At 43.1% G+C, this 57,671-nt stretch carries 52 protein-coding genes and 1 tRNA gene (2 of these 53 running past the window's edge); 42 read left to right on the forward strand and 11 right to left on the reverse strand.

Translation table 11 applies throughout. The features are described from left to right. The 4 genes from BMZ72_RS18785 to BMZ72_RS18800 all read left to right on the forward strand — a co-directional run. Positions 1–708, forward strand: partial view of a PA0069 family radical SAM protein gene (locus BMZ72_RS18785; RefSeq protein WP_089811039.1) — the 3' portion only. Its footprint begins 375 nt before the window's first position; the window shows 708 of its 1,083 coding nt (coding positions 376–1,083); its start codon lies off the left edge, out of view; the stop codon is at positions 706–708. 607 nt (positions 709–1,315) lie between these two features. Beyond that, positions 1,316–1,942, forward strand: coding sequence for a DinB family protein (locus BMZ72_RS18790; protein ID WP_177222837.1), 627 nt, complete (start codon positions 1,316–1,318; stop codon positions 1,940–1,942). Between the two features lie 816 nt (positions 1,943–2,758). Beyond that, entirely contained in the window at positions 2,759–3,820 is a 1,062-nt protein-coding gene (locus BMZ72_RS18795; RefSeq protein ID WP_255373234.1) for an AAA family ATPase, read from the forward strand. Positions 3,821–4,003: 183 nt separating this feature from the next. Next, a complete protein-coding gene (locus BMZ72_RS18800; protein WP_177222838.1) occupies positions 4,004–5,203 on the forward strand; it encodes a sterol desaturase family protein in 1,200 nt (399 codons plus the stop codon). On the opposite strand, the gene BMZ72_RS18805 is transcribed toward BMZ72_RS18800, so the two are convergent. Next, positions 5,200–5,688: an RNA polymerase sigma factor gene (locus tag BMZ72_RS18805; protein ID WP_089811046.1), complete on the reverse strand. Its 489-nt coding sequence runs from the start codon at positions 5,686–5,688 to the stop codon at positions 5,200–5,202. The two genes, BMZ72_RS18800 and BMZ72_RS18805, sit on opposite strands and share 4 nt — an antisense overlap. Positions 5,689–5,979: 291 nt before the next feature. On the opposite strand from BMZ72_RS18805, the gene glf reads away from it, so the two are divergent. From glf to BMZ72_RS18910, 21 genes are all read left to right on the forward strand, one after another. Then, positions 5,980–7,092: a UDP-galactopyranose mutase gene (glf, locus tag BMZ72_RS18810; protein WP_089811048.1), complete on the forward strand. Its 1,113-nt coding sequence runs from the start codon at positions 5,980–5,982 to the stop codon at positions 7,090–7,092. Between the two features lie 23 nt (positions 7,093–7,115). Next, on the forward strand, positions 7,116–8,102 hold the full coding sequence (locus BMZ72_RS18815) for a hypothetical protein (protein WP_089811049.1): 987 nt from the start codon (positions 7,116–7,118) through the stop codon (positions 8,100–8,102). A 380-nt stretch (positions 8,103–8,482) separates the two neighbouring features. Next, positions 8,483–9,256 (forward strand): glucose-1-phosphate cytidylyltransferase, encoded by a 774-nt coding sequence (gene rfbF, locus BMZ72_RS18820; protein WP_089811051.1) that lies wholly within the window; start codon positions 8,483–8,485, stop codon positions 9,254–9,256. Between the two features lie 3 nt (positions 9,257–9,259). Further along, positions 9,260–10,369, forward strand: coding sequence for a CDP-glucose 4,6-dehydratase (gene rfbG / locus BMZ72_RS18825; protein WP_089811053.1), 1,110 nt, complete (start codon positions 9,260–9,262; stop codon positions 10,367–10,369). Next, a complete protein-coding gene (locus BMZ72_RS18830) occupies positions 10,366–11,241 on the forward strand; it encodes an SDR family oxidoreductase (protein ID WP_089811055.1) in 876 nt (291 codons plus the stop codon). The genes rfbG and BMZ72_RS18830 overlap by 4 nt, the downstream gene beginning before the upstream one ends. Next, positions 11,231–12,544: a lipopolysaccharide biosynthesis protein RfbH gene (gene rfbH, locus BMZ72_RS18835; RefSeq protein ID WP_089811057.1), complete on the forward strand. Its 1,314-nt coding sequence runs from the start codon at positions 11,231–11,233 to the stop codon at positions 12,542–12,544. Before BMZ72_RS18830 ends, rfbH begins: the two co-directional genes overlap by 11 nt. 395 nt (positions 12,545–12,939) lie before the next feature. Continuing rightward, entirely contained in the window at positions 12,940–15,435 is a 2,496-nt protein-coding gene (locus BMZ72_RS18840) for an SLBB domain-containing protein (RefSeq protein ID WP_089811059.1), read from the forward strand. Between the two features lie 39 nt (positions 15,436–15,474). Further along, on the forward strand, positions 15,475–16,554 hold the full coding sequence (locus BMZ72_RS18845) for a GumC domain-containing protein (RefSeq protein WP_089811061.1): 1,080 nt from the start codon (positions 15,475–15,477) through the stop codon (positions 16,552–16,554). 25 nt (positions 16,555–16,579) lie between these two features. Beyond that, the gene (locus BMZ72_RS18850; protein WP_089811063.1) at positions 16,580–17,719 is read left to right on the forward strand and encodes a glycosyltransferase; all 1,140 of its coding nucleotides are present in this window, start codon (positions 16,580–16,582) and stop codon (positions 17,717–17,719) included. Beyond that, positions 17,716–19,170, forward strand: a complete 1,455-nt coding sequence (locus tag BMZ72_RS18855) for a lipopolysaccharide biosynthesis protein (protein ID WP_089811065.1) — start codon at positions 17,716–17,718, stop codon at positions 19,168–19,170. Before BMZ72_RS18850 ends, BMZ72_RS18855 begins: the two co-directional genes overlap by 4 nt. 28 nt (positions 19,171–19,198) lie before the next feature. Next, on the forward strand, positions 19,199–20,299 hold the full coding sequence (locus BMZ72_RS18860; RefSeq protein ID WP_089811067.1) for a glycosyltransferase: 1,101 nt from the start codon (positions 19,199–19,201) through the stop codon (positions 20,297–20,299). A 28-nt stretch (positions 20,300–20,327) separates the two neighbouring features. Then, positions 20,328–21,581, forward strand: a complete 1,254-nt coding sequence (locus BMZ72_RS18865) for a hypothetical protein (RefSeq protein WP_089811069.1) — start codon at positions 20,328–20,330, stop codon at positions 21,579–21,581. Continuing rightward, positions 21,535–22,635, forward strand: coding sequence for a glycosyltransferase (locus tag BMZ72_RS18870; protein ID WP_089811072.1), 1,101 nt, complete (start codon positions 21,535–21,537; stop codon positions 22,633–22,635). The genes BMZ72_RS18865 and BMZ72_RS18870 overlap by 47 nt, the downstream gene beginning before the upstream one ends. Before the next feature lie 13 nt (positions 22,636–22,648). Further along, complete coding sequence (locus BMZ72_RS18875) at positions 22,649–23,689, forward strand: glycosyltransferase (protein WP_177222839.1); 1,041 nt, start codon at positions 22,649–22,651, stop codon at positions 23,687–23,689. Between the two features lie 11 nt (positions 23,690–23,700). After that, the gene (locus tag BMZ72_RS18880; protein WP_089811076.1) at positions 23,701–25,188 is read left to right on the forward strand and encodes a DUF4832 domain-containing protein; all 1,488 of its coding nucleotides are present in this window, start codon (positions 23,701–23,703) and stop codon (positions 25,186–25,188) included. A 20-nt stretch (positions 25,189–25,208) separates the two neighbouring features. Next, on the forward strand, positions 25,209–26,273 hold the full coding sequence (locus BMZ72_RS18885) for a glycosyltransferase (protein WP_089811078.1): 1,065 nt from the start codon (positions 25,209–25,211) through the stop codon (positions 26,271–26,273). 10 nt (positions 26,274–26,283) lie between these two features. Further along, complete coding sequence (locus BMZ72_RS18890) at positions 26,284–27,255, forward strand: NAD-dependent epimerase/dehydratase family protein (RefSeq protein ID WP_089811080.1); 972 nt, start codon at positions 26,284–26,286, stop codon at positions 27,253–27,255. 24 nt (positions 27,256–27,279) lie between these two features. Continuing rightward, a complete protein-coding gene (gene gmd / locus BMZ72_RS18895) occupies positions 27,280–28,392 on the forward strand; it encodes a GDP-mannose 4,6-dehydratase (RefSeq protein WP_089811082.1) in 1,113 nt (370 codons plus the stop codon). A gap of 6 nt (positions 28,393–28,398) precedes the next feature. Continuing rightward, positions 28,399–29,328, forward strand: a complete 930-nt coding sequence (locus BMZ72_RS18900; RefSeq protein WP_089811083.1) for a GDP-L-fucose synthase — start codon at positions 28,399–28,401, stop codon at positions 29,326–29,328. A 152-nt stretch (positions 29,329–29,480) separates the two neighbouring features. Next, on the forward strand, positions 29,481–31,052 hold the full coding sequence (locus BMZ72_RS18905; RefSeq protein WP_089811085.1) for a hypothetical protein: 1,572 nt from the start codon (positions 29,481–29,483) through the stop codon (positions 31,050–31,052). A gap of 93 nt (positions 31,053–31,145) precedes the next feature. Next, positions 31,146–33,050, forward strand: a complete 1,905-nt coding sequence (locus BMZ72_RS18910; RefSeq protein WP_089811087.1) for an ABC-F family ATP-binding cassette domain-containing protein — start codon at positions 31,146–31,148, stop codon at positions 33,048–33,050. A gap of 62 nt (positions 33,051–33,112) precedes the next feature. Here the strand turns inward: BMZ72_RS18910 and BMZ72_RS18915 are convergent, their stop codons facing one another. Further along, positions 33,113–33,415, reverse strand: coding sequence for a hypothetical protein (locus BMZ72_RS18915; protein ID WP_143087726.1), 303 nt, complete (start codon positions 33,413–33,415; stop codon positions 33,113–33,115). Positions 33,416–33,550: 135 nt separating this feature from the next. Here BMZ72_RS18915 and BMZ72_RS18920 point away from each other — a divergent pair, with 135 nt between their 5' ends. The 6 genes from BMZ72_RS18920 to BMZ72_RS18945 all read left to right on the forward strand — a co-directional run bounded on the left by BMZ72_RS18920 (position 33,551) and on the right by BMZ72_RS18945 (position 42,507). Further along, complete coding sequence (locus BMZ72_RS18920; protein ID WP_089811091.1) at positions 33,551–34,159, forward strand: RNA polymerase sigma factor; 609 nt, start codon at positions 33,551–33,553, stop codon at positions 34,157–34,159. A gap of 99 nt (positions 34,160–34,258) precedes the next feature. After that, positions 34,259–35,260 carry a FecR family protein gene (locus tag BMZ72_RS18925; RefSeq protein WP_089811093.1) on the forward strand — a complete coding sequence of 334 codons (1,002 nt, stop codon included), beginning with the start codon at positions 34,259–34,261 and terminating at the stop codon, positions 35,258–35,260. Between the two features lie 49 nt (positions 35,261–35,309). After that, complete coding sequence (locus BMZ72_RS18930; RefSeq protein WP_089811095.1) at positions 35,310–38,756, forward strand: SusC/RagA family TonB-linked outer membrane protein; 3,447 nt, start codon at positions 35,310–35,312, stop codon at positions 38,754–38,756. An 11-nt stretch (positions 38,757–38,767) separates the two neighbouring features. Continuing rightward, positions 38,768–40,234 (forward strand): RagB/SusD family nutrient uptake outer membrane protein, encoded by a 1,467-nt coding sequence (locus BMZ72_RS18935; RefSeq protein WP_089811097.1) that lies wholly within the window; start codon positions 38,768–38,770, stop codon positions 40,232–40,234. Between the two features lie 14 nt (positions 40,235–40,248). Then, positions 40,249–41,079 carry a DUF4843 domain-containing protein gene (locus BMZ72_RS18940; protein WP_089811099.1) on the forward strand — a complete coding sequence of 277 codons (831 nt, stop codon included), beginning with the start codon at positions 40,249–40,251 and terminating at the stop codon, positions 41,077–41,079. 15 nt (positions 41,080–41,094) lie between these two features. Next, positions 41,095–42,507: a PKD-like family lipoprotein gene (locus tag BMZ72_RS18945; protein WP_089811100.1), complete on the forward strand. Its 1,413-nt coding sequence runs from the start codon at positions 41,095–41,097 to the stop codon at positions 42,505–42,507. Between the two features lie 102 nt (positions 42,508–42,609). Here BMZ72_RS18945 and BMZ72_RS18950 read toward each other — a convergent pair whose 3' ends face one another. Both BMZ72_RS18950 and BMZ72_RS18955 read right to left on the reverse strand, forming a co-directional pair. Beyond that, positions 42,610–43,086 carry a hypothetical protein gene (locus BMZ72_RS18950; protein ID WP_089811102.1) on the reverse strand — a complete coding sequence of 159 codons (477 nt, stop codon included), beginning with the start codon at positions 43,084–43,086 and terminating at the stop codon, positions 42,610–42,612. Between the two features lie 61 nt (positions 43,087–43,147). Next, the gene (locus BMZ72_RS18955) at positions 43,148–43,546 is read right to left on the reverse strand and encodes a nuclear transport factor 2 family protein (protein ID WP_089811104.1); all 399 of its coding nucleotides are present in this window, start codon (positions 43,544–43,546) and stop codon (positions 43,148–43,150) included. A gap of 71 nt (positions 43,547–43,617) precedes the next feature. On the opposite strand from BMZ72_RS18955, the gene BMZ72_RS18960 reads away from it, so the two are divergent. The 5 genes from BMZ72_RS18960 (at position 43,618) to BMZ72_RS18980 (ending at position 46,946) form a co-directional block, all read left to right on the forward strand. Beyond that, positions 43,618–44,646, forward strand: coding sequence for an AraC family transcriptional regulator (locus BMZ72_RS18960; protein ID WP_255373235.1), 1,029 nt, complete (start codon positions 43,618–43,620; stop codon positions 44,644–44,646). A gap of 36 nt (positions 44,647–44,682) precedes the next feature. Beyond that, the gene (locus BMZ72_RS18965) at positions 44,683–45,090 is read left to right on the forward strand and encodes a MarR family winged helix-turn-helix transcriptional regulator (RefSeq protein ID WP_089811108.1); all 408 of its coding nucleotides are present in this window, start codon (positions 44,683–44,685) and stop codon (positions 45,088–45,090) included. A 103-nt stretch (positions 45,091–45,193) separates the two neighbouring features. Further along, complete coding sequence (locus BMZ72_RS18970) at positions 45,194–45,475, forward strand: hypothetical protein (protein ID WP_089811110.1); 282 nt, start codon at positions 45,194–45,196, stop codon at positions 45,473–45,475. A 72-nt stretch (positions 45,476–45,547) separates the two neighbouring features. Next, entirely contained in the window at positions 45,548–46,336 is a 789-nt protein-coding gene (locus BMZ72_RS18975) for a PhzF family phenazine biosynthesis protein (RefSeq protein WP_218155265.1), read from the forward strand. A 118-nt stretch (positions 46,337–46,454) separates the two neighbouring features. Continuing rightward, complete coding sequence (locus tag BMZ72_RS18980; protein WP_089811111.1) at positions 46,455–46,946, forward strand: ester cyclase; 492 nt, start codon at positions 46,455–46,457, stop codon at positions 46,944–46,946. Positions 46,947–46,957: 11 nt separating this feature from the next. Here BMZ72_RS18980 and BMZ72_RS18985 read toward each other — a convergent pair whose 3' ends face one another. Then, on the reverse strand, positions 46,958–47,581 hold the full coding sequence (locus BMZ72_RS18985; protein WP_143087727.1) for a hypothetical protein: 624 nt from the start codon (positions 47,579–47,581) through the stop codon (positions 46,958–46,960). 77 nt (positions 47,582–47,658) lie between these two features. Between BMZ72_RS18985 and BMZ72_RS18990 the strand changes: the two genes are divergently transcribed. Then, on the forward strand, positions 47,659–48,450 hold the full coding sequence (locus BMZ72_RS18990) for a carbon-nitrogen hydrolase family protein (protein ID WP_089811116.1): 792 nt from the start codon (positions 47,659–47,661) through the stop codon (positions 48,448–48,450). A 171-nt stretch (positions 48,451–48,621) separates the two neighbouring features. Here BMZ72_RS18990 and BMZ72_RS18995 read toward each other — a convergent pair whose 3' ends face one another. Then, entirely contained in the window at positions 48,622–49,113 is a 492-nt protein-coding gene (locus tag BMZ72_RS18995) for a hypothetical protein (protein ID WP_089811118.1), read from the reverse strand. Between the two features lie 118 nt (positions 49,114–49,231). Here BMZ72_RS18995 and BMZ72_RS19000 point away from each other — a divergent pair, with 118 nt between their 5' ends. Beyond that, on the forward strand, positions 49,232–50,011 hold the full coding sequence (locus tag BMZ72_RS19000) for a carboxypeptidase-like regulatory domain-containing protein (protein WP_089811119.1): 780 nt from the start codon (positions 49,232–49,234) through the stop codon (positions 50,009–50,011). Between the two features lie 314 nt (positions 50,012–50,325). Here the strand turns inward: BMZ72_RS19000 and BMZ72_RS19005 are convergent, their stop codons facing one another. The 3 genes from BMZ72_RS19005 to BMZ72_RS19015 all read right to left on the reverse strand — a co-directional run bounded on the left by BMZ72_RS19005 (position 50,326) and on the right by BMZ72_RS19015 (position 53,864). Then, positions 50,326–52,113 carry a 7TM diverse intracellular signaling domain-containing protein gene (locus BMZ72_RS19005; RefSeq protein ID WP_089811121.1) on the reverse strand — a complete coding sequence of 596 codons (1,788 nt, stop codon included), beginning with the start codon at positions 52,111–52,113 and terminating at the stop codon, positions 50,326–50,328. Positions 52,114–52,194: 81 nt separating this feature from the next. Continuing rightward, the gene (locus BMZ72_RS19010; RefSeq protein WP_089811124.1) at positions 52,195–53,001 is read right to left on the reverse strand and encodes a helix-turn-helix domain-containing protein; all 807 of its coding nucleotides are present in this window, start codon (positions 52,999–53,001) and stop codon (positions 52,195–52,197) included. A 56-nt stretch (positions 53,002–53,057) separates the two neighbouring features. Further along, positions 53,058–53,864, reverse strand: a complete 807-nt coding sequence (locus BMZ72_RS19015) for an SDR family oxidoreductase (RefSeq protein WP_089811126.1) — start codon at positions 53,862–53,864, stop codon at positions 53,058–53,060. Positions 53,865–54,186: 322 nt separating this feature from the next. Here BMZ72_RS19015 and BMZ72_RS19020 point away from each other — a divergent pair, with 322 nt between their 5' ends. The 4 genes from BMZ72_RS19020 to BMZ72_RS19035 all read left to right on the forward strand — a co-directional run bounded on the left by BMZ72_RS19020 (position 54,187) and on the right by BMZ72_RS19035 (position 57,228). Next, a complete protein-coding gene (locus BMZ72_RS19020) occupies positions 54,187–55,104 on the forward strand; it encodes a hypothetical protein (protein ID WP_089811129.1) in 918 nt (305 codons plus the stop codon). Next, entirely contained in the window at positions 55,085–55,366 is a 282-nt protein-coding gene (locus BMZ72_RS19025) for a hypothetical protein (protein ID WP_089811130.1), read from the forward strand. Before BMZ72_RS19020 ends, BMZ72_RS19025 begins: the two co-directional genes overlap by 20 nt. A 150-nt stretch (positions 55,367–55,516) precedes the next feature. After that, positions 55,517–56,557: a DUF262 domain-containing protein gene (locus BMZ72_RS19030; RefSeq protein ID WP_089811132.1), complete on the forward strand. Its 1,041-nt coding sequence runs from the start codon at positions 55,517–55,519 to the stop codon at positions 56,555–56,557. Next, the gene (locus tag BMZ72_RS19035; RefSeq protein WP_089811134.1) at positions 56,554–57,228 is read left to right on the forward strand and encodes an MAE_28990/MAE_18760 family HEPN-like nuclease; all 675 of its coding nucleotides are present in this window, start codon (positions 56,554–56,556) and stop codon (positions 57,226–57,228) included. The genes BMZ72_RS19030 and BMZ72_RS19035 overlap by 4 nt, the downstream gene beginning before the upstream one ends. A gap of 87 nt (positions 57,229–57,315) precedes the next feature. On the opposite strand, the gene BMZ72_RS19040 is transcribed toward BMZ72_RS19035, so the two are convergent. Further along, positions 57,316–57,387 (reverse strand) — tRNA-Arg (locus tag BMZ72_RS19040). 88 nt (positions 57,388–57,475) lie between these two features. Further along, positions 57,476–57,671: the final stretch of an AMP-dependent synthetase/ligase gene (locus BMZ72_RS19045; RefSeq protein WP_255373236.1), read on the reverse strand. 1,589 nt of this gene lie beyond the right edge of the window; only the last 196 of its 1,785 coding nucleotides appear in the window; the start codon falls outside the window, past its right edge; it ends in the stop codon at positions 57,476–57,478.

Here is a 57,671-nt window from a genome sequence, read left to right on the forward strand (position 1 = left end):
AATAAAAGCTGGGTACCCAAGCCCATTTCCCTCTCAGGGAATACAGACTGTTATCAGCCGCTGGAACGTAAAATGTTTCTGACCCGGCAGCTCCTGTCGATCGCACTGGACTACAAGCAACCTATTGGTATTATCACAAAGAATTCGCTGGTATTGCGGGATAAGTACATCCTGCAGCAGATGGCACGCCATGATCTGGTATGTGTATACGTCTCTATTACTACAATGCAGGAAGATCTGCGCCAGAAGATGGAACCGCGTACAACTACGGCTGCACAGCGTTTCAAGATAGTGAAGGAACTGAGTGAGCTCGGGATTCCGGTAGGGGTGATGACAGCGCCGATGATACCGGGACTGAATGATCATGAAATGCCCGCATTACTGGAAGCAGCGGCTGCAAATGGTGCGAAGTTTGCAGGGTATACGGTCGTTCGGCTGAACGATGCGGTAAAGATCATCTTTAATGATTGGTTGTATAAGAACTTTCCCGACAGGGCCGACAAGGTGTGGCATCATATTGAGAGTATGCATGGCGGTAATGTGAACGATAGTGATTTCGGCAGGCGTATGAGAGGAGAGGGGAATATTGCTGATCTTATCAAGCAGCAGTTTAAGGTACATACAAAGCGACTGGGAATTAACCAGGAGCGTTTTGAGTTCAATACCTCCCTGTTTGAAAGGCCACAGGTGCAGCTGAAACTGTTCTGATTAATGTCTACCGGCAACAGGGTGACAAGCACGAAGTATATAATATATTGACAGGCATACTGATTTGAGGTATACATACCTGTTAACAATAAATTGATAAGGGCATCGAAAAAATTTATTAGGAAAAATGCGTAAATAAAAAAAATAAAAAATATCTTTGTGCAAGCAATAAATGAAATGAAACGCAATCCAAAATATACTATTTCGAAGATGTCCTGTAAGAAGAAGCAGGCCAGAAATAGGTTGCGGGTATGTTGCACCAATTGTTAACGAAATAAGTTATCAAATGATATAACAAAAGTCCCGCAGGAATTGCGGGACTTTTTGCTTTTGAAGAATCTAAATGATGATTGAGCAAGACAACTGTGTGATAACTGTTATGTATATACATCGCCTGGTAAAGCCGGCGATTACTGTACGAAAGGAAGGCTTCTCCTTAAGGAGGCCTAATGGGCGTGGTATGTAGCCAACATAGAACTTATCTATATGCTACCCGGCCCATTTGATGGAGCCGGGTTTTTTATTTTTATTATATCAATACTGTTATGTGCCACAAGGCGTACAGAAAGTGGAGCTGGTCAGGTGCATAACCCCAAATCGACAGATCATGAGAAACGTAATTCAATCAGTAAGAGAGGCATTGCTTACAAACTTCAGGGAGTTAGATACCTGGTTCGAAAAAGATTTCGACCTGTTACACTTTAAACCGGATACTAATCAGTGGAATATCCGGGAAGTGCTGGAGCATATCAGCCTGACCAACTATTTTTTGTTACTTATCATTAACAAGAGCACCCGCAGAGCGCTGGACCGCAGACATGCCGCCAGGTCTATCATTATTCCTTCCGATTATATGGAGAAGTTTGATAAGATAGATGTGATAGGCAGCCGTTCCTTTGAATGGGTAAGACCAGAGCATCTGGAACCAAGCGGATTGCAGGATATGAGAGATGTGAGAGCGCTGCTCAAACAACAGTTTGCACAGAGTATGTATAATCTTAGTTTACTGAAGAACGGAGAAGGCATGCTGGTACTCACCAACCTGTCTGTGAACCACCTGGGTAAACTGGATATCTACCAGTATATCTACTTCCTTACCAAACATATCGAACGTCATATCCGCCAGATGCAGCGGTTGGCTAAAGAATATGAAGGTACTGCAGAAGAAGAAGTACAAAGCGGCAGTATCCTGAATGCTGCTGATGAAGAAGCAGAAAGCATGCTATTAATATAATAAATAGGTCGACCTCTCTTCGTCTGTTGGTTTTGGAAGCCCTTTTGGAATACTATCATTACCGGTGACATAAAACGTCACCGGTATTTTATATCTGCGACGTATATACGAATATCATACAGCAGGAAATTTGTGTGTCAATGGTTATCAACGCATAAGCAGCAGGGATGGGCAGGTGAGCGGAAAGTATTTGCAGGTTGATAAGAAAAAAAGTGCAAAAAAATTGTTAAAGACCAAAATAACATCATATATTTGCACCATCATTAACGGATAAACTATTTAAAACATGCTCAATAAACAAATTCAAATGAACACAGCGCCAGCAGCCTCAGTAGGGGTTCGTGGCAACGGGTTCCGGGCATGTAATAGTTTTATATAGAGAAGATTAATTCGTATATATAACAAGCCCCGGGACAAGCACCCGGGGCTTTTTTTTTCAGCAAAACTGAATGAAAGGCGAACGGATAAAAAGACATAAGAACCACGGCCATTCAAAGGAATGGAGCATAGCATCAATGCAATTGATGCTAACAGGACCTGGTATGCAATAATGCAGTATATGCGTTGTCGTTATAACCCGGTCTGCTGTCAGCTGACCGGGTTTTTTTATGATATTTTGGATTGAGTAGGTACAATTAGTTAACGTAAAGCGGGGTATTCCTGCCCCGCTTCAATCAAATGACGATTATTCATCAACATAGTTTTGTTTCATCTTAATTTGCATTAACCCCCATGTTGTCATTGCCGGACGCCAGGAGCGTTCCGGTATATGATAACCCATTGAAACATGTACATTTGCAGACTTATTTGAAAAGCATGGAGAATATTTCACAGCAGCGGACGATTGGAGGATCCAGTATTTTTGGGAATGGTTTGCTAGAAAGCAGCCCTTTCTATCTGTATTACTTTAATGCAATTCCTAATGTCAGCTTCATTTATACAATAAACGGCGAAAAAGCCCTGGCCGCTTTTAAAAAGGCTTACGAAAAGGATATCATCAGGATATACAGCAGGGAGGAGATTGGTGACAAGGAAAAGGAATATAAACATGATATTGCCCTGGTCATTATGCCGAATGAATGTATGGTTGAATTCGGAGATGATTACTGCGAAATCCTGCATAATGGTAATGCGGCCGCCTTTATAGCGGAGGTCACCACCCTGGTACGCAAGCACCGCGTCCGGGAAAAGAGGAAGAAATTTGAGATCAACCTGATCTCTTTTGGCGAGCGCGGACTGAAGCTGAAGGCGATGGAATTTAAGCGGACGCAGCTTGATCTGGCCCTCTATTATGAAGATGACTTTAAGGCGATCGACGAGATGATCTATAAACGGTTGAATACCAACGATGATAAGGGTATTGTGCTGTTACACGGATTGCCTGGTACGGGTAAAACCACCTATCTGCGTTACCTGATAGGAAGGCTGAAGAAACGGGTTATGTTCCTGGCGCCTTCCGTGGCGGCTAATCTGATGCAGCCTGATTTTATCTCCCTTTTGATAGATAATCCGAACACCATCCTGGTTATTGAGGATGCGGAGAATATCATAATGGACAGAAAATCAACCGGTAATTCGTCCGTCTCCAATCTGCTTAACCTGTCTGATGGCTTACTGGCAGATTGTATGAACGTACAGATCGTATGCACTTTCAACAGCGACCTTTCACAGATAGACAGCGCCCTGTTACGTAAGGGCAGGCTGATCGCCAAATACGAGTTTGGCAAACTGTCCGTTCCGAAAGCACAGCAGCTTTCCGGAAAACAGGGCTTTAACACCAGTATTACACAACCTATGACGATTGCTGAGGTAATGAATCAGCATGAGCCCTCCTTTGAGAAAAAGGAGATACCAATCGGTTTTCGCGCCAGACTCTAATACCTGATACCAATTGCAGATGTGTGCTCCGGTGCGCATTTGTAATTGGTTTTCATTGTCTATAAAATTGATAGACTATTATCGGGGGAAATATTGTAATATTGTTTCGATTTCGCTCCGTTGGCCACCAAACAATAGAGAAAACCCGTAATCCGAAACTTTATTCGCGTGCATTTAAACCACATGGCATGGGCCGTTCCACTATTCCTGGGACTGATGGGTATTGAATATCTGGTGGCTAAGAAAACAGGAAAGAATTATTTCGGCTTCAGTAGTTCCGTCAGCAACATTAATGTAGGTATCGCCGAAAGGCTGCTGGATACCTTTACGGTAGGTATTTTCTATTTTATCTACGACTATCTGCACACTCATTTCGGGGTATTTAATATCCGCTCCAGCGTCCTGCTGTGGGTCGCCCTGCTTATTTTAACTGACTTTATCTGGTATTGGTATCACCGCTGGGCGCATGAAGTGAACGTACTCTGGGGTGCACACGTGGTCCACCATCAAAGTGAGGACTTTAACTATACGGTATCGGCGCGTATTACTGTATTCCAGGCATTTTTCAGGATGTGCTTCTGGTCGGTATTACCCGTTATCGGATTTCCTCCGGCCATGATTATCAGCGTACAGCTGCTGCATGGCATCTATCCGTTCTTTATACATACCCGAACGATCGGTAAACTGGGTTTCCTGGAGTACATCCTGGTTACGCCTTCCCACCACCGGGTGCATCATGCTTCCAACGAGAAGTACCTGGACAAGAATTATGGCGATGTGTTTATCATATGGGATAAACTGTTTGGCACCTTCGCGGAGGAGGAAGAAGAGCCGGAATATGGGCTAACCAAACCCCTGGACAGCCATAGTTTCCTGTGGCAACACTTTCATTTCCTGCTGGAAATAGCTTATACGCTGAAGCAAACCAGGGGATTCAGGGCCCGTTGGAAGGTAGTATTTGGTAAACCCGATAATATTGATCCTACGATACGTCCGAAGCTGGAGGAGCGTTACCTGTTCCGCAGTACGGCTGAGGCAGGGTCGCGTAAACTACAGCAGTATGTGGTCTGGCAGGTAGGGACCATATTGCTGGTGTTATTCCTCTTTTTATTGTTTGAGCACTATATACCTGCATTTGTACAGGTATGCGTCACCCTCGTCATATTCCTGACGCTGATCAATAGCGGCGCTATTATGGAACAGCGGCGCTGGGTATTTTTCCTGGAATATGCGCGGTTACTGGTAACGTTTGCTGCCCTGTTTTATATCTGGCCGCATCCGTTATTACTGTTGGTCTTTGCATTGGTGCAATTGCCATTTTTCCTCTACAGATCCAGCATAGAAAGACGTTACCTGCGAATGGTATATGGTACGCCGGCTTAATGACGTGGAATAGTCGTACAAAGCAGTTTACGGGCCAGGTGAATACGGCTTTTGATCGTACCCATTGGTTCGTGTAGCATTTCCGCAATTTCATGATACTTGAAGCCATCGCAGTACAATAGTAATGGTTTCTTAAAAGATAAAGGGAGCTTGTAAAGGGTTCCCTTTATTTCTTTTGTACGGAGCATGTTTTCTGCATTTACTTCGGCCAGGGTGTTGTTGGTAATGTTGGGCGTGATCTCGGCAGTAGTGGAGTGTTTGGCGGCGCGTCTGTATTCATTGATGAAAAGGTTGCGCATAATAGTATACAGCCATGCACGAATGTTACTGCCTTCGAGATATTTGTCCTTGTTTTTCAGTGCTTTATAAAGTGTCTCCTGGTAAAGGTCTTTGGCAGCTTCCGGGTCCTTGGTCAGTGCCATGGCAACAGGCTTCAGGAAATCTGCGTTTTCCAGTAAATGAACTTGGAATGTTGAAAAACTCATGGTTTGGGGGATGTTGTAGATTTTGGGATCGATGTACAGTTGTGTTGCGATGCCGGCCCGGCCGGCATTTATAATGATACAAACGTAGAAAATGCCTCAAATGGATTGAAAAACAGGGGAAAAATTATCAGGTAAAGACTAAACTGATCAATCTGCCTGGTTTTCACCTCCCTAATATTTGTATCTTATTTTTAATAGCTTTGCTCCCCGATACCATTTGGATGACTGTCAACTGTAGCATGATGAACCTCCCAGGTAGCAGCCGACAGCCTTATATACAAACTTGATTAAATGACGGAATTTGACTTTTTGATAGTCGGTAGTGGATTATTCGGGGCTGTATTTGCCCACGAGTGCAGGAAAGCCGGAAAGAAGGTGCTGGTAATAGACAGGCGTCAGCATAGCGGCGGAAACGTCTATTGTGAAAACGTCAATGGTATTAACGTCCATAAGTACGGTGCGCATATCTTTCATACCAATGACAAGCCGATATGGGATTATGTGAATTCCTTTGTCACGTTCAATAACTACGTCAATTCTCCATTGGCTGTATATAAGGACGAATTGTACAATCTTCCCTTCAACATGAATACCTTTCATCAGCTGTGGAAGGTGAAGACGCCCCAGGAGGCAAAGGCGAAAATTGCGGAACAGGTAGCGGCGCTGAATATCAGCGATCCGCAGAATCTGGAAGAGCAGGCTTTATCGCTGGTTGGGGTGGATATTTATGAAAAGCTGATCAGAGGGTATACCGAGAAGCAATGGGGACGGAAAGCCAGTGAGTTGCCCGCCTTTATTATCAAGCGATTACCATTGCGTTTTACCTATAACAACAACTACTTCAACGACAAATACCAGGGCATACCTATCGGTGGTTATAATCTATTGATAGAGCGCTTGCTGGAAGGTATTGAGGTAAGACTGAATACCGACTTCTTTTCAGCGCGGGAGGAATTGTCTGCACTGGCAAAAACAGTCGTATTTACCGGTCAGCTGGATGAGTTTTATAATTACCGTTTTGGGATGCTGGAGTACAGAAGTCTGCGCTTTGAGCACCAGGAGCTAGCGACAGACAATTACCAGGGGAATGCGGTGGTGAATTATACAGAAAGAGAGGTACCCTATACCCGTATTATAGAGCATAAGCATTTTGAATTTGGTCAGCAACCAACGACTGTGATTACCAAAGAATATCCGCAGGAATGGACGAAAGGGCTGGAGCCGTATTACCCTATCAATGATGATACAAATGCCGGTGTCTACAAGCAATATAAAGCACTGGCGGATAAGGAGACGGATGTTATTTTCGGCGGCCGGCTTGCTGAATACCGTTATTATGATATGCACCAGGTGGTAGGTTCAGCCCTGCATATGGTCAGACAACATTTGAAAACAAGCGAATAAAACCAACAAGGGTATATTTCCCTATGATCCAGATCTTCAATAATACCAGAATTTATGTAATGGCGCCGTCTTCCTTTTCTTCGGGAGGACCAGAACTCCTACACCAGCTTTGCCACAAGCTCGAAAAACAGGGCTATGATGCCGTTATCTACTATCATCCTCATGCCGAAAATCCTGTGCATCCCAACTTTGTCAAGTATAACTGCAAGTATGTGACACAGCTGGAAGATAAAAAGGAACACGTACTGGTGATGCCGGAGACCTTTTTCTTCATGGCCGGCCAGTTTAAACATATCCGCAAATGTGGTTGGTGGTTAAGCGTTGATAATCTTTTCAAGACAAAAGAAGCGCCTAAACATTATCGCTATATAAAGAAACTCGGACTGCATGGCATGTACAGGTGGGCGATCATGAACGGGCAGATTAAGGGTAAGTTTACCTATCACCTGGCACAGTCAGTATATGCGGTGGATTTTATCCGGAAATGGGGGATGGAAGCCGGCTATCTTTCGGATTACCTGAATGACAGCTTTTTACAGCAGTCCAGGGCTAATATTAACCAGGCTAAAAAGCCACAGGTACTGTATAATCCACTGAAGGGGCTGGCTTTTACACAAAAGATCATGGCCGCCATGCCGGATGTAAAATGGATCCCTATTCAGAAAATGACACCGGCGCAGGTAGGGGAGCTGCTGAATGAGTCAATGGTTTATATCGACTTCGGAGAACATCCGGGGAAAGACCGTTTTCCGAGGGAGGCTGCCATTTACAGGTGTTGTGTGATTACCGGCAAGAGGGGATCAGCCGCATTTCAGGAGGATGTACCTATCCCGGAGCAGTATAAGATCGCCGATACAGCGGAAAATATCCCTGCTATTGTCAACATGATAAATTCGTGTTTATCAGATTATACCGGGCATATTAAAGATTTTGAAAGCTACAGGGAGTGGATTTATGGAGAAGAGGCTGGCTTTGAAAAAGATATCAGCATGCTTTTCAACAGGAAATAATGAATTACAACATATTGTCAGACAAACGAAACAGGAAATATTCTCAGGAAGTTTCCTGTTTCGTTGTATTGGGGCGTCTGTGTCATAAGAAATGGTGAACGGCGACCATGGAAGCAGGTGAAATGGGTATATATCATATAGGTACTAATGCCTAACTATTGGTGCCTGATAATAAGTGTCTAAGATGTTTAGAGATAATTAGTTGGAAGGTCCGTCCGCAGTGACAATTATTTGGCTGGTTTCCATTCTATTAACGTTTGTAGGTTATTTTTAATAGATTTGCAGCGATTTTTTAAAAGATGTGCAGACTGGTTAGTGAAGAAATTTGTATGGCCCCTAAAAAATATCAGGTGGCCATAGATAATGCTTAATTACGCAATATGAAAGTTGTTATTCTTGCCGGGGGATTAGGGACAAGGTTGTCAGAAGAGACTTCTCTAAAACCTAAGCCAATGGTTGAAATCGGGGGAATGCCCATCCTATGGCACATTATGAAAATATACTCCGCACACGGATTTAATGACTTTGTCATTTGCCTGGGGTATAAAGGATATGTCATCAAGGAGTACTTTGCCAACTATTTTCTTCACAAATCAGATGTCACCATCGACCTCAAGAATAACTCAGTAAAAGTGCATGATTCTCAGGCAGAACCATGGACGATTACGCTTGTAGATACCGGTGTGGAGTCCATGACTGGTGGAAGGATAAAGCGTATTGCCGAGCATGTAGGGAATGAACCTTTCCTGTTAACATACGGGGACGGTGTAGGTGATGTGAATATCAGGGAGTTAGTAGAACTGCATAAGGCCAAAAAGAAGTTCTGCACAGTAACATCCGTACAGCCTTCCGGAAGGTTCGGCGCACTGAATATCGAAGATGACAGCAATGAGGTGGTTTCTTTCCTGGAGAAACCGAAGGGAGACGGTGCCTGGATCAATGGAGGTTTCTTCGTTTGTGAGCCTGCTGTATTTGACTATATTAAGGACGATGCTACCATCTGGGAAAAAGAGCCGCTGGAAAAGCTGGCGTCAGACGGACAGATGGTCGCATATAAGCATCATGGCTTCTGGAAACCAATGGATACGCTGAGAGATAAACAGGAACTGGAGAACGACTGGAATCATAAGACCGCTAAATGGAAAATCTGGTAGTTCATGAGTTTATTAAATGCATATAAAGGCCGGAAAGTCTTACTGACGGGTCATACAGGGTTTAAAGGCTCCTGGATGGCTATCTGGTTGAAAGAATTGGGAGCGGAAGTATATGGTTATTCCCTGGAACCGTATTCTTCATATGATAATTTTGTACGCTGTAATCTGCAGGATGAGATCGGTCACAAGATCGGAGATGTCCGGGACAGAGACGCGATGATAGCCTATTTCAACGCAGTACAGCCAGAAATCGTTTTTCACCTGGCAGCTCAGCCACTTGTCATTAAATCATATGAAGATCCGGCAGGAACGTTTGAAACGAACCTGATGGGTGTTGTTAACTTCTTTGATGCAGTAAGGCTCACGCCTTCTGTTAAAGTGGCGCTTAATATCACCAGCGACAAGTGTTACGACAATAAAGAATGGATATGGGGGTATCGTGAAACAGACCCTATGGGAGGAAAGGACCCTTATAGTGCGTCCAAGGGTTGTGCAGAGTTAATCACTTCTTCCTATATGCACTCTTTCTTTCAGAAAGAAGGAGCTGCACTGGTCGCTTCTGCGAGAGCTGGAAACGTGATTGGTGGTGGCGATTGGGCGGAAAACAGGATTGTACCGGACTTTTTCCGGGCAATCAGTGCGAAAGAAACGCTGAACGTCAGAAACCTTTATGCTACCAGACCATGGCAACATGTGCTGGAACCATTAAGCGGATATCTGACTTTGGCAGTAAAATTGCTTACTGAAGGCCGCCAATATTGTGGAGGCTGGAATTTTGGTCCGGACGGTATGACGAATTATTCAGTCAAAGACCTGCTGGACAAAGTTATCGATACCCATAAGGCCGGAGCATATGTGTCAACTGCCAGTCCTGATCAGCTACATGAGGCGATGCTGTTAAAGCTGGACATCTCAAAGGCGGTCAACTTCCTGAAATGGAAACCCGTACTGACATTTGAAGAAACGGTGGATTTTGTGGTAGATGGTTACAAAGCCGACATGTCTGAGACGAACAATGTGCTGAACAGTCGTCGTGAGCAGATTGCAGCATTTACCAAACTGGCTGCGGAACGTCAGATTCAGTGGGCCGTGCAAACAGAAGTATTGATATGAAAGTATTTATAGTAGGCGCTTCCGGATTGATCGGCTCACATTGTATGCAGCATTTTCAAGCTGCCGGAGCAGATGTTGTGGGAACGCATCGCAGTTTTGCAACGCCGTCTACGGTGTATTTTGATCCTGGAGATGATAGCAGCTGGGAGGTGTTAAAACAGTTCGCTCCTGACATCATCATTCATTGCGGTGCGATGACGAACGCGGATTATTGTGAAAGCAATGTGGCTGAAAGTGAAGAGCTGACCGTAGTATCTGTGAAAAAGTTATGTGATTATTGCCGTGAAAGTGGCTGTAAGTTCGTTTACATCTCAACAGATTACATTTTCGACGGACAAGCTGGTCCATACAGGGAGGATACCATACCTAACCCGCTAAATGTATACGGCAGGCATAAACTGGCGGCGGAGCAACTGGTACAGCAACTCGACGACTATCTGATTGCCAGGGTCACTAATGTGTATGGCGAAGAGCTGAGGAATAAAAACTTTATATCACGCCTGGTAGGCTGGTTGACCAGTGACGAGGAAAGAGAGGCAAATATACCATATGACCAGTTTGCAACGCCTTTGTATGCGGGTGATGTAGGTGGCATGTTGGTGTTGCTGATGAGAGATAAGAAACAGGGTGTGTATAACTTTGCATCTACAGACTATTTTAGCCGGTACCAACTGGCCAGAAAAGTTTGTTCTTATTTCCCGGAACATACCGGACTGACTTTGCACGCAATAAGTACTGCTGAGTTAAAACAGGCCGCCAACCGACCATTGAAAGGAGGACTGAATAATCAGAAATTCAGTCTGGAATATCCGGAATACCTATATACCAATATTGACAGTTATCTGCTTAAAATAAGACGGAATGGAGTATAAAAATATTGATCTGCAACTGAAAACACTTCTTAGTGAAAAGATTAAACCTAATATCAGTAAGCAAATCAGACCAGGACAGGATTATATTCCTGTAACCGGAAAAATTCTTGATGAAGAAGATCTGTTGGCTGGAGTGGATGCCGTAATGGACGGTTGGCTGACAACAGGACGGTATGGCGTACAATTCGAGCGTGAATTTGCGAGATGGTTTGGATCAAGATTTTCCTTACTTGTCAATTCCGGTTCTTCGGCTAACCTGGTTGCCTTTTATACACTCACTTCACCAAAACTTGGCGACAGGGCGATCAAACCGGGAGATGAAGTCATTACAGTGGCTGCCGGTTTCCCTACTACAGTTAACCCTATTGTGCAGTTTGGAGCCGTACCGGTATTCATAGATATAGATATTCCTACTTACAATATCAACACTTCCTTAATTGAAGACGCTATCACCGATCGTACCAAAGCAATTATGATTGCACATACGCTTGGTAATCCATTTAATCTGGACGAAGTACAGCGGATCGCTAAAAAATACAATTTATGGCTGGTAGAGGACGATTGTGATTCACTGGGTGCTACCTACAATGGTCGTAAAACAGGCACCTTTGGTGATATCGCAACTGTTTCATTTTACCCTGCTCATCATATCACCATGGGTGAAGGCGGTGCCGTTCTGATCAACAACACTTCGCTGAAAAAGATCGCGGAAAGTTTCCGTGACTGGGGTCGTGACTGCTGGTGTGAGCCTGGGAAGGATAATACCTGTGGTAAACGTTTTGACTGGCAGCTGGGAGAATTACCATGTGGCTATGACCATAAGTATACCTACTCTCATATCGGATTTAACCTGAAGGTGACTGATATGCAGGCGGCTATTGGTCTGAGTCAGTTGAAAAAAGCGGAGAAGTTTGTACAGAAACGTAAGGATAACTACAAGCTGTTATATGAACGACTGAAACAGTTTGAAGAACACTTTATTCTGCACGAAGCAACACCAAACAGTGAACCAAGCTGGTTTGGCTTTATGGTAACCGTACGTGAGGGCAGTGCGATCAATCGTAATGACCTGGTAAGGTTCCTTGAGGATAACAAGATCGGTACGAGATTGTTATTTGCAGGTAATCTGATCAAACAGCCAGCCTACAAGGATATTAACAAAAGAGTGGTAGGAGAATTAACCAATACAGATATAGTGATGGAACGTGCATTCTGGCTGGGAGTATGGCCAGGACTGGACGCTATCCATTACGATTATATCGCAGACACAATTAAGAAATATATCGCGGGTATACAGGCATAATTCCCTGCTGGTACTCATGTAAATATTTGAAGGTCCGGGGTCAGCAGAGGCAGGTACATCATTCGTACCTGCCTGGTCTGACTGCCGGATTATTTTAAAAGGGAGGCTTTCTAATCCGACTGGCAGCTGGCACAAAAGCAGAGCAGTTAAAATAATATCAGATAGATCAAATGTAGTAAGATGGTATGATCTGCTACTTAACCATTGTAAATAGCCGGTTAATATCCTTTCAGATGTAACATAAAGGGTATTAAATAGACTGATTTTCAATAAGTTAATATTTGTATGTTATTTTTAATAGATTTGCACCGGCTTTTTGTTGGAAGTGGTGTTATACATAAGCGGGCCTTTCGAATGATATTTTTTTAATCCAGATAGTTATCATCCAATAATTCATGTTCAGGAAAGTATTATTGTTACAGCTTTTATTGTTGGCCTTTGGCTATTGTCTGCATGCACAAATTCCTGCTGGTGCCCAGACGGTACAGGTAGATAATCTGACTGATGATCAGATCAGGCAGCTGGTGACCCAGATGAAGGAAAAGGGTGTGACTTTTAATCAGATAGATGAATATGCAGTACAGCGGGGAATATCTGATACAGAAGTAGGCAAGCTTAAACAACGCATACAGCAATTAAATCTGGACAGTGAACTGGGAGAAAGCGGCGGAAGCGGCGGAAGCGGAAAAATCACCGGTGATAATTCTGAAAGACGCTACTCCGGAGGACAGGATACTATCTACTACTGGAAAGATCAATACCAGCAAATTAAGAATAAGGAGGAATATGACAGGGAAATGCGGCGCCGGAAAGTATTTGGCGCAGAGTTGTTCAGTACCCAGAACCTGACTTTTGAACCCAACCTTAGAATACCAACCCCTCCCAATTATAGAATTGCCGCTGATGACGAGCTGTTGATAGATGTATATGGTTATTCCGAAGTACAACATTCACTGAAAGTTTCTCCGGAGGGATATGTCAGAATACCTTATCTGGGTCCCGTGTATGTAAACGGATTGACAATGGAGGAAGCACGTATCCGTATTACAAAACAGCTGGGCACTATTTACAGCGGTATAAAAACTGGTAATACCTCCGTGCAGGTATCATTAGGGAATATCAGAAGCATTAAAGTATTACTGATCGGAGAGGTTATGCGTCCCGGTACCTACACGATTCCATCACTTGCTACGGTAGTAAATGCGCTATATGTATCCGGAGGTCCTAATGAGAATGGGTCATTCCGTGCTATAGAGGTAGTACGAAATGGCAAGACCGTGGCAACATTCGATCTGTACGATTTCCTTTTACACGGAGACCTGTCAAATAATATCGTACTGCAGGACCAGGACATCGTGAAAGTGAATCCCTATAAAACAAGAGTGGAATTAACAGGTGCGGTGAAACATCCCGCTGTATTTGAAACAAAAAGTAAGGAAACCTTACAGGATGTGATTGATTTCGCTGGCGGATATACAGATAATTCATTCAGGGATATTGTGAGAGCATTGAGAATTACTGACAAACAAAGGCAGTTTGTGAATATATCAGGCGATTCTGTGGCCTCCTTCAGGTTAAAGTCAGGAGACAAATTTTACATTGATTCGATCACTGATCACTTTGAAAACAGAGTTATCATATCAGGTGCAATATTCCATCCTGGCAGCTATGGATTAGAAGAAGGGATGAGTGTTGCGGACCTTATTAAAAAAGCAGATGGTGTGCAGGAAGTGGCGGCTACCGCGAGGGGAATGATCAGAAGATTAAAGGATGATTTTACGCCGGCAACGATCAGTTTTAACGTACTGGACGAGATAAATGGAAAGAGCAAAACTTTATTAAAACGTGAAGACAGCGTTGTCATATTTTCCAAACTTGCATTAAGAGAACAATACGTTGTAAGAATCACCGGTGAGGTGAATCAGCCAGGTAATTATAGCTATGGTGAGGGCATGCAACTGGAAGATCTTGTGCTACTGGCAGGAGGCTTACGTGATGCGGCAAGCCTGAAACACCTGGAGATATCGCGTCGTATCCGTGGTGGCGGTGACTATGATTCCTCAGATATTCGTATGGCTATTACGCAGCAATTTGATGTCAATGCAGATCTCAGTTCTAATGCTGCTGCGGCAGGGTTCATTTTGCAGCCATTTGACGAGGTGATCGTAAGAAGAGCTCCTTCTTATAATCAGCAGTCGAATGTGCTGATAGATGGCGAAATAGCATATCCCGGTACTTATGCTATCAATACGAAACAGGAGCATATTTCGGATCTTGTAAAACGCGCAGGCGGCTTACGCCCGGAAGCATCCGCTGAAGGTGCCGTATTACTGAGAAGGACTTATATCAATGATCAGGACAGTGCATTACTTCGCAGTAAACTTGAAGTGTTTTTCAACAAAGCAAGGGATAGTGCAGATGTGGAAAGAACAAAAGCTACTGTTGAGCGTAATACACAGCTGGTAGGTATTCAGCTGGAAAAGATACTGGAACACCCGGGTTCTAAATATGATCTGTTACTGGAAGAGGGAGATGTCATCCGGGTACCTAAGAAGCTGCAAACTGTACAGCTTTTTGGGGAATTGTACTTCCCTAAGAAAGTAAGGTTTGATAAGGAAATAACATTCAGGTCCTATGTAAGGAGTGCAGGTGGCTTTACATCACAGGCATTGAAAAGGCGGAGCTATATTATTTATGCAAATGGAGAGGTGAAGAGTACCAGGAAATTGTTGTTCTTCAACAGTTATCCTAAAGTGAAGCCAGGAGCAGAGATCTATGTGCCATCCAAACCTGAAAGAAAGGGTATTACTGCTGCCGCTACTGTTGGTCTTGCCAGTGCATTTGCATCACTGGCGCTGGTGGTGGTCACTATCCTCAATTCGACTAAATAAAAGATCTCATAATTCCGACCTATTTAACGCAGCTGTTGTATGGAACAAGACAGAAAAGAGCCTACCGGCCCCAAAGATGAAATAACGTTACGCGACGCCGTATTGTTGATAAGAGGATGGTGCCGGTACCTGCTAAGTAAATGGATAATTATCGGGCTGTTTGTTATTGTTGGTGCCGTATTGGGAGCCCTTGTATCGTTTATGAGCAAACCTGCTTATGATGGCGCGCTTACATTCGTGCTGGAGGATGCCGGTGGCGGAGGTACACTGAATGCCTATGCCGGTATTGCCAGCCAGTTTGGAGTAGACCTTGGCGGTGGGGGAAGTGTTGGTGTATTGTCCGGAGAAAACATCATGGAATTCCTCGAATCAAGGCTTATCGTAGAAAAAGCGTTGCTATCCACGGCTGTACTTGATGGAAAAAAGATGACACTGGCGGAGATGTACATTGATATGTACAACCTGCGTGAAAAATGGAAAAAAAGCCCTGTTCTTGCATCCATACATTTTCCTGTTGAACAGAAAAGAGCATCCTTCAGTTTAAAGCAGGATAGTATTTTGTATGAGTTATGTCTCAGGGTTGTTAATAAAAATCTGGAAGTAGCAAAATCCGAGAAGAAGTCAGCCTTTATTACAGTTACGACGACCAGTGGTCAGCCGGTGTTTTCCAAATCATTTACCGAAGCGCTGGTACAGGAAGCAACTACCTTCTATGTAGATACAAAAACCAAGCGCTCCAAGGTGAACGTGGATAAGCTCCAGCTCACCGCAGATTCCATAGAATTGTTACTGAACAGAAAAACATATGCGTTGGCCGCCACACAGGATGCCAATATGAATCCGTTAAGACAGACAGCTAATGTAAATACTGAATTGCAGACCAGGGATAAGCTGGTATTGCAGACGATGTATACGGAAGTGATAAAGAACCTCGAGTTGAGTAAAATGTCTATGGCGCAGGAGACACCGATCGTGCAGGTCATCGATACACCCATCATGCCACTTAAGATGAAAAAGCTCGGTCTGATCATCGGTGTTATTGCCGGGATGTTTGCTGGTGGCGTATTGATTGTCGGAGTGCTGATCATCAGAAAAATATATCAGAACCTTGCGGCCTAAAGTAAGCCGATAAACAGGATTATATATGAAGAAGAATGTACTTGTTGTGGGTGAAGCAATGGACCTTTACAGAACGCAGGCATTTGTTAAATGTGTATTGGACAGATATCAACAATTTAACCTCACCTATATTGCCGTTCAGGCTCCCTTTAAACCGTCAAAAGGAATTATTGGAAAAGTAATTAACAAGGCGCAGAGAGTTATTGATAAAATATTCCGGGATGTGTTCCTTGCTTATCAGCTGATATTGGCCGATCTGGTTTATATCCCGGCGATGAGCGTGAATACCCGCGTACTTAAACTCGCTTTCTTAATGAAAAAAAAGGTCCTTGCTGAGTATTATATTTCGTTATATGATACGTACGTACTGGACCGGGGATTACTTAAGGAGACAGATCGCGCTGCTATCCGTTATAAAGCATATGATACGCTCCTGCAGAAGCATGCACACCTCATTTATCTGAATCCTGTGGAAGCTGCGAGGTATTCCGGTTTAAGCGGCTTAAAACTATCTGAATTAGAATACAGCATTATTCCGCTGATAGCAAGACAGCGTAATTTTGCGGAACTTGCATTTTATAAAGGGGCACAACCAACATTCAACATTGCCTGGTGGGGAACCTATATACCACTGCATGGACTTGACAAATTATTGCAGGTATGCCATCTCCTGAAAGAGCGTAAGGTTAACTTTCATTTTCACATTTTCGGTAACGACGAGGCCAGATCACTTCCACATGTAAATAACATCAGGGAATATGGTCTTGAAGATGTCGTAACCCTGAGAAATGATATCAGCTTCTCCAATAATCAGCTTGAACCTTTTCTGATCAAAAACTGCTCTCTTGCCATGGGAGCGTTTGGTGATTCTGAAAAAGCCCGTGCCGTTATTCTCAATAAAACAATCGAGGCTGTAGGGATGAAACTGCCGGTATTAACACAAACCTCACCTGCATTCCTGGATTATTTTGAAGAGGGAAAAAGCATGTTTATGTGTAAACCGGAAGTAGCAATTATCGCAGATAAGATCATTGAGATAATAGAGATGCAGGCGCAGGAAGTGATAAAGGTAACAGAGAACGCCTACACCATATTTGAACGTCATTTTTCTGAGAGAGCGGCTTATTCATCTTATAATATGCTGTTAAACCAATATCAGGGATGACATCGTTAAAGAAGCAATTCATATCAGGCGTAGTTTATACCGCTGCTGCAAAGTATGCGGGACTGATCATTCAGCTGGTAATCACCGGTGTATTATCCCGTCTGCTGACTCCTGACGATTTTGGTATTGTGGCCATCGCAACTGTCTTTATCACTTTTTTTAATTTACTAAGCGACTTTGGAATAGGGCCGGCAATTATACAGACCAAAGACCTTGAAGAGGAGGAAATAAGAGACATCTTTACGTTCTCCATTTACGTGGGATTGGGACTGGGCGTGTTTTTTTTCATCGCGGGAACATGGATAGCGGATATCTACAATAAGCCGGTACTTGTGACGATATGCCGTCTCTTATCAATAAATGTTTTTTTTGCGAGTATCAATATCGTTCCGAACGCCATGTTGCTACGTGAAAAAAAATTCAAATTCATTGCACTGCGTACACTGTTCATACAGGTTGTGTGTGGTGTTATTGGAATTGCAGCTGCGTTGAGCGGTATGAATTTGTACTCCCTGATCATCTACTCTATTTCCAGCGCGATAGCCTTGTTTGCGGTGAACTATTATCAGAACCCGCTTTTCAGGCATATTACTTTTAAATCCAGTTCGCTAAAGAAGATATATCATTACTCGATCTATCAGTTCTTTTTTAATTTCATTAATTACTTCTCAAGAAATCTTGATACGCTCTTTATAGGCCGTTTTCTTTCAACGGCTGTTCTCGGATACTATGATAAGGCCTACAGGTTGATGTTATTGCCGGTTGAGAATCTTACCCATGTATTATCCCCCGTGATACATCCTTTATTTTCGGACTTTCAGCATGACAAAAAGAAAATAGAGGAGGGGTATGGTAAAATCGTATTCTTCCTTGCTATGCTTGGATTCCCGGCATCTGCATACCTGCCTTTTGTATCCAGAGAATTAATTTATATCATATTCGGCAATCAGTGGGAAAATGCAGTACCTGTATTTCAGATCCTGTCCTGGAGTGTTGGTATTCAGATTGTGTTGTCAAGTTCAGGTTCGATCTTTCAGGCGGCTAACGGCACTAAAATGCTTTTTCTTTCGGGCTTTTTGTCTGCCATCGCAATGGTCGGTGGAATTTGTTATGGTGTTTTCGTTACGAAAACGAGTGAAGGGGTTGCGTATGGGCTTATAGTAGCTTTTGTGCTTAATTTTATACAGGCCTATCTGTTGCTGATCAGATTTGTATTGCATGGCTCACTGAGCCGTTTTCTGCGTGCGTTTATAAAGCCTTTGTTACTCTTCTTCCTGGTACTGATCTTTGAGTATGTGTTTTATAGAATGGCATTCTCTGCGCCGGTATTCCTGTCATTTATATTGAAAACATTTATTGCAGGATGTGCTGTTGTCACCGGAATCATTATTACCGGAGATTATAAACTGGTAATAGCTATTGTAAAAGGTTTTTTACAGTCACGGAAGTAACGTGACAGCTTGTTTTAAAAATGAATTTATGGGTAAGCTACTATATATATCTTTTGTTGATTACGGTAATAAGCTTGAGCTGGGAGTGATCAAGAAAATTGAAGGTCAGATCAAAGCATTTCAGGCAAAAGGAATGGAGGTGGTCCAGCTAAGGTTACTGAACGGGACCGTATTTATAGGAGAACATCCGTTGCTGAAAATCAACGGTAAGATGGATTTCTTTATAAAGCTACCACTACTGTTATTCCGTTTCTTTCAAAAAAGCAATGATATTTATAACCTGGTATATCTAAGAAAGACCTATATCACCCCGCTACACTTTTTTTGGATAAAACTGTTACATAAGAAGAGTAAGGCCTTATTGCTTGAAATTCCTACTTATCCGTATGAAGGTGAGATGACAGGAAATAAGCCCGCATTATTACTTGATACGATGGCTAATAAGCTCATCAAACCATATCTCACAGGAATGATCACTTCACAGTACTTCGATGAGATATGGGGCATGAAAACCATTAAGATCAGGAACGGATATGATTTTTCAGGTGTGAAAGCTTATCCCAGACAAAGACCCGCAGACACTTTGCGTTTTATCGCTGTAACAAACCTCCTTTTCTTTCATGGACTGGATAGGTTCATTCAGGCAATGCATCAGTATCGTACTACATATGGAGAGAAGGCGTTAAAAATTGAGTTTCATATCGTTGGGCAGGGAGAGGAAAAGGAAAATCTTGTTGCACTTATTGATCAGCTGGGAGTGGAAGGTGTTATATTCCATGGCCCAAGAACAGGGGCTGAGCTGGAAGCCCGTTATATGAATGCAGATATAGGTGTAGGATCGCTGGCGCTTTACAGGAAGAATGTGGCATATACATCAACACTCAAGACAATTGAATACTGTTATTACGGATTGCCATTTATTGCAGGTGCATGCGACAGGGAACTCAGCAAAGATCCGTTTGTAATGGAGGTAGGAAATAATGACAGTCCGATAGATCTTTATAAAGTGATAGAATGGTACGCTGGACTTACAATCAGTCAGCAGGATATTCAGGCAAGAGGAAAGGCACTGTACAGCTGGGATGATCAGGTAGAGAAGATTATTGATGCCGCCGGGGCAGGGGTATAATGATCGTAGTCATATAAAATAGGAGCATATGAATACATTAAAAGCAACACAGAGATTTGAGCTGGCAGCAGTTAACGTACGCACGTTGATTTGCCTGAATCTTGTGATCATTTCTTTTATGGATTCATTTGTCATGTGGAATGATCTTCTTCCCGGCAAGCTTTTTACATATGGATTGAAAGCCCTGAATATTCTTTCGCTGCTTTACCTCATGCAGCGCTCACGTCCTGACAAGTATGCCTGGGTATTGCTCTATTTACCACTTACCTGGTTTGTCATTGAAGAAGGATCTATCCCTGGTTCTATACAATACTTTTATTCTTCATCACTGCCTGTAGTATCCTTTCTTTTACTGAGAGATGATGAGCAGGTCTTTGTAGTGACCACGTATCTTAAAATAATTGCGGCCCTCTTCATTCCGGGAATAGTTATATATGTGCTGATAAATGTGGCGGCACTTCCTCATCTGACTTATCTCCGTGATGGTAAAAGGGTGTATGAGAATTACTTTTTCCTTTGTTACTCGCTGCCACATATTCATTTCCGTTTTTTTTCTGTGTTTGATGAACCTGGTGTGATAGGGACGCTTTCTGCGCTGGTAGTTTTTTATTACAAAGAACTGGTGAGCAGAAGAGTCTATATTTTATACATCATCTGCGGGATACTTTCCGTTTCACTGTTCTTTATAATTGTACTTTTCCCGATGTTATATTTTTCGAATATCCGATCTGTAACAGTGGCTAAAAGATGGAAGAAAGTGGCCAGATTTTCGATGGTGCTGGTGCTGATGTACTTCTCTTTCATTGTGGCTTTAAACTCCATGAAGGACAATCCGTTGATAAAAACAGCTGTCTATAATCGGTTTAAATGGGAAAACGGACTGATAGTAGGCATTATGAATAACAGAGATGATGTCCTGCCGGGCTTTGATGCTGCCTTCACGAACTTTAGCAACAGGGGAGGAAGTGCGTACTGGTTTGGAAGAGGGAAAGGAACGACAGTGGATATGTTTGGGGCATCAGCGCTTTCCTACAGGATCTCATTGTTTGAAAAAGGGGCATTGATAATGATCTATGTTGTTTTTCTGATGTTGCTCATGCATCCTGTAAGAAAGAATTTTCTGTTCAGTATCATCTCCGTACTCTTCATTTGTATGCTGCTGTACCAAAGGCCGTTTTTCTACAAGATCGATTACTTTACGCTGATATTTGTCGGCGTCAGATTTATACCATCATATGAACGTAAAAAAGAAAATAGTACATATTCTCCCCAACCTGTCTAAAGGGGGGGCTGAAAGGTTTACTGTAGATTTATGTAATGCGTTATCAGCAGACCGGGAGGCAGAGGTGCATCTGGTCTCTTTATATAAAAATCAATCAGGTTCGACATTCAGAGATGACATAGCCAATGGCGTCACCTACCACGAACTGGACAAAAAGAATGGATTTGATTTTGCGATAATAGGGCAATTATATAAACTTTTGAGAAAGATCAGACCAGACGTTGTACATACACATCTGAATGGTTTTGAGTATGCATTACCATACAAGTTAGTGTCTGGCAGGACCCGGTTCGTTCACACGCTTCATAGTGACGCCTTTAAGGAATGTGATATATCTTTTTTCAGAAAGGCAAGACGTGTTGCTTACCGCTTGAGATTAGTGCAACCTGTTACGATTTCCAGAGAGAGTGCGGAATCATTTAATGCATGTTATGGGCTGAAGAATGATGTGTTGATAGAGAATGGCCGCAAGGCTGCTGAAAAGACCAGCCAGTACGATCAGATTATAGCTCAATATAAAGGAGTGGAGAAAGGCACATTGCTGGTTTGTGTGGGAAGAATCACCAAAGAAAAGAATCAGGAACTGCTGATAGATGCAGTGAATAATCTTGCCGCTAAAGGTTTGTTCTCAGGGAAATTGTTAATCATTGGTGCTGTACAGGATGAGCAGGTGTATGCAAAGCTGCAACAAAAAGCCTCGGATTGTGTTGAATTCGTGGGAATGAAAAGTAATGTTGCAGACTATCTTTTTGCAGCAGATGCTTTTTGTATGTCCAGTATTTATGAAGGCATGCCATTGTCTATTATCGAAGCATTCTCTGTTGGTTGTGTGCCTGTGTCCACAGCGGTGGGAGGTATCAATGATATGATCACTCATGGTGTCACTGGTTTTTTAAGCAGGGATATGAGTGTCGCCGCATATGAGGAAGCATTGCTTGCCTGTTTACAGTCAGAGAATCTGCCTGGTATCCGTGAGGCATGTAAGAATGAATTTATTCAGAAATACCGTATCGAAGTTTGTGCGGCAAAATATAGTGCACTGTATGGCAAATGATCAGATAAAAATAATGCACCTGATAACTGGGTTAAATGCAGGTGGCGCAGAGAAAGTAGTATTGGATCTTTGTACAATACAGCAGGAGGAAGGAAGAAACCCGCTTGTTGTATCCATAACCGGGAACAAAAAGCTGGAACCCCTGTTTATAAAAAATGGCATTACACCCATTTATCTTTCTGCCGGGCGGAATCTGTTTTCACTAATAAAAGGGGTAAAGGATTTGAGTCGCATTGTGAGAAAGAATGGCATTAACATTCTGCACTGTCATTTATTCCACCCGCTTGTGTTTGCTTACCTGCTTAAATTTTTGAATCCTTCATTAAAAATTGTATTTACCTCGCATAGCTTTAACATAGGCTCACGGGTGCGGGAGTTTATCACATGGATCACTAAAGGACTGCGTGATGCAGACGTCGTATTTTCAGCAGGCATGAAAAGCCGCATGTATAAGCAGCATGCTACAGAGATCATTCCTAACGGTATAAATTTTGCAAGTTATGCTCAAAGCGGGCAGAAAAACCAGGTGTTTACATTTATCTGCATAGCAAGGCTCGACCGGGTGAAGAATCACATGATGCTGCTTGAGGCTGTCAGCATGTTGAGTAAAGACAGACCTTTTGAGATGTGGTTAGTCGGTGATGGTGAGTTAAGAGAGCAGGCAACGCAGTTTGCCGCTGAAAACGGGCTTGAAAAGCATGTTAAATTCCTTGGTTATCGCTCGGACATTCCTGACCTGTTGCGGCAGACACACTGTTTTATACTGCCGTCACTGTGGGAAGGATTGCCGATATCCATACTTGAAGCCTGTGCTGCATCCGTACCCGTGATCTCTACTTCGGTAGGTAGTATACCGGATTTTTTCTCAAAGGAAGAAATACTTTATACAGACACGACCGCTGAAAGCATCGCACAGAACATGGCTAAGATGATGGATCATTATGACGGATATGTTGAGTCAGCAGTAAAATTGCATGGGAAAGCCCATACACAGTTTGACCTGCACCTGATAGGTGAGAAATATATCGGATTATATCGTTCTTTGTTACAATAAAAAATCTGCATATGTCGAAAATCTGGATACTGTGTAGTTTTCTGAGCATGCTGTGCTCGTACACATTCGCTCAACGGACATCGCTTACTTATGAAAGCAGCAATGAGGATATCGTAAATCCTGAGAGGGGTTTTTACCGCACTTATTACGCTTATGCCAATAAGTACGAAGCGCTGAACGCACAGGAGCTATCCAGTCTGAGGAATGGCGTAGTTCCTTTTAAAGATTGTCCTTATAAGGTCAATATAAGCATTATTTTACGCTGTTTCTCTCTTGACGGTTTTCAGGACAAAGATCTGACGCAGCAACTACTCGATAATATCGATAATGATTTTGCCATAGCAAGAAAAGCGGGAATAAAGATGATTATCCGCTTTGGTTACAAGTTTGCCGCTACGCCTAATTACAAACCACCTTATGGAGACGCCCCCCTGGCAAGAGTGAAACAACATATTGCGCAGCTGCAGCCTATACTCAGAAAGAATGCTGACGTCATAGCTATTGCGCAACTGGGTTTTATTGGTTTGTGGGGAGAAGGGTATTATAGTGACTATTATGGCATACCTGGTACTTCAAGCACCGGACAGAATCTGCGTGACAGAGCTCAACTCCTGGATGCATTTTTGAAAGCGCTTCCAGCTCCGCTTATTGTACAGGTACGTCACCCGACATCTAAACAGGATTATCAGGCGCTTATCAAAAACAAAACGCTGGCTGCCAGGATCGGGTTTCACAATGACGCATTTCTGGGGCCTAACGATGATATGGGCACTTTTAAATCGCAGGACATGAGTGCCGGCGGCAGGGCTAGGAATTCCAGTGCCGTGCTGATGAGCTATGTACAAAGCGGTTCTGCCAACACGGCGATGGGAGGAGAATCTGCAGCATCCAATCCCCCTTATGATAAGTGCTCGGCACAGGGAGGACAGGCTGAAAACAGGCTGGCAATGGACCACTTTTCTTATCTGAACTCATCATACCACAGAACCGTGCTGACCGGCTGGGCACCTTGTATAGAAGATATTAAACGTAAGCTTGGCTATAGACTGGTGCTGGAAAGTGGAGCTTATTCAACCCGTACCAGGGCGAATGATACCTTTTCCATTGCCATCAGCATCACTAATGAAGGGTATGCAGCTCCTTTTAATTCCAAAAATGTATCTCTGATATTATACAACCAGGCGACAAAAAAAGCCTATTCAGCCTTATTACCGGTGGATGTACGCTCCTGGTCCCCCGGTACGCAATCACTGAACGCAGTATTCTCTCTGGGCAGCGGCGTACCGGAAGGAAAGTATGATTTATTACTGGGTGTGGCTGATAATAATGCATCTCTTGCGAAAAACCCCGATTTTGCTATTAAATTTGCCAATAAGGATGTCTGGAGGGACGATGTGATAGCAAATGACCTGCATTGTACGCTTACAGTTGCTGGTCAGAGAAGTGGCAGCGCAATTAAAACTACATCCGGAAAGAAAAAGGTGTTGATTATACAATAGTAGTTAAGTTTCAAATTATAATGACCGATAAGTTTAAGATTCTCTTTCTGATTACTAAAAGTGAAGTTGGTGGTGCACAGAAATATGTGAAGGAACAAATGGATATATGCAGGGATGCGGCACATGTCTATCTGGCTACGAATATGCCGGGCTGGCTGAGTGAGCAGACCGGAAGTTATGCCGCAGACATATTATTTGATAACCGTATTGAGAGTCGTCTTTCTCCAGGTTTTCTGATTGCACTGACTAAGTTTATCAAAAAGAATAAAATCGATCTTATTGTCTGTAACAGTGCAAATGGTGGCTTATATGGCAGATTGTCGGCACTCTGGTGTGGTATTCCGGCCATATATGTTTCACATGGCTGGTCATCTGTTTATAACGGGGGCAAACTAGCCTTTCTGCTAAATAGAATTGAAAAATGGCTGGCTTTTGTGCAGGGAAAAGTGTTATGTGTATCGGAAGCCGATTATAGGATCGCAAGAGAAAAAATAGGTATTGCTGAACACAGGTTGGTCTTGCTCAGAAATAATATATTTCCTGTGAAAACCAGTAAGCAGCCACTTACCTACGATGGGGGAAAACTCCGGTTACTGGCGCTGGCAAGGTTTGCCCATCCTAAAAGAATGGACCTGCTCCTGGATACTGCCAGTCAACTGGACTATATTGACGTGCATATCTTTGGGGATGGTCCGGAGTTTTCAGCCGTTCAGGCGGAGGTGAAGGCCAGGAACATTGACAATATTATCCTGCACGGAGAGGTCAAAAACTTCAACGACTTTAACAGCTACCATGCCTTTATCCTGCTTTCAGATAGTGAAGGATTACCAATGTCAGCACTGGAGGCTATCTCTGCAGGGATGCCATCGATATTGAGTAATGTAGGCGGTTGTAAAGAACTGGTGGAGAATGGAGATCTGCTGGTAGAAAACAATGTTGCATCCGTTACCAATGCTTTACAGTTGTTGAAAACAAGCTTTCCCTTATATCAACAGTCGATGAAACCCTTTTTCGATAAGAACTTTAATTTAGCAGAAAGAGCTGCTTTTTTTATAGATTTATACCGCTCGTTAATTAAGAAATAACACATAATCAATGATTTATCTAATTGGAGCTTCAGGCTTTATTGGAACTGTTCTTAGCAAGGAACTCAAACAGGAGAATGTCACCTTCAAAAATCTTGATAAGCAAAGTTCTGCTACCTATCCGGATACAACCGTCATCACAGATATTCGTAATAAAGAACAAATTACTGCGAATATAGGCCAGGGTAATGGAGACGATTGGGTTGTGCTGCTGGCTGCCGAGCATAGAGATGACGTTTCTCCAACCAGTCTGTATTATGATGTTAACGTAACGGGCACACAGAACGTGCTGGATGTCATGGAGGCAAAAGGGCTCAATAAGATCATCTTTACAAGTTCAGTGGCAATATATGGATTAGATAAAAACGATCCTTCCGAAGACCATCCGGCGGACCCGTTCAATCACTATGGTAAAAGTAAATGGGCCGCAGAGGAAGTATTGAGAGCATGGTATGAAAAGGATCCGGCAAACCGCTCACTTGTTATCATTCGTCCGACAGTAGTATTTGGCCCGGGTAACAGAGGGAATGTTTACAACCTCCTTAAACAGATCGCAACCGGCAAGTTTGTGATGATCGGAAAAGGTGAGAATAAAAAGTCAATGGCTTATGTAGACAATATCACCGGACTTATCAGATATGCCATAAAGAACGTTTCAGGTTATAACGTATTCAACTATGCGGATAAACCTGACCTGTCCATGAATGAGCTCGTGAAAGTAGCAGAAGAATCATTGAACAAAAAACTGCCAGGCATCCGGATACCTTATCCTGTAGGATATATGGCTGGTATTTCCTTTGACATCCTTTCTACAATCACACGTAAGAAGTTCCCTATAAGTGCTGTAAGGGTCAAGAAGTTCTGTGCCACTACTCAATTCTCAAATACAACAATCATAAAACATGGTTATAAACCGGCAGTTTCACTGAAAGAGGGACTTGCCAGGACACTGAGTGCTATTGTGGCCGACGATCGGCGTTAAACATAATATTAAAACGTAGACCCCATGAAGACAGCTTTAATAACTGGTATAACTGGCCAGGATGGAGCTTATCTTAGCGAATTGCTGCTAAACCAGGGATATGATGTCCATGGTATTAAGCGTCGGAGCTCATTGTTTAATACGGATCGTATCGACCATCTGTATCAGAATCCACAGGACCCTGACGTGAGGTTTAAACTGCATTACGGCGACTTGACAGATTCAACCAACCTGATTCGCATTATTCAGCAGGTGCAACCTGATGAAATATATAATCTGGGCGCCATGAGTCATGTGCAGGTGAGCTTTGAGACACCTGAATATACAGCGAATGCAGATGGTATCGGCACACTCAGGATACTGGAGGCAATCAGGTTGCTGGGACTTACACAGAAAACAAAGATCTATCAGGCGTCCACGTCTGAACTTTACGGACTGGTGCAGGAAGTGCCGCAATCAGAACAAACCCCTTTTTATCCACGTTCTCCTTATGCTGTTGCTAAGCTGTACGCTTACTGGATCACAGTTAACTACAGGGAGGCGTATAATATGTATGCCTGCAATGGGATCCTTTTTAATCATGAAAGTCCGCTGAGAGGGGAAACCTTCGTCACCCGTAAGATTACCCGTGGTGTCGCGCAGATCGCTTTAGGTATGCAGGATAAACTGTACATGGGTAATCTGAACGCACAACGCGACTGGGGCCACGCAAAGGACTATGTAGAAGCGATGTGGCTGATATTGCAGCAGGAAAAGGCAGAAGATTATGTTATTGCAACAGGTATCACTACACCGGTAAGAGATTTTATCAGAATGGCCTTTGCCGAGGCGGGTGTTGAAGTTGAATTCAGAGGAGCAGGCATAGATGAAAAAGGAATCGTGAAAAGTACAGCTGCACATATAACGGCCCTGACACCTGGTCAGGAAGTTGTCGCCATTGACCCGCGATATTTCAGACCTACGGAAGTGGACCTTTTAATTGGTGATCCGTCAAAAGCACAAACGAAACTGGGCTGGACACCAAAATATGACCTGCGTGCACTCGTAAGTGAAATGGTGGCGGCAGACCTTGAATTGTTCCGCAGAGAAAAGCTGTTGAAAGAGGCCGGGTTTAAAATCTTTAATCAATACGAATAAACGCTCATGGAGCAACAGGATAAGATTTATGTAGCAGGGCATAGAGGCATGGTCGGTTCTGCTATTGTCAGAAGATTACAGCAAGCGGGGTTTACAAATATTGTGACCCGTAGTTCTGCTGAACTGGATCTCCGTAATCAGGAGGCTACTGCTGCTTTCTTTGCTGCAGAGCGCCCGGCCTATGTTTTCCTGGCTGCCGCTAAAGTAGGTGGGATTGTTGCCAATAATACTTTCCGGGCTGAATTTATATATGAGAACATTATGATTCAAAATAATGTTATTCATCATGCCTATCTGAATGGCGTCAATAAACTCATGTTCCTGGGGTCGTCCTGCATATATCCCAAACTGGCGCCACAGCCACTTAAAGAGGATTATTTGCTGACTGGACTGCTTGAGCCGACAAATGAGCCTTATGCGATCGCCAAGATAGCCGGTATTAAGATGTGCGATGCTTACCGTGCCCAGTATGGATGCAACTTCGTATCTGTGATGCCGACAAATCTTTATGGGCCCAACGATAACTATGATCTTAAAAACTCCCACGTATTGCCAGCCCTGTTACGCAAGTTTCACGAGGCAAAGAAAAACAATGCGGAAGAGGTAGTGATATGGGGCACAGGCACCCCCCTGAGAGAATTTTTGCATGCCGATGATATGGCAGATGCCTGCTTCTTCCTGATGCAGCATTATAATGAAGATGGCCTGGTAAATATTGGAGTGGGAGAAGATATCAGTATCAAAGACCTGGCACTGCTGGTGAAGAAAATAACCGGCTATGAAGGTAACCTGTCATTTGATACAACTAAACCAGATGGTACTCCACGTAAGCTTATGGACGTAAGTAAGCTGCATAAACTTGGATGGAAAGCGAAAATCGGACTCGAGGAAGGTATTACTTCCGTATACGCAGCTGTTCGGGAAAACGTATTATAAGATTTCGTTTTCCACCCTTAGTCGAGCATATAGTGAGGGAAAAGTGTTCCTTTAGCGTGAAATATGCCATAAATCTGTAGTATTACAGAATAAAGTACTATTGTACCAACTCTAATCGCTTATATTTGTAGCAGGCAAGCAAATTATTCCTTATGTTCAAGAAATGTATTACCCCCGTGTTTGTTCTGGTTTGCTTAGGAATTTCATTGAGCTCTACCGTTCGCGCACAAAGTATCGGCCGTCAGTATTCTCTGGGATTTTATAAGTCCACTTCAGACAGTAATGGCTACCACTCTTCTCAAAGAGATTATTCAATTGAACCAACTTTTGATCTCCCCACCGGAGATACGACCCGTAAACAAAGCTGGTTATACCGGAAATTATTCAGAGAGCATTTGCTGGAAGTAAAAGGTGATGATTACAACTTTTATGGTAGCATCCTGCCCGATCTGATCGTAGGGCACAGCGGAGATAATGGAACCGTATGGGTGAATACCCGTGGTTTTGTTATCGGAGGTACCATCGGTAAGAACCTCACTTTCCGTTCTGAATTTTATGAAAACCAGGCAAAAATGCCTGCGTACCTGGATGCCTATGGACGTGAGAACAGGATTGTGCCGGGCCAGGGCGAATGGAAAGCCTATAAAGGTGATAAGTTTGACTATGCTTATGCTTCAGCCCTGATCAATTATAAAGCAGGCAAACACTTTGATTTCCAGTTGGGCTATGATAAGAATTTCATTGGTGACGGTTATCGTTCCATGCTCTTGTCTGACGCGGCTTTCAACTATCCTTTCCTGAAGATCATCGCAAACGTAGGTAAGGTGCAGTATACCACTATGTGGGCGCAGTTTATTGATATGCAATATCCCAAAGCCTCTTACGACAATGGATACCGTAAGAAGTGGGGCGTATTCAATTACCTGGACTGGAATATCAGCAAGAAGATCTCCATTGGCTTATTTGAAGCTGTGATCTGGCAGGATTCCGATTCCACCGGTAAACGCGGTTTTGATGCCAGCTATCTGAACCCAATTGTATTCCTGCGTCCTGTGGAGTTCTCCGTAGGTTCTCCGGATAACGCACTTTTGGGTCTGAATGCGAAATATGCTATCTCCAACAACAGTACCTTCTACGGTCAGTTTATCCTGGATGAGTTTAAACTGGACCAGATCACTGGTGGTAAAGGCTGGTGGGGTAATAAATTCGGTGGCCAGTTTGGTTTCCGTTCAAACGACCTGTTTAAAGTAAAAAACCTGAACTTCCTGACAGAGGTGAACGCAGCAAGGCCTTACACCTATTCTCAGCGTAGTACACTTAATAACTACGGGCATTATAACCAGCCACTGGCACACCCTATGGGAGCTAACTTCGTGGAGTGGGTGAATATTGCAGATTTCAGATATAAAAGGATCTTCCTGCGTGGACAGGTCACTGTTGCGAAATATGGACTTGATACTGCCGGTGTAAACTATGGTAAGGACATCAATAAGTCTTATTTCACCCGTACAGTAGATTATGGTAATCATATCGGTCAGGGTCTTAAGACTAATTTCCTGTATGTGCAGGGAACAGCAGCTTACCTGCTGAACCCGAAATATAACCTTCGTGTGGAAGCATCTGTGACTGCCAGGAAGGAAAGCAACAACAACTGGGATAAGAAAGAACTGATCTTCCAGTTTGGATTGAGAAGTGCTTTCCGTCAGCTGTACTACGATCTTTAGTTTGCTGAAAAAGCTATATAAGCCTCCCGGGATACCGGGAGGCTTTTTTTATTCCGGCTGTCAGGCGTGCCTACATTTTACTAACTTCGCGCCATGCATTACGTTACGGTTGAAGGACTCACGAAATCTTACGGCGCAGGGCCGCTTTTCAAGGATATTTCTTTTCACATTGAGGAAGGGGACAAGATTGCCCTGGTGGCTTTAAATGGCGCCGGTAAATCCACTTTATTACGCATTCTGTGCGGACAGGAGTCTCCTGATGCCGGAACAGTCTGGATACATAAAGATGTAACAGTGGTAATGCTGGAGCAGCAATCTGCTTTTGATCCACAGAAAACGATCTCTGCGAATATATTTTCTCAGTCAAACCCTGTTCTGGCCGCTATAAGAGACTATGAACTCCTGACAGATGACGAGGAGACAGAACCTGACCTGGACAAACTCACAGCTGCTATTGAGCGCATGGACGAACTGAATGCCTGGCATTTTGACTCCAAAGTGAAGCAGATCCTTGGTAAACTGAATATCCATCACCTGGATCAACGCATGGGTAGCCTGTCCGGTGGACAGCTGAAACGTGTCGCTTTGGCTAAAGTGCTGATTGACATCGGGTTCGAACATCGCCATACGCTCCTGATCATGGATGAACCTACCAACCACCTGGATATCAACATGATCGAGTGGCTGGAAAATTACCTGGATCAGGAAAATGTGACTTTGCTGCTGGTAACGCACGACCGTTATTTCCTGGACAGTGTATGTAATGAAGTCATGGAACTGGACCAGCAACAACTGTTCATTTATAAAGGAGACTACGAAAATTACCTGGAAAAGAAAGCTGCCCGTGAGGAAAGCGATCGCGCCAGTGTGGAAAAAGCCCGCAATACCTTCAGGAAAGAGCTGGAATGGATGCGTAAGCAACCCAAGGCCCGTACCACCAAGTCCAAGTCCAGAATTGACGCCTTTGAAGAAGTAAAGGAAAAGGCGAGCGTACGTCTGGAGAAACAGCAACTGGAGCTGAATGTGAAAATGAGCCGCCTGGGAGGAAAGATCATTGAACTGAAGAAAGTCTATAAGTCTTTCGGCGATCTGAAGATCATACAGGGGTTTGATTATACCTTTAAGAAAGGAGAAAGAGTGGGTGTTGTCGGTAAGAACGGTGTCGGAAAGTCCACTTTTCTGAATATGCTGCAGGGGCTTGAGGAACCGGATTCCGGTAAGATCAATACCGGGGAGACCGTGATCTTTGGTAATTACGACCAGCGTGGTCTTATTATTAAGGAAGATATGCGCGTCATCGAGTTTGTAAAGAACATTGCTGAGAACTTCCCACTGGCAGACGGTACCAAAGTAAGTGCAGCACAATTCCTGCAATTATTCCTGTTTACGCCTGAAAAACAATATACTTATATCTCCAAGCTGAGTGGTGGTGAGAAAAGAAGGCTACACCTGCTCAGTATTCTTTTCCGTAATCCGAACTTCCTGATACTCGATGAGCCGACCAATGACCTTGATCTGCCAACACTGAGTATCCTGGAAGACTTCCTATTGTCTTACCAGGGGTGCATTATCATTGTAACGCACGACAGGTATTTCATGGATAAACTGGTAGATCACCTTTTTGTGTTTGAAGGAGCAGGTGTGGTACGTGACTTTCCGGGCAACTACAGCCAGTACAGAGACTGGGAAAAGGAACAGAATGAAAAAGGCAAAGAAGAAAGCCGTAATGAGCCAAAGGTGGCTGCCCAGCCGGTAGTAGAAGCGCCGCAACCTGCTGCGCCTGCTAAGAAAATGTCTTTTAAGGAGAAACGTGAGCTGGAATTGCTGGAAAAGGAAATAGCCTCTCTGGAGGAAGAGAAAAAGAATATCGATGAGCAAATGGGAGCCGGTACGCTGCCTTACGAGCAACTGGAACCGCTGTCACGCCGCGTCGGAGAGATCATACAGTTACTGGATGATAAGGGGATGCGTTGGATGGAATTGAGTGAAATGGATTGATTATAAATGAATTATATAAAAAAGGGACGCTGTAATAGCGTCCCTTTTTATTTTTTGTCGTGTTAGTTCTCCTGCTTATCACGGATCTCAGAAGGTTTCAGATAGACCTTTTTACCCTTTTCGTCCACGTAGTATTTCCTGTCTTTTTTATCTATATAGACAGTCTGTCCCCCCGGACCTTCTTTTCCTTTATATGTTTTATCGGTAATCTTCATCGCTCCTTTTACAGCCACAGAAGCGGTTTTATTACCGATTTTCTTGGCAGTGCTGTCTACGCCCTGGGCCATGCTGGTATGGCTGGTAAGAAGGGCGGCAACTGTTACTGAAACAGCAACAAATCCGATGCGCAATGTTCTCGAGATCATAACAATAGATTTTAAAAGTTGTGTAAAGTCACTATGAATATTATTATTCAATTTTGATGCCAGCAACATCTTCCATATTTTTAGACTGCCACCATATGTATAGTATATTTTAATTTTAACGGTAAACGGTAATAGTTGGAGGAGATCTGGTATAAGAACCTTTCAGATCAGGAGCTCTGGAGCAGGCTGATAGATAGCGATGAAGGCGCACTGGCTTTCATTTACGATACATGGTTCACATCACTCTACAAGTATGGAATGAAAATACAGGCTGATAGCGGCCTGGTGAAGGATTGTATACACGATCTTTTTACTTCCCTATGGCATAGTCGTCAACAGCTCTCTGTGACCGACAGCATCAAATTCTACCTTTTTGCCAGCCTCAAGCGGAATATTGTCAAACATAGCAAGGCAGAAGGGCTTTTTAACCTGTTCCGGCAGCAGCCTGCCGCACAGGAATCACACATGCCTTCCTACGAGGAACGGCTGATCAATGAACAAACTAATAACGAGCGCAACCTTAAACTGGCGAAAGTGATCGATCAGTTACCAAAACGACAGAAGGAGATCCTGTACCTCCGTTATTATGAAGGGCTTTCTACACAGGAGACGGCCGAAATTATGTCACTGAGCGTTAATTCTACATATGTATTATTATCGAAAGCATTGAATTATCTCAAGAGCCACAGTGGTGAATTATTGACTTTATTGGTCATTTCGGGGTATCGACCCAAAGGTTTCTAAAGAAATTATAGTTTTTTTAAAAAAAAGTTGAAAAAGACGCTAAGATTTTTTGATTTCACTGCTTTATGTATTTAAAGCCTATCAGGAACAACGCTGATTATGGATTATAAAGATTACACAGTAAGGGAGTTTCTACATGATGGAATGTTTCGGAAATGGATCACAGATCCGGATCACGAAACAAATGCCTTTTGGGAAATCTGGCTGCGTGACAATCCTGATCGCCGCGTTACCGTAGAAGAGGCACGGGATGTATTGCTGATGATCGGACCGGAAGAGCATATACCTACTGCGGAAGACCAGGCGGAAGTCTGGAGCCGTGTTGCTTATTCCATCCAACAGGTACCTGAGAAAAGGCGGATTTTCGTCGCCTGGCGCTATGCAGCGGCATTTGCCGGTGTATTGGCGGTGACTGCTGCTTCCTGGTATTTCATGCATAAGAAAGAACCAGTCCTGGTCAGCTACATCACCCCCTATGGTGAAACCAGAAAGATCACGTTGCCAGATAGCTCTGTTGTAACACTGAACGCCAATTCAAAGCTCAGATTCAGCATGGGTAGCGATGGTAAACGTGAAGTATGGATAGATGGAGAAGGCTTTTTTACCGTTCTCCACGAAAGCCACAATGCACCATTTGCCGTACATACTTCCGATGTGGATGTACAGGTGATCGGAACAGCATTTAATGTCAGCACCAGACGTATTATGACACGTGTGGTACTTAATAGCGGCGCCGTAAAACTGAAGCTGAATGGCAAAGGACAACAGGACCTGAGCATGAAGCCCGGTGAAATGGTGACTTTTTCAACCAAAACTAATCAGTTGTCACGCCGGACGGTCAATCCGGCAGATTATAATGCATGGCTCGACAATATGTTTGTCTTCAATGAAGCAACTATTGCGGAAGTAGCCGAGGTATTAAACGAGAACTTAGGGATCAACATTAAGATAGAAGAGCAGGAACTACAGAAGGAGTTATTTACAGGTAGCATACCAATGTCAGATGTAGAAATATTTTTCAGAACACTGTCACGGTCCTTACATGTGGTTATCGAAAAGAAGGACAATCAAAACTACAGCATCAGGAGAAAAACAACCTAGTGAAGTTTAGTCGATAAAAATTCAACCTACCAACCTTAATCTATTGCTTATGCCTGGAAATTACTTTAGGTGTATAGGGGATCGTATTGCCCTGTTGTTACTGTTGCCAGCCATGGGGTATGCTGCTTCAGATAATGTACACTACCACCCGCAGCAGGAGTTGTATGCTGCGACCGCATTGAATCAGTCAAAGGGAAGACAAACCTTAAAAGATATCCTTGTCTCTCTGGAAGCGAAGTATAAGGTGCGTATTAACTATGTAGGTCAGTCGATTGGCAGTATCCGGACGGAGCCGCCTGCTGCCAAGGGAACATCTGTGAAATTTATCCAATACCTCAATCAGTTCCTGAAGCCACTTGGACTGGAAGCAGAGGAATCCGGTGCCAACATGTTTATCGTCTATAAACAGGAAGGTGCAGCTCCCGCTCCTAAACCGGCAGCGCCGGTTGAAAAAAAAGAAGCGCCAGAACAGGAAAAACAAGCCGTTATCAATATATCCGGTCTCGTAACGGATGATACAGGCGTTCCCTTACCGGGCGTAACAGTTGTTGTAAAAGGTACTTCCAACGGTGTACATACTGCTAACGATGGTAAATACGAACTGAAGAATGTACCTGAAAATGCGCATATCGTATTCAGCTTTATCGGTTTCAAAGCACAGGAAATCGTGCTGAAGGGGCAGCATAAACTGGATGTACGTTTAAAGACAGATGTACAGGCAGTAAAAGATGTGGTAGTAACAGGTTACTATGAGATCAAGAAAGAAAGCTTTACCGGTATCGCAACAGTACTTACTTCTGATGATATCAAGAAAGTAAATCCGCAGAATGTACTGAGCAGCTTGCAGGCATATGACCCTTCATTTAAGTTGGTTGAAAACAATTTACTGGGTTCCAATCCAAACAGAATTCCTAATATCAATGTAAGGGGTACTACTGCATTGCCAAGTGCGGATGTATCCAAACTGACGAGAAACAGTATGCTGACCGGTGTTACCAATCAGCCTACTTTTATCCTCGATGGTTATGAGGTGAATGTACAAACAGTGTTCGACCTGGATCCGAACAGGATCGCCTCTATGACCCTGCTTAAAGACGCAGCGGCAACAGCGATCTATGGTTCAAGAGCAGCGAACGGTGTTGTGGTAATCCGCACAAAGGCGCCAAAAGAAGGTAAGCTGGCAGTTAACTATGGTTATGAGATGACTGTGAATGCACCCGATCTATCCGATTATCATGTGCTGAATGCAGGGGAGAAACTGGAGTATGAGCGACTGGCAAAGCTGTATGAAGCAAATAATGTTGACGCACCGATCGAACTGGAACAGCAATATTATCAGAAAAAGAAAAACGTGCTCGCTGGTGTAAATACCTACTGGTTGTCACAACCGCTGCAGGTAGACCTCGGACACAAACACTCCTTATACCTGGAAGGTGGTACTCCTGTTGTAAAATATGGCCTGGATATGCGCTATCAGTCCAATAACGGTGTAATGAAAGGTTCTTACAGAAAGCGTTATGGCCTTGCCGCATCTCTGTCCTACAACGTGCAGAACAAAATACAGTTCAGAAACCAGATGTCAATCACGCAGGTGGATGGAAGAGAATCTCCTTACAGAGAGTTTTCCAACTATGTAAAAATGAACCCTTACTATCCAAAAACAGATTCAACCGGCAGACTGTTACGTGAAGTTGATAAATGGAGCTATCGTGGTGGCGCTAATGGCGGCGCTGTCACCGATGCGGTACTGAACCCTATGTATGAAGCGACCACTGGTAGTCTGGAGAAGAACCAGTACGTGGAATTCATGGATGCATTTTCCGGAGAGTGGACCATCAATCCTGCATTAAGATTAAGAGGTCAGATCTCCCTGACAAAGAGAAGATCTACAGCAGATAAATTTACTTCGCCATTCAGCAACGAATATTATAATGTAACAGGAGGCGATCTGAAAGATCGTGGTAAGTATACATTTGCCGATGAAGATTTCTGGCAGGCAGATGGTAGTCTGACACTGAGTTATGCAAAACAGATCAGGTCTAACTTCCTGAACATATCACTGGGTACAAATATTCAGGACAGAAGTAATGACAGTAAGTCTTTCGTTGCGCAGGGTTTCTCCAACGACAGATTCTCTCAGATCGAATTTGCCCGTACATATGAAAAAGATGGTTCTCCAGGTGGTGAGTATACACAGGACCGCCTGATCGGTTCTTTCCTCTATGTGAACTATTCTTATAAAAACAAGTTCCTGATGGACGGTACTGTACGTCTGGATGGCTCTTCAAAATTTGGTACTGATTCCCGCATGGCGACCTTCTGGTCTTATGGTCTGGGATGGAATGTACACAACGAAAAATTCATTCCACGTAAGGTTATTTCACAACTGACGCTGAGGGCTACAACAGGTCTGACGGGTGATGTATCCTTCCCGTCTTATTTATCTAATACCACTTATCAGTATTACAGCAACGACTGGTATTCTACAGGTGTAGGCGCGATCTTCAGAACGTATGGTAACTCTTCCCTGAGATGGCAGCGTACTAAAAACTATGATGCCGGTATGGAACTGGACCTCTTCAATGGCCGTTTCTATGTTGCTCCACGTTATTATTATAAACTTACGAAAGACCTGCTGGCGGATATCATCGTACCACCATCAACTGGTTTTACAGATTATAAAGCCAACCTGGGTGAAATGGTCAACCGTGGTTTTGAGATCAACGTCCGCAGCAATGTGCTGAGAGGTAAGAACTGGTCTTTCAACCTGTTTGCTAACCTGGTGACAAACAAAAACAAGATCACCAAGATCTCCAATGCGCTGAAGAGCTATAACGATAAAGTAGATGATAAACAGGAGAGTGATCCAAATCTGAATTCTGTTCCGCTGCTGCGTTTCCAGGAAGGACAATCCCTGAATACGATCTATGCCGTAAGATCAATGGGTATTGATCCGGAAAATGGTAAAGAGATATTTGTAAAGAAAGATGGTACCTACACACATACCTATAGTGTGAAAGATATGGTGCCGGTTGGTGATATGACCACCAAACTGGAAGGTACATTCGGTGGTAGCCTGTATTATGGCAACTGGGTGGCTGAGGTAAGATTCTATACAAAAGGTGGTGGTGATCTGTATAACCAGACACTGGTGGACCGTGTAGAAAATGCTGATCCAAGATATAATGTGGATAGCCGTGTACTGCAATCCAGGTGGAAACAGCCAGGTGACCATGCATTGTTTAAAGACATCGCAGATCAGGGTTCTACCCGTACTTCTTCCCGTTTTGTACAACGCGATAACGTCGTGGAATTAAAGTCTGTTTATCTGGCATACAACGTTCCGATGGCAGTGGCCAAACGTTACAGGATGAATAATCTGCGTTGTTCACTGAACATGAATGATGTGTGGAGAACATCCACTATAGATGCAGAAAGAGGTATCGATTATCCTTTTGCGAGAACATTCACCTTCTCATTATCTACTCAGTTCTAAAAAGCAGCAAGATGAAGAAATATTATACACTTATAATAGTGATGGCGACCGGTTTGATGTCCTGCAGTAAATGGCTGGATGTAACGCCGAAATCAGAGGTGTCGCAGGGGGCTTTATTCAGTACACAATCCGGTTTTGAAGAAGCGCTGAATGGTGTGTACAGCCGTTGTACACAGGAAGATAGTTATGGTAAGGAAATCACCTGTGGTTTTCTGGATGTGCTGGCGCAGAACTATGTTATCACCAGTCAGGACCCGCAGGCTTATAAACAGACTTCCATCTATAACTATGAGGAAGAAAACTTCATGAGAAGAAGAGATGCTGCCTGGATAGCATTGTATAATGGAATTGCCAACAGTAACCTGATCCTGCATCACATCAAAGGCCAGGAAAAGCTGTTTGCCGGTCAGGAGTATTCACTCATCAAAGGTGAAGCGCTGGCACTGAGAGCATACCTGCATTTTGATCTGTTGCGTATGTTCGGACCTTCTTATGTAAGTGATCCGAATGCATTGGCTATTCCATATGTAATGGATTTCTCCAAAAAGGTGACGCCTATGTCAAGTGTACGGCAGGTACTGGATTCTGCTATCCTGGACCTGACAGAAGCAAAGGCGCTGCTGAAAGTATCTGATCCGATCCTGAATGCCGGTTATAAAGTGGGTTATCCTGCGAAGGATTCCAGTACAGAGGAAACAGGTGCTTTGTTCCTGCAGAACCGTCGTCATCGCCTGAATTATTATGCTGTTTGCGGCGAGCTGGCGAGAGTATATCTCTATAAAGGTGATAAAGCGAATGCGCTGGCAAATGCCCTGGAGGTGATCAATTCAAATAAATTCCCCTGGACGCGCCAGAACGATTTCCTGAATCCGAATGATGAAAAGAAAGACCGCATTCTCTACAGGGAATTATTGTTCGCATGGTATGTACCTAATATGTCCGGCGCATTGAACAGCCGTTTCAGGAATGGTGAAAGTGCTTTGTTTGTCACCAGTTCAGAAGGACAGAATATGTATGAAACAGGTGGTGTTGGTGGAGATGACTTCCGCTACAAACAATGGTTCAGCGAGCAGAGTGGTGGCCTTGGTACCCGCTTGCAGCTTGAAAAATACTACCGTGACGGAGATGCGAACATACACTACCAGATGGCGCCAGCTATCCGTCTGAGTGAAATGTATTACATCGCGGCAGAGTGTACGTTTGATACGGATCCTGCAAAGGCATGGGATTACTTTAATGAAGTAAGACTTCACAGAGGTATCGGTACCCGTATTACGGAAGAACGTTCAAAAGATGTGTTCATGACGGAACTGGTAAAGGAAAGCCGTAAAGAGTTCTATGGTGAAGGCCAGATCTTCTACATGTATAAACGTCTTAACAGAGCAGTGACAGGGTTGGCGGGTATCCAGTATCCAGCTACGAATAAAATGTTCGTATTCCCTTTACCTGATGATGAAATCCAATTCGGTAACCGATAAAAACCTACGGCCAGATGAAAAAGATTTATTTATTCGGAGTGCTTTGCTGTATGGTCCTGTTTGCCTGCAAGAAAGACGAAACTCCTTTGTTTGATACAACAGAGAACGTTTATTTTGATTTTACACCTGATGATCCGGATGATAAGACAGACAGCCTGTTATATTCATTTGCTTATTTTCCTGACAAAGGAGAAGATACCATATATGTGCCTGTGAGAATTTCAGGTTTCCGTGTTGCGCATGAGCGGACATTTATCCTGGAAACAGTGGATAGCAGTACTACTGCAAAAGCTGGTCTGGATTTCAAGGCACTGGAGAAAGAATATGTTATGCCGTCTGATTCGGGTTTATGTCTGGTACCATTGATCCTCTACAATAAGGATACAGTGCTGAAGTCTAAAACCCTCACTATCGGTCTTACCCTGAAGGCGTCCAAAGACTTCGGTGTCACCTTCAAACTGCAGAATAAAGGTATTGTGAAGTTTTCCAACAGACTGGAGAAGCCAAACTGGTGGAATACCTGGGCGGGTGAACTGGGAGATTATTCCCGTGTGAAACATGAGCTTTTTATAAGGGTATCAGGCGCAACAGAGTTAGGTACGAATCTGCAGGATTTCAATACAATTCCTAAAGCCCTGTATCACACAAGGCGTTTTAAGACCTTCCTGCTGGATCCATTCAACTGGGTAACGCAGTTTGCCACGGAAGGTTATGTTATTACAAAAGAAGCAGACGGTTTTTACTATTTCTACAGTAGCAAAAATCCTGATAATAAGTACAAACTGGAGCTGAACCCGGACGATGGCCGATATTATTTCAGGGATGAAAATGGTAAACGTATCTAGGCAAAACTTACAACAATGAAGAAATCACTTTTTTATATACTTATTGCTGCTTTGCTTCCTTTTATATCATCTTGCTTCAAGGATAAAGGGAACTATGATTATGTAAAAGTTGATGAACCGGTTATCTCTAATCTGGATACAGCATATACTGTTTTAACAGGAGATAGTCTGATCATCGTACCGAAGATCGTACTGCCTGGTGGCAGAACCGATATGACTTGTCACTGGATGATACAGATTCCTTCAGAAGCCCGTTCAGATGATTATGATGGACCTGCACTGAGAATTCTGTACGGTCTTGGTTCCAACAGATACAGCTGTATGCTGACCGTAATGGACAACACAACCGGTATGAAGTATTTCTATAAATTCTTCATTAATGGTAAAACTGAGTTTACTTCAGGTACCCTGGTGCTCTCCGATGAAGGCGGACAGGCAAAGCTTTCCTTTGTTAAGCCAGATGGGTCAGTAAAACCTGATCTGTATCCGGCGATCAATGGTGAAAACCTGGGTACAAACCCTTTGCAGATCGTACCATTGCGTAACCAGTATTATCTGAATGTGACGCTTTCCTACTGGATCGTGTGTGCTGGTGGCACCAATCCTGCTGTGCAGATCAGCCCGGATGATCTGAAGCGTATGAAATACCTGAAAGAGAACTTTTACGATCCACCAGGGGATATACATCCGGCTTATTTTCAGAAGCTGCTGGATGGCACGACGACTGCTGTTATGAATGACAAACTGTACTTCGGAACAGTAGAAACAGCGCCGTTCGGTACTTATTATGGCTATTTCAGTAACCCGATCTCCGGTGATTATAACCTGGCAGGGGACCTTGTCTTCACCAGCAATGATAAAGGGGTATACTACCTGGGTTTTGATAAGGTGAAGAAACGTCTCATCCGTTTTGACCGTACGACATACTACGGCGTCAATTATACACAGGAGGACTCACTGTTCAATCCAAAAGACCTGAAGATGGACCTGCTCGACCTGGAGAAGATCACAGAAAACGATGTATACGCCTTCTGTGACAGTGTCGGACAGACCTATGAGCTGAAGTTCGGTGTGAACTTCCTGGAGGGAAATTCCCGCTTTAAAACTACCTACAAAAGGAAGTTCAAAGGCGACAGCCTGGTAACTGCACAAACCAAATGGCAATCCTCTGCTTTAGGCGTATTCTATTTTACCTCTCATGACAAGATCTATCGTTATAATCCGCTGAACCAGGAGATCAAACAACTGGATGCCAATTTCGACGGTAAAGACGTAACCATGATCAAAGTGATGGATGAGGTGAACAAGCTGATCGCAGGTACAGATGGAAGTTATTATACACTTGATATAAGCACCGGGAAAAATGGCAATATCCTTAATCAGACCCATGGTCTACCCGGAAAAGTAGTTGACGTTTTTATACGATGATAGCATCTAGCACTATCCTGAAGCCCTATTAACCAACCATTACAAAAAACGGAACGCCCCACGATTCAATCGTGGGGCGCTGTTTTTTCCGGAAGGAACAGATTATTTACAATCTCCTTTTACGAAGGGAGTTTCCTCATATTTCAGCTTCGTCAGGTCTTTTTCGAACACAGGTACACCCTGCTTGTCGAAAGAGGACGGAATCGCCTCTAATACCTGGTTATTTTCCAGCTTGAACACAACTGGCCTTACGCTGGTCTGACCCTCACTCATAAAGCGGTATTCTGCCTCAATGATGTTATTATTGATCGTACCAGTGATAGCACCCTGGTTTTTGTCTTTTTCAAAGATGCGGTATTCCAGCTGGCCGTTGATCACTTCATTGTCTGTTTCAAACTGCAGATAAGAGGTGTCTTTGCCGGAAATACGGGTAAAGCATTGAGGACCTGCTGCTACGATAGGGGCAGCCGGAGTGGCAGCACTGCTGTCATTACCTTCCGTTTGTACGGTATTAGTATTGGCGGATTGTTGACAACTAAACATGGTCAGTAAGGCTGCAGCTGCAAAATATAGTTTCATGTGACTGGTTTTTGCCTTATAGAACGAATAGTGTGCCAAGGAGTTACTTTACCGTATTAATTTATTTCCCCCAGAAACGGTCTTCCTGTTCCAGGTCGGCGGAGTAGATCTTCGCCTTGACAATTTTTCCCCCTGTAACGGTATAAACGTCAATGTTATCCACGTCGAGTCTGGCGCCCGCTGCCCCTTCGGCTGTCCATTGGATGAGGCAGGCCACACTGTTACCACTGACAGCGATATCCTTGATCTTCGTAAGTGCGAGGGTATTACTGGTATGGGCAAACATGCCACCTACCATCTGGAATACCTCGTTAATGTCCTTTTTAAAGCCGGAAAAGCGGTTGTCACCAGGTTGCTCCCATTCTACAGCAGGATCGAGTAAGGCTGCCAGTGTCTGATTGTCTCCCTGCTGTACGGCGGTCAGAAATTGTGTTACTATCTGTTTTGCCTGATTTTCCATGTTGTTTGTTTTTATTTGGATGATTGTATACTGCAAAACTATTCCTGATAAGCGGGGTGCTTATTATCTTTATGCGACAAACAATTACCATCTCGCGACAAGTTATGGAGAATATGCGCAGGCGTTTTGTACTGAATCTTATTGCGTATGCAGCTTTACGTGATGTACCGGCTACGCAGTTATGCCGGCTGGCTGGCATAGACCTGGCAGCGTTGCAGCGTACCGAAGGTGATACGATCAGTCACCAGCAGCTGAATAATCTGTGGCGGGAGGCCAGCGCGCTGGCAGATGATGTGCTGTTCGGACTGCATTTCGGAGAGTCCCTCCAACTGTCGGCGCTGGGGGTAGTCGGTGAAATTATCCGGACCAGCGAAACCGTCGGCCAGGCGGTGGAACAGGCAGCCGCATTGGCACACCTGCTGACGGACCTTTTTCGTGTTACGGTTGACCACAACGAATCTCACTTTATCATACGCTTTTTACCTTTGACAGAACGGACGGACCAGTTTGTATTCAGACAGACGCTCGAACTGTTTATGGTCTTTGTCGTACATGAACTGGACGGATTGTTATTACGTAAAGTAAAACCGGTAAGGGTACGCCTGCCTTACAGCGTAGAACAGGAAACAGAGTATACACGTGTGTTCCGCTGCGATATAGAGAGGAGTGCAGCAGAATATGCGCTGGTGTTTGACAACCACTATTGGATGGAACCACTGCTAAGCGCGAACTATGAAATACAACGTACATTGCTGCAGACCGTTGCTGCAAATAACAGCACAGCAGGCGATTCATTGAAAGAAAAGATCCATCAGTATCTGCTGACCAATGCCTATCTTGGCATCCGGTCACTGAGTGAGATCGCGGCCAATTTTAATGTCAGTCCAAGAACACTGCAACGTAAACTAAAAGAAGAAGGAATCAGCTACCAGGATGTGGCAGATGAAGTCAGGAAATCACTGGCCATACACTATCTTGAAGAAGGCGGCTATCCCGTCAAAACAATTTCCTATATGCTGGGGTACAATGAACTGAGCGCATTTACAAGAGCTTTTAAAAGATGGACAGGTAAGACGCCTGTCAGTTATCAGAAGAATTAAATAACAGGTCCTACTTACTATTATAACAACTACACTATGGAAGCTAACAAGCCGATTGGCTGGTATCTGAAAGAAGCAGACAAACGTATTACTGCTTTTCTGAATGATGAATTCGCAGATCTTTCTATCTCCCGTCATCACTGGATGATCATGCAGCAGATCGCAGAACAGGGAAGTATTATCACCTGGGAGTTTTTCCAGGAAATAAAATCGGCAGTCACTGTACAGCAATTCGGAGAGATCATACAATCAATGCTTGATCGTGGCTGGGTCACTGTTTCCGCGGAGGATAAATGCGTCTTCACTGCGGAGGGACAGGGGGCATATCAGCAGATAGGCATGATGCAACAGGAGCGGTCTGGCCGGATGTTGAACGGTATCACTGAAGCGGAATATAATCTGATGATCAGCGTATTGAACAGGATAATCGTGAATATAGGGTAACAGTACATACAACAGGTAAAAACTGTTTTGGCTGTAATTGATTAATCGATACTTTTGTCTGGTCCCGGAGGGACTTCTAATGTTAAAATAAAACAATATTAATATGGCAAAGTTACCCAAGTTTATGATTGCTGATGATCCTGTTACGGATCCTGACAATGAGTATATCTTCCACACAGAGCAACCCCGTTTCTTCGCTAAACGTGTTGATGAAGACGAGGAAAACGGTCATATTGATATCGTTGCTGAACTGGATAACGTGGATGAGTTCTTCAAGAACGATCCGGCTAAGAAAGAAGAGTTACTTGGTGAGCTGGAAGAATGGTACTATTCTTATCTTGAGTGGCTGGAAGAAGATGAGTTTGATGAAGAAGATGAAGAATAGTCTAACGATATTTTATGTAATAGTACAGAAAGTCAGCAATTTGCTGACTTTCTACGTTTAATACCCTTTCCCATGATAGCATTGAACTTATACCAGGTAGACGCATTCACCACAGCCGTTTTTGGCGGTAATCCCGCCTGTGTGATTCCCCTGGAAGAGTGGCTGCCGGATGAGCAGCTGTTGTTACTCGCGCGGGAGAATGCTGTGGCTGAGACCGCGTTTTTCATCCCACAGGAAGATGGCTTTGCATTACGCTGGTTTACGCCGGAAATAGAAATGGACCTCTGCGGGCATGCTACGCTGGCGTCCGCACATGTGATTAAGACCTTTCTCAATTATGATAAAGACAGTATCCTGTTCACTTCCGCCAGCGGGCCTTTAAAAGTGACTTTCAGCGGAGCGCGGTATGTATTGGATTTTCCTTCCAGAAAACCGGTATCCGCTACATTACCCGATGTGATCAGTCGTTCACTGAATAAGCAACCGCAGGCTGTACTGAAAGCGAGAGATTATGTACTGGTGTATGGTCACGAACAGGATATCCGGGATATACAGATAGACCGTCAGATCCTGGATCAGATCAATCTGGACCCGGGCGGTGTAATTGTTACGGCGCCAGGGGAGCAGTGTGATTTTGTATCCCGCTTTTTTACCCCGCAGGCGTCTATACTGGAAGATCCGGTGACAGGCTCTGCACATTGTTCGCTCATTCCTTACTGGAGCGAAAAACTGGGGAAAAAGGAGCTGAAGGCGCTGCAGTTGTCGGAGCGTATGGGGACTTTGTTCTGTACAGATAATGGAGAGCGGGTGCTGATAGCGGGAGATGCCCGCACCTATTCAGCCGGTCAATGCTGGATATAACGACCTGTTTTCTCATGCCTGTTAAGTATTGTTTTGCTGGTATTAGCTCCGGAGATAAATCAATGATTTTTTACAATTCCAGGTCCTGAGCGGTAGCTAGTTTTGTGGAAAATAAACGATGAAAATTCCAGTAATCCTGTCGGCTGTAATAGCAATGCCTTTATTATCAGCAGCACAGACATTAAAACAAAAGGAGCTTATCATGAATAACAAAGCAGTAGTTAGTAAAATGTATGAAACTGTCTTCAATAAAAGGGATATATCCAACGTATCTCTGTTCATTTCAGATGTTTATCCGGGTACATTCGGAGAACAATTGCAGCCATTAATAGCGGCTTTCCCGGACGCGCAATGGGTGGTCAAAGATATGGTTGCAGAAGGAGATAAAGTGGTTGTATTCCAGCAATTTCAGGGTACGCACAAAGGAACCTATCAGCACATTCCGGCTACAGGAAAATATGTGACCGGAGCAGGTATCGTGAAGTACGAACTGAAAGATGGAAAGATCATCAGCAGTGATGTATTGACTGACCGTCTGGGTTTTCTGCAGGCATTGGGTGCAGCGATTAATACTGATAGCAGTGGAACCCCTGTCATTAACAACAAATAAGTCATTATGTATTATCTGATCGCACTGATCGGATAGATGTCAAAAAGCCGGCCGGGAGGTGGCAGATAATAGAAGCCTTCTTTTGCCACTTTCCGGAATGCTGCATCATTTTGCTGATCGCTTACCTTATATAATGAATCCGCTTCATAGCGATAAATACCCTCTCCGTTTACGGATGGTTTTTTACTGGCAGAAACCGGTTTTTTATTTGCCTCATAAGTGATCTTTCTCTTGTTAAAACGCGCGTAAAACCACATCCCATCTTCAAAACTATTACTCAACGGATCGCTTGTTAAAGACAGGGTATATTGGACGATGGTGGAATCACTCAGAAAGCTTGCATTTCTGGCTAATGCATAATATTGCGTTTGCTCACCATTCCATTTTTCCAGAATGAGATTGTCGGGAATCTGGCACTGGTGTCCTTTGTGAATAGGAAAATTAGCTGCATATCCTACATGTGTATCCCGTATTATCAGTGTATCCAGGCGGTATTGGCCCCGGAGTTGTACCATGTCTTTTTTACTAAGGGGTGTCCAGCAGGGCGTATCCTGTGTTGTGCTGTCCGCGTTTCCCAGGGTAGCGCAGCCGGCAACCAGCAGCATGATGCATAAAGAAAGGAGGCTACATTTCATATGTTGGGGGATATCTGTGAATATACAATAAAGTATACAGGCATATGCTATAATTTTGCCGCGTATAAATCGTCTTTATGAAAATAGCATTAGCATCGCCTCCTTTCCCGAAGTCCTTGCAGGATGGACTGTTCTGGCTCGAAAAACTGGTAAAAGAAGCTGTCGCTGAAAGCGCTGCAATTATCTGTTTTCCGGAATCATATCTGCCTGGTTATCCGGGTATGGGATATGCACCGGAGGACCGCTCCAGGAAGTCATTATTGCACGCGTTGGCAAAGGTATGCGACATTGCTGCAGCACATGCTATTACGATCATTGTGCCTATGGATTGGTATATCGATGAGCAACTGGTCAATCTTGCCTTTGTTGTTTCGGAAAAAGGGGATGTATTGGGGTATCAGACGAAGAATCAACTCGACCCTACAGAAGATGAACTGTGGACCGCTGGTACTACCCGGAGTATTTTCGAGGTGAACGGCGTGAAGTTTGGTATTACAATCTGTCATGAAGGGTTCCGTTATCCTGAATCTGTCAGATGGGCGGCGCAACAGGATGCAAAGATCGTGTTCATGCCACATTTTGGTGGCAGTGAGACAGAAGGTGTGGAGTTGAAAGAATGGGGTGCGAAGGAAAATCCTTATTATGAAAAAGCAGTGATGCTCAGAGCGATGGAAAATACGGTCTATACAGCCAGTTCCAATTATGCGGCCCGCTATTCGCATGCAGCAACATCACTGGTGGCTCCTGACGGCTCCTGTGTCGCGCATGAAGCATATGGGAGAGTAGGTGTTATTGTGGGTGAGATCGATCCGGAAAAGGCCACCGGATTACTGGCAAAGCGATTTAAAAATGCGCTGTATCATTCCTGATAGTAAACGGGCTGAAAAGTGAACTGAACCGGGGCTGCATGCAATAAAAGTAATTTTGTAACTGTCAGTGCTCCCGGATAGGGTGTGGCTGTAGTTAGACTATAGTTATCCTGGGTTAGTGCTACGTTAAAAAGGCAGCACTAACCCAGGATAACTATAGTCAGGCTGCTTTTAGTCTTCTCTCGTAAAAATGATGACTTCTCCTGCATCAGGGTCACCCAGTGTAATGATAATATCATAGGGAGGTTTATTACCCATAAACCCGATACTGGTATATTGTTTATTGAAGTTTGTTAATCCGATCCCCCAGTGAGTTTCCACATTTGATCCGTTATCTACATTACCCACACTTTCGATATTCCATTTTCCTTTAGCTGAAATGTTTCCCGTGATGCGTTTTTTGGGACTGTTTACTTTCTCCGGGAAGACATCCGGGATATCACAGATCGCATAGGTGCCGTTTTTTCTTAATTCAATGTAACTCTCTTGTCCGGCTTTATTAACGGTATCCTGCGATATGGTTTGTTCACTGAATCTGTAAGTGCCGATGAGATCTTCAAAGTCAGGTTTATGTGTCGTGTACCTGTGGGCGTACGGATCATACTGACATGCTGAGTAGAGTAATAGTAAAACAATAAGAAACAGGGATTTGTTAAGTGTCATAAACGGGAATTGTCGTGTTGAAAATGGCTAACTGTGTGTCAAAGGTAAGAATTACCGTTTTGCCTGTATTAATTATGGATTTTTTTTAATCTGAGCATCCTGTATCAAACTGATACCTATGAAGCAGAAAGACGCATTTATACTCAGTATCCCTGATCGTTGTACGCAGCCCTGGAATGAAATGTTACCTGCTGAAGATGGTCGTTTTTGTCTGAGTTGTCAGAAGACGGTGACTGACTTTACGGAAATGACGGATGCAGAAATATTGGCTTATCTGAAGCGTAACAAAGGCAATAGTTGTGGTCGTTTTGATGCGACACAGCTGAACAGGGTATTACAAGCGCCTCCGGAGCCATCCCGGTCAATTTTCCCTGCTATGTTACTGGGGGCCATGTTAACAGCTATATTACCTGAACAGGTATATGGGAGCAACAAAACCCCTGTTGTTACGATGCAACCTTCTTTACGGATTGGAGGCGAAAAACGTATCGAGGGATGTATTATGGATGATGCAGGCAATGCTCTGGATGGGGTATCTGTTCGGATAAAAGATCATTCCAGTATCGGAGGTATTACAAATAGAGAGGGGCAATTTAGCTTTACGCTGCCGGAATCACTGCATAAAACCGATTCAATCACCCTCCAGATCAGCCGTCTGGGATATGATGCCCGGGAAGTGTTGGTCAATCCGGACCAGTTTTCCGGTGTACAGGTCAGTCTTAGCTTATCTATAATGGCGCTGCCTGAAGTGGTGATAGAAAGATCCGGATGGGCTACCCGTACCATCATCACCGGCGCATATGCTGGTTATGATGGTATGAATTATTGTAGAAATCCCCGCTGGCATTGGTGGCATAGACTGACACGGGTGTTCCGGAAAAATAAAAACAATTATTAGACAGAAAGGGAGAGGTCAATCCCGGCCGACTAAAAGGACGCTTGTTGTGTGGATGGTTCATGCGCCTTTTAGTCAGCATGTGGGTTGAAATGGGGATAAACAGTTGTGGATTTCAGTAATAAGTTTGGGGTACAATGATGAATACGGTGTACTTCCTCTATCAGGATGAGTGCACCTGGCTTTGTGAGAAGGAGTTAATTGATCTCGTCAAACAGTTGGATATCCGGCCGGAATAGTTTCGACAGGATAAAGAACGCAGAATTAGGGCAGGAAAGTGAAAAAGGGGCATCTACAAAGTGTCTACAATGCAATAATTATTGATTGTCAATTGATTCGGAAGTGACTTCTATCGGGTTTCCCAGCTTTTTGTTCAGTCTTGTCTTGGCTTGCCGCACACTGGCAGGGGCGATATTTAACAAAACAGCGATCTCTTTAGTGGAGAGATTGATGTGAAAATAGGCGCAAAGTCTTAACTCGTTATTGGTCAGTGAGGAATGTTTTGCTTTTAATGCCTCAAAAAAGCCGGGATGTACATTCTCAAAATGCAGGCGGAATTTATCCCATTCAGCATCCAGGTATTGATGTTCCTTTAAGGTGGACCTCATAATTTTTAGTTCAGGATGTTTCATATGAGGGTATAATGCGTCAATATCGGATAACTGTTTTTTAAGATCCTCCAGTAGTTTATTCTTCTGGTGAATATAAAGACTGTTACTTACCAGTTCGCGGTTGTTGGCATCCAGTTTTTGCTGTAAAAGCTCCGATCTTTCTTTTTCCTGTTGTATGGTCTGGTTAATATGTTCATTTTCTCTTTCTATTAACCAGTGTTTATGTTGATTTTGCAGAATATCAGCTTCCAGCTGGGCAACTTCCCGGTTCTTTACCTTGAGTTCTTCGTTAATAGTCCGGATCCTGGCGAACAGTGCTCCGGTAAATGTGACAATTTGCGAGAGGATGGCGATTTCCGGCAGGAGGGCGCCATTGTCCATATAGCTGGGCGTATTGTTAACAAGGAAGTAAATAGCTGTACAGGTACAAAATATGATAGGGAGTATATTCGCCAACAGAAAATGTCTGGCAGCTCTTATTTTTTTCCGGTATGCTGTAATAGAAGTAAACAGCACCATCAGGAAAATGACCAATACAGTAATATTATCGTAGAACAGTGTATAGCTGTCCAGATAATAAATGCCTGTTATCGTAATGATTGCCGGCAGCCAGCAGCATATGACGTATCCATAGCTCATATACCGGAGGATCTTATCATAGGCAGGAAGGAGCTCTTTGGTGCGCAGATAAGACCTGGTCAGTTGCAGAACACCTACCATTACAATAACAGCACCTATATGTAAAAAGAACGTGTTGATCGTGTAATCATATACACTCCCTTCTGCATTCAGGTAAAACCTGCGTACATCGAAAGGAAGCAGTACATTGAAGATGTGCTTGAAGGATGTGATAAATATGATCGCACCGACCTGCATGATCACATACCACAGATATGTCTGGTCTCTGAGTTGGAAATATACATATCCATTATAACCGGCAAAGGAGAGCAGCAACGAAACTGAAATGATCCAGGAGATCCAGGTCATTTTCTCCCGGCTGGCCGCAGATATTTCTTTCTCAAGATGGATAACAGGACGGATGTTATGACCGTATGCGGCCAGTTCGCCTGTGTTGATGCGGAAATACAGTATATGCGTCGTTTCGCTTTTAAATAAAAAAGGAATAACTCCTTTTTCTACCTGCCGGGATGAGAATGCAGCTGTTTCTCTGATCTCATTCCTCAGATAGTATAATGAATAATGTATCGGTAGTGACAGAGAGAGCAGGTATGCTTCATTATTAGGGTAGGGATTGCTGATCTCCAGTCTTAGCCAGTAGGCGTTTTTTCTTGTTGATAATGTGGTGAGTGGAGAGAAGTGCAGCGCCGTGTCTGTACTTACCTGTGTGATGCTGTAGCCTTTATCTTCCAGTACCTCATACTGCTGTATCAGCATATCCGCTTTGTTGGTAAGATGGTGTCCTGTTTTCGCACTTACGCCAGGCGCAAAGCAAAGTAGTATAGGAATTAAATAGCGGATAGTTTTAAATGGCATAATTACCTTGTTACGACGTACTTTCGCCGGGAAAGGTAGCCTATAAACTCCAGAAAAGAAAGTTAACTGATAATTAAGTACTTAGACAACCATAGAAGGGGCGGTCCCGAATAACTTTTTAAATGCGGTAAAGAAGTGGGAGTAATCATTAAAGCCAACCTCCATGTAAACATCCGTTGGTTTCATTTTCTTCTCTTTCAGTAGAACATGTGCTGCTTCCAGCTTTTTCTGTATCAGCCATTTGCCCGGAGTGGTGTGAAAGATCTTTTCGAAATCACGCTTAAACGTAGAGATGCTACGGCCTGTGAGATAGGCCATATGTTCCAGGTCTCCGCTGTATTGATAGTGCTCTTCCATAAACTCCTGCAGGTCTATTTTCCCTGGTTCGCTGAAGTCAAAGAGAAGACGTTTTAGTTCGGGATTGGCGTCCATAAATATCAGTACGGCTTCCTTTACTTTTGTTTTCAGCAGTTCTCCGGTGATCTGGTGGCTATGTTCCAGGTAGGGAAGTAATGAATCGATATAGTTTTTGAAAAGGTTATTGGGTCGTAGGGGGAGCACGTTGTCATAATGTTGACTGGACGCGATACTCCGCTCATATGGCGCTGATATTTCCATGAGCGTATTTTTGTCGATACAGATAGCGATTGAGCGGTATTCTTCCCCCTCATGTGGCAGCTTCACAAATTTGCTTAACCTGTTCCTTACGGCAAAACGGATATCACCGGCCTTAAAAGTCTGTGACTTATTACCATAATACGCGATCGAGGTGCCAGCCAGGATATATTCGATCACATGTTGCCTCACCAGTAATTCAGCGTCGACGGTCTTATGTGAAACGCAGGCATAGACAATCTGCGGTATGTTTGGATCTGTTGTAGCTGCCATGTTATAAATATACTTAAAAGAAAGTCAGGCCTTTTCAGACCTGACCTGTAGTATGATCAGCCTAAGAATATTTTTGACATTTCTGCGCGTGAAGTTTCAGCACCGACTTCCAGCCTTCTTTCATACATCCCTTTGGCATCAGCGCCTGCGGTGTAATGTACCTGGTCTTTTCCATCTGTTACGGCCTCATATACAACAGCCGCCACTTCTTCTGCGGTGGAACCGCTTGTGGTTGGATCCATCATACCTGTCACCACTTTCATGTATTGCTCAAGCGCTGTCTCATACGGAGCAGCTGTAGCCTGTGTTGCATTTGCGCCAAAAGCCGTGCGGATAAATCCGGGGGCGACTGTCTTCACGCTGATATTCCAGGGCGCCAGTTCATAGGTCATTCCTTCACTGAATGCCTCCAGTCCCCATTTAACAGCGTGATACAGGCTGGCAAAAGGGAATGTAACAAGACCGGCAATAGAGGTGATGTTGATGAACATACCACTTTTCTTTTCTCTGAAATGAGGAATGAATGCGTGCGTAATTCTGATCGCTCCCATCAGATTGGTATCTACCTGTTTGCTGATATCTTCGTCCGCAAAAGCCTCCAATGGTCCCATGGCGCCGTAGGCTGCATTGTTCAGTACGACGTCAACCGGGCCAGGGGCAATAGCTGCCGCTACCGTTGACTTGATCTGTTCCGGATTGGTGATATCCAGCGGGAGTACTGTTACGTTTTCTAATTCGCTGAAGTCGTTGCCTTTTCCGGTGTTACGCATAGTGGCAATAACATTCCATCCATGATTATGAAACAGCTGTACTGCTGCCTTTCCCAGACCGCTGGAGGTCCCTGTAATGAATATTGTTTTCATGATTTGCTTTCGTTTTGAATTGTGATACAAAGAAAGCACGAAGCGGAAGGATGGAGATTGTTGTGAGGTTCAAATGATATGGGTGAGAAGTTCAAAAGAAAACATGGGCACTATTCCCTCGTGAATTAGAAATACAGTATGAGGTGCAATAGAAACATTATAAATCCGAAAAATAAATTGTGTTACAAATTAACAATCAATGCAACTATAACATCAATTTGCCGACTAATAGTGCTGAATGTCATGTGAGTGTAAAATTATTTTAATTTGACAATAAGTAGTATAACTAAATGATTTATAAATTGTTTTTAATTAAAGATTAATGAATTTTAGAAAAATATTATCAGTTGTCTGGGTTTCCATTAAGCGTTCTGTAAGGGGGAAACTCTGGAAATGGCTATTAGGTGGTATTGGTTCACTCCAAACTTTCTTGTTATTTGGCAAGAATTTTTTAGGAGTTGAAGTGCCCAAATCTATAACATTGGGCATTGTAGGACTGTCAGTTATATATCTCATCCGTCTTGGTCTTATCTTTTTGGAAGAAGTTGGAAGATATTGGCATTTTGTAAATAGAGAATCAATATATGGGGATGCAATAATTACTTTAACAGATGTTTTTGCAAAAGTGAATGAGTTGCAGCGGAGAACAGATTTTTCTGATGCTGAATTTATGGCAGTTATGATTGAAACTTGTAACGGACTCAAATTTGTTTTTGATAAAAAAACAAAAAGTAAATGCTCTGTGTCTGTTAAGGTGCCCATCACGGGAAATGTTTGTGAAAACACAATTGTTCTGAATCTTTGCAGAGATTCAGAACATGCCACTATACGGGATACTTTGACTTATAATGAGATTAAACATACAATTATCGGCAATACCCCATTTCAAAAGATATTAAATGGGGTCATTACTGGAAATAGTAAAAAATTTGTTTATAAAAACGACAATATCAGGGCAAGTGAAGATTATGAAAATACAAGTCGTAGTGCCTACCCTGATGAACAATTGCCTTATAATAGCGAAATAGTCTATCCGTTAATACCGACAATATCTGTTAATAAATCAAATTATGACATGTTAGGGTTCCTTTGTATTGATTGTATAGACAAGGAGAAATTTGATGATAAATACGATGTCGCGATAATTAAATGTGCTTCTGATCGTCTTTATGATCTAATTGTGAAAAGAAATTATTTAAAATCTGTAAAACCAATTCAACATGAAGGCACAGCTGCTTGAAAAAAAACTTGGTTTGCAACAAGTTTCAAAGAATGATAATGCTCTTGTATTACAAAGGAATGTAGCCAAACATTCCTCTAAAAAGAGAGGGAAGAACATAAATCTTCAACAACAACCCAAACTTACTTTACACCTATTTGATCAACAGGATATTGAAAATTTGAGAGAGCTCGAAGTAGAAATTTCAAAGAAGTTCATCGCAAGAGGTAGTAAGTTTTTTTCTCCCTTACTTCATGCTATTAGTGATTTTCTAGTGAAATAATGTAGTTTTTAAATGCCCTATCTAGTCAAGCTGTCATGAATAACTGTAAAAACTCTGAAATAGTTTATAATCTTGTTGAGTGAATGAGAAAGGAATATTTTATTGAAAGCTTTTGCTTATATCCCATTTCTAACCCTTAAATAAAATTATGTGACAGAAAAGCAGATTAAAGACGCTGAACTACAGATTATTGAAAAACAAAGAGTTGTAGATTATGATATAAAAGAATTTACGCTCGAAATATTGGTTTCTAAGTATAATCATGGACTTGAAAATGATGAAAACGAAATATTCGTGCCAACATATCAGCGAAATTTTGTTTGGTCTCCTGAACGGCAGTCAAAATTTATAGAATCAATACTGCTTGGCCTACCAGTACCGTACATCTTTACTGCTGATATAGAGGATGGCAGATTAGAAATTGTAGATGGTTCTCAGAGAATAAGGACTTTAGATGCGTTTCTGAACAATCATCTAAAGTTAACTGATTTAGAGCTTCTCGATAAGTTAAATGGCATGGCATTTAAGGATTTACCTGCCGGAAGGCAGCGTAAAATAAAAAATTCCACCATACGAATGATTACTCTATCAGATAAGAGTGATGATGATATTAGATTCTTGTTATTTGAAAGAATTAATACAGGTTCGGATTTATTGAAGGATATGGAAAAGAGACGTGGGATATTCGGAGGTAAGTTTCTTGATTTTGTTCGGGAATGTGCGGAACATCCTTTATTTGTAAAGCATACAACTTTTACTCCGAATATAAAGAAGCGAGGAGAACCTGAAGAGTTAATACTTAGATTTTTTGCTTATTCTGACGAATATCAAAGTTTCACTTCTGGTGTTAACGACTTCCTTAACAGATATACTGTTAAAAGGAATAAGACTTTGGAAAAAACAAGATTAAAATCAGAATTTGAAAGGATGCTTCAGTTTGTTGATAAGCATCTTCCCAATGGGTTTAAGAGAAAAGAGGACTCAGCGAAAACGCCTAGAACTCGTTTTGAAGCTATTTCTGTTGGAATCAATTTGGCATTACGCCAAAATTCTAATATAAAGTCACCTAGTTTTAGCTTCCTAAACACTGTATCGTTCGAAGGCGAAGTTACAGGTGGTAGCCATAACTCTCCTAATAGAGTAAGAAGTAGAATTGAATTTGTTCGTGATAAACTCCTACGTACAAAATGACTACAATTTTTAATGATTTTGAAAGTCGAGTAAAAGAAGTAGAACTTTATTTTGGTTTGTTAGAAAGCATTACTGAGAAGAATGCTACGTTAAAGAAGCCCGGTTCAAATAGAACCAAGAGAATAGATGCTGATTTAATAAAAGTTCTTAAAGCAAATTGTTTTTTATTGCTTTACAATTTAATGGAATCATCGATTAGTCAATCTTTGCAGCATCTTAACGATAGAATTACTGATGAGAAAAAGAAATATGGAGAAGTTAAAAGAGAAATTAAGCAAATTTGGTTGCAACATAAATATCGCAATTTTAAGGAGAAGAGTTCAAAAACAATCTTTGATATACTAACTTCTATTGAAGAAGAGGTTATAAACTTATCGGGATTCAAGGGCGTCCCAATTTCGGGAAGTCTGGATGCTCGTAAAATTCGTGAAATTGCGGTTTTTTTCGGTTTTTCAGAGAAGGTACATCATACTGCTGGAGATGGAACGAAGTTATACCAAGTACGAGCTAATAGAAATCATCTCGCACATGGAGAGAAGTCTTTTTCAGAATGTGGAAGAACTTATACTTATCCAGAACTTAGAATAATAAAAAATCAGGTGATTAGGTTTATGAGACAGATATTGAAAAATATTCAACTTTATTTAGATGGTGGGTTATTTTTCAAATAAGTAGAATTGATACTAAGAAAATGATAGCAATCATAGACATAATAACCGCAAATGCAACATTAAATAGCATTTGCGGTTATTATTTTGTAGCCCGGACAAGAATCGAACTTGTATCTAAAGTTTAGGAAACTTCTATTCTATCCATTGAACTACCGGGCCATAGGGCAAAACCCTAAAGTGGAGTGCAAAAGTAAACGTTTTTTATATATTTCAAGCAAACCGCCTAAAAATTGCACACCACAACCACTTAATTATAAATTTTTTCAATTTGTTGCTCATACCGTTGGGCAATCACCTTCCGTTTCACTTTCAGGGTAGGAGAGAGTTCTCCGTTGGCGATTGTCCATTCCTGCGGCAGTAATTCGAACTTCTTGATCTGTTCGATATGGCTGAAGTACTGATTGTACTTTTCTACTACCTGTTTATAAAGCTGTTGAATATCA

The organism is Chitinophaga sp. YR627, from assembly GCF_900114995.1.
In the GTDB taxonomy this organism is placed as follows: domain Bacteria; phylum Bacteroidota; class Bacteroidia; order Chitinophagales; family Chitinophagaceae; genus Chitinophaga.

Bases quoted from the DNA above. Each gene is read 5' to 3' on its own strand.
- BMZ72_RS19015 (WP_089811126.1), bottom strand. From the start codon at position 53,864: ATGAAAACAATATTCATTACAGGGACCTCCAGCGGTCTGGGAAAGGCA.
- BMZ72_RS19025 (WP_089811130.1), top strand. From the start codon at position 55,085: ATGAAGGCACAGCTGCTTGAAAAAAAACTTGGTTTGCAACAAGTTTCA.
- BMZ72_RS18795 (WP_255373234.1), top strand. From the start codon at position 2,759: ATGGAGAATATTTCACAGCAGCGGACGATTGGAGGATCCAGTATTTTT.
- gmd (WP_089811082.1), top strand. From the start codon at position 27,280: ATGAAGACAGCTTTAATAACTGGTATAACTGGCCAGGATGGAGCTTAT.
- BMZ72_RS19035 (WP_089811134.1), top strand. From the start codon at position 56,554: ATGACTACAATTTTTAATGATTTTGAAAGTCGAGTAAAAGAAGTAGAA.
- BMZ72_RS18845 (WP_089811061.1), top strand. From the start codon at position 15,475: ATGGAACAAGACAGAAAAGAGCCTACCGGCCCCAAAGATGAAATAACG.
- BMZ72_RS18890 (WP_089811080.1), top strand. From the start codon at position 26,284: ATGATTTATCTAATTGGAGCTTCAGGCTTTATTGGAACTGTTCTTAGC.
- BMZ72_RS18935 (WP_089811097.1), top strand. From the start codon at position 38,768: ATGAAGAAATATTATACACTTATAATAGTGATGGCGACCGGTTTGATG.
- BMZ72_RS18930 (WP_089811095.1), top strand. From the start codon at position 35,310: ATGCCTGGAAATTACTTTAGGTGTATAGGGGATCGTATTGCCCTGTTG.
- BMZ72_RS18985 (WP_143087727.1), bottom strand. From the start codon at position 47,581: ATGAAATGTAGCCTCCTTTCTTTATGCATCATGCTGCTGGTTGCCGGC.
- BMZ72_RS18840 (WP_089811059.1), top strand. From the start codon at position 12,940: ATGTTCAGGAAAGTATTATTGTTACAGCTTTTATTGTTGGCCTTTGGC.
- BMZ72_RS18960 (WP_255373235.1), top strand. From the start codon at position 43,618: ATGCGACAAACAATTACCATCTCGCGACAAGTTATGGAGAATATGCGC.
- BMZ72_RS18855 (WP_089811065.1), top strand. From the start codon at position 17,716: ATGACATCGTTAAAGAAGCAATTCATATCAGGCGTAGTTTATACCGCT.
- BMZ72_RS18815 (WP_089811049.1), top strand. From the start codon at position 7,116: ATGATCCAGATCTTCAATAATACCAGAATTTATGTAATGGCGCCGTCT.
- BMZ72_RS18970 (WP_089811110.1), top strand. From the start codon at position 45,194: ATGGCAAAGTTACCCAAGTTTATGATTGCTGATGATCCTGTTACGGAT.
- BMZ72_RS18995 (WP_089811118.1), bottom strand. From the start codon at position 49,113: ATGACACTTAACAAATCCCTGTTTCTTATTGTTTTACTATTACTCTAC.
- BMZ72_RS18980 (WP_089811111.1), top strand. From the start codon at position 46,455: ATGAAAATTCCAGTAATCCTGTCGGCTGTAATAGCAATGCCTTTATTA.
- rfbH (WP_089811057.1), top strand. From the start codon at position 11,231: ATGGAGTATAAAAATATTGATCTGCAACTGAAAACACTTCTTAGTGAA.
- BMZ72_RS18965 (WP_089811108.1), top strand. From the start codon at position 44,683: ATGGAAGCTAACAAGCCGATTGGCTGGTATCTGAAAGAAGCAGACAAA.
- BMZ72_RS18975 (WP_218155265.1), top strand. From the start codon at position 45,548: ATGATAGCATTGAACTTATACCAGGTAGACGCATTCACCACAGCCGTT.
- BMZ72_RS18945 (WP_089811100.1), top strand. From the start codon at position 41,095: ATGAAGAAATCACTTTTTTATATACTTATTGCTGCTTTGCTTCCTTTT.
- rfbF (WP_089811051.1), top strand. From the start codon at position 8,483: ATGAAAGTTGTTATTCTTGCCGGGGGATTAGGGACAAGGTTGTCAGAA.
- BMZ72_RS19000 (WP_089811119.1), top strand. From the start codon at position 49,232: ATGAAGCAGAAAGACGCATTTATACTCAGTATCCCTGATCGTTGTACG.
- BMZ72_RS18990 (WP_089811116.1), top strand. From the start codon at position 47,659: ATGAAAATAGCATTAGCATCGCCTCCTTTCCCGAAGTCCTTGCAGGAT.
- glf (WP_089811048.1), top strand. From the start codon at position 5,980: ATGACGGAATTTGACTTTTTGATAGTCGGTAGTGGATTATTCGGGGCT.
- BMZ72_RS18860 (WP_089811067.1), top strand. From the start codon at position 19,199: ATGGGTAAGCTACTATATATATCTTTTGTTGATTACGGTAATAAGCTT.
- BMZ72_RS18905 (WP_089811085.1), top strand. From the start codon at position 29,481: ATGTTCAAGAAATGTATTACCCCCGTGTTTGTTCTGGTTTGCTTAGGA.
- BMZ72_RS19010 (WP_089811124.1), bottom strand. From the start codon at position 53,001: ATGGCAGCTACAACAGATCCAAACATACCGCAGATTGTCTATGCCTGC.
- BMZ72_RS18915 (WP_143087726.1), bottom strand. From the start codon at position 33,415: ATGATCTCGAGAACATTGCGCATCGGATTTGTTGCTGTTTCAGTAACA.
- BMZ72_RS18940 (WP_089811099.1), top strand. From the start codon at position 40,249: ATGAAAAAGATTTATTTATTCGGAGTGCTTTGCTGTATGGTCCTGTTT.
- BMZ72_RS18850 (WP_089811063.1), top strand. From the start codon at position 16,580: ATGAAGAAGAATGTACTTGTTGTGGGTGAAGCAATGGACCTTTACAGA.
- BMZ72_RS18910 (WP_089811087.1), top strand. From the start codon at position 31,146: ATGCATTACGTTACGGTTGAAGGACTCACGAAATCTTACGGCGCAGGG.
- BMZ72_RS18870 (WP_089811072.1), top strand. From the start codon at position 21,535: ATGAACGTAAAAAAGAAAATAGTACATATTCTCCCCAACCTGTCTAAA.
- BMZ72_RS18955 (WP_089811104.1), bottom strand. From the start codon at position 43,546: ATGGAAAATCAGGCAAAACAGATAGTAACACAATTTCTGACCGCCGTA.
- BMZ72_RS19020 (WP_089811129.1), top strand. From the start codon at position 54,187: ATGAATTTTAGAAAAATATTATCAGTTGTCTGGGTTTCCATTAAGCGT.
- BMZ72_RS19005 (WP_089811121.1), bottom strand. From the start codon at position 52,113: ATGCCATTTAAAACTATCCGCTATTTAATTCCTATACTACTTTGCTTT.
- BMZ72_RS18805 (WP_089811046.1), bottom strand. From the start codon at position 5,688: ATGAGTTTTTCAACATTCCAAGTTCATTTACTGGAAAACGCAGATTTC.
- BMZ72_RS18865 (WP_089811069.1), top strand. From the start codon at position 20,328: ATGAATACATTAAAAGCAACACAGAGATTTGAGCTGGCAGCAGTTAAC.
- BMZ72_RS18925 (WP_089811093.1), top strand. From the start codon at position 34,259: ATGGATTATAAAGATTACACAGTAAGGGAGTTTCTACATGATGGAATG.
- BMZ72_RS18830 (WP_089811055.1), top strand. From the start codon at position 10,366: ATGAAAGTATTTATAGTAGGCGCTTCCGGATTGATCGGCTCACATTGT.
- BMZ72_RS18885 (WP_089811078.1), top strand. From the start codon at position 25,209: ATGACCGATAAGTTTAAGATTCTCTTTCTGATTACTAAAAGTGAAGTT.
- BMZ72_RS18790 (WP_177222837.1), top strand. From the start codon at position 1,316: ATGAGAAACGTAATTCAATCAGTAAGAGAGGCATTGCTTACAAACTTC.
- BMZ72_RS18875 (WP_177222839.1), top strand. From the start codon at position 22,649: ATGCACCTGATAACTGGGTTAAATGCAGGTGGCGCAGAGAAAGTAGTA.
- BMZ72_RS18900 (WP_089811083.1), top strand. From the start codon at position 28,399: ATGGAGCAACAGGATAAGATTTATGTAGCAGGGCATAGAGGCATGGTC.
- rfbG (WP_089811053.1), top strand. From the start codon at position 9,260: ATGAGTTTATTAAATGCATATAAAGGCCGGAAAGTCTTACTGACGGGT.
- BMZ72_RS18950 (WP_089811102.1), bottom strand. From the start codon at position 43,086: ATGAAACTATATTTTGCAGCTGCAGCCTTACTGACCATGTTTAGTTGT.
- BMZ72_RS18800 (WP_177222838.1), top strand. From the start codon at position 4,004: ATGGCATGGGCCGTTCCACTATTCCTGGGACTGATGGGTATTGAATAT.
- BMZ72_RS18880 (WP_089811076.1), top strand. From the start codon at position 23,701: ATGTCGAAAATCTGGATACTGTGTAGTTTTCTGAGCATGCTGTGCTCG.